59 protein-coding genes, 1 tRNA gene and 1 pseudogene (1 of these 61 running past the window's edge) are annotated in these 55,097 nt (G+C 70.8%); 36 read left to right on the forward strand and 25 right to left on the reverse strand.

Going from position 1 to position 55,097, the window contains the following annotated elements; all coding sequences use genetic code 11:
• Window positions 1-340, forward strand: partial view of a lytic transglycosylase domain-containing protein gene (locus A6A25_RS29445; protein ID WP_073895685.1) — the 3' portion only. 500 nt of this gene lie to the left of the window's left edge; only the last 340 of its 840 coding nucleotides appear in the window; its start codon lies beyond the left edge, outside the window; the stop codon is at window positions 338-340.
• A gap of 22 nt (window positions 341-362) precedes the next feature.
• On the opposite strand, the gene A6A25_RS29450 is transcribed toward A6A25_RS29445, so the two are convergent.
• The 3 genes from A6A25_RS29450 to A6A25_RS29460 all read right to left on the reverse strand — a co-directional run bounded on the left by A6A25_RS29450 (window position 363) and on the right by A6A25_RS29460 (window position 1,827).
• Complete coding sequence (locus tag A6A25_RS29450; RefSeq protein WP_073895686.1) at window positions 363-671, reverse strand: DUF6968 family protein; 309 nt, start codon at window positions 669-671, stop codon at window positions 363-365.
• Window positions 668-1,045, reverse strand: a complete 378-nt coding sequence (locus A6A25_RS29455) for a tetratricopeptide repeat protein (RefSeq protein ID WP_073895688.1) — start codon at window positions 1,043-1,045, stop codon at window positions 668-670. Before A6A25_RS29455 ends, A6A25_RS29450 begins: the two co-directional genes overlap by 4 nt.
• A gap of 68 nt (window positions 1,046-1,113) precedes the next feature.
• Complete coding sequence (locus A6A25_RS29460; RefSeq protein WP_073895690.1) at window positions 1,114-1,827, reverse strand: alpha/beta fold hydrolase; 714 nt, start codon at window positions 1,825-1,827, stop codon at window positions 1,114-1,116.
• A 109-nt stretch (window positions 1,828-1,936) separates the two neighbouring features.
• Here A6A25_RS29460 and eno point away from each other — a divergent pair, with 109 nt between their 5' ends.
• The 11 genes from eno (at window position 1,937) to A6A25_RS29515 (ending at window position 14,461) form a co-directional block, all read left to right on the forward strand.
• Window positions 1,937-3,223 (forward strand): phosphopyruvate hydratase, encoded by a 1,287-nt coding sequence (gene eno, locus A6A25_RS29465; protein ID WP_073895692.1) that lies wholly within the window; start codon window positions 1,937-1,939, stop codon window positions 3,221-3,223.
• Window positions 3,223-3,771, forward strand: a complete 549-nt coding sequence (locus A6A25_RS29470) for an FtsB family cell division protein (protein WP_073895694.1) — start codon at window positions 3,223-3,225, stop codon at window positions 3,769-3,771. Before eno ends, A6A25_RS29470 begins: the two co-directional genes overlap by 1 nt.
• Window positions 3,768-4,259 (forward strand): DUF501 domain-containing protein, encoded by a 492-nt coding sequence (locus A6A25_RS29475; RefSeq protein WP_073896159.1) that lies wholly within the window; start codon window positions 3,768-3,770, stop codon window positions 4,257-4,259. The genes A6A25_RS29470 and A6A25_RS29475 overlap by 4 nt, the downstream gene beginning before the upstream one ends.
• Window positions 4,260-4,425: 166 nt before the next feature.
• Window positions 4,426-5,784, forward strand: a complete 1,359-nt coding sequence (locus tag A6A25_RS29480) for a lytic transglycosylase domain-containing protein (RefSeq protein ID WP_083668809.1) — start codon at window positions 4,426-4,428, stop codon at window positions 5,782-5,784.
• A 226-nt stretch (window positions 5,785-6,010) separates the two neighbouring features.
• On the forward strand, window positions 6,011-7,759 hold the full coding sequence (locus A6A25_RS29485) for a cellulose-binding domain-containing protein (RefSeq protein ID WP_083668778.1): 1,749 nt from the start codon (window positions 6,011-6,013) through the stop codon (window positions 7,757-7,759).
• A gap of 121 nt (window positions 7,760-7,880) precedes the next feature.
• Window positions 7,881-8,831 (forward strand): Ppx/GppA phosphatase family protein, encoded by a 951-nt coding sequence (locus A6A25_RS29490; RefSeq protein WP_073895700.1) that lies wholly within the window; start codon window positions 7,881-7,883, stop codon window positions 8,829-8,831.
• Window positions 8,832-8,987: 156 nt separating this feature from the next.
• Window positions 8,988-10,610: a peptide ABC transporter substrate-binding protein gene (locus tag A6A25_RS29495; RefSeq protein ID WP_073895702.1), complete on the forward strand. Its 1,623-nt coding sequence runs from the start codon at window positions 8,988-8,990 to the stop codon at window positions 10,608-10,610.
• 63 nt (window positions 10,611-10,673) lie between these two features.
• Complete coding sequence (locus A6A25_RS29500; protein WP_073895704.1) at window positions 10,674-11,597, forward strand: ABC transporter permease; 924 nt, start codon at window positions 10,674-10,676, stop codon at window positions 11,595-11,597.
• Entirely contained in the window at window positions 11,590-12,489 is a 900-nt protein-coding gene (locus A6A25_RS29505) for an ABC transporter permease (RefSeq protein ID WP_073895706.1), read from the forward strand. Before A6A25_RS29500 ends, A6A25_RS29505 begins: the two co-directional genes overlap by 8 nt.
• Before the next feature lie 6 nt (window positions 12,490-12,495).
• The gene (locus A6A25_RS29510; protein WP_073895708.1) at window positions 12,496-13,473 is read left to right on the forward strand and encodes an ABC transporter ATP-binding protein; all 978 of its coding nucleotides are present in this window, start codon (window positions 12,496-12,498) and stop codon (window positions 13,471-13,473) included.
• Window positions 13,466-14,461 (forward strand): ABC transporter ATP-binding protein, encoded by a 996-nt coding sequence (locus A6A25_RS29515; RefSeq protein WP_073895710.1) that lies wholly within the window; start codon window positions 13,466-13,468, stop codon window positions 14,459-14,461. Before A6A25_RS29510 ends, A6A25_RS29515 begins: the two co-directional genes overlap by 8 nt.
• Before the next feature lie 60 nt (window positions 14,462-14,521).
• Here the strand turns inward: A6A25_RS29515 and A6A25_RS29520 are convergent, their stop codons facing one another.
• Window positions 14,522-16,003, reverse strand: a complete 1,482-nt coding sequence (locus A6A25_RS29520; protein ID WP_073895712.1) for a S10 family peptidase — start codon at window positions 16,001-16,003, stop codon at window positions 14,522-14,524.
• 30 nt (window positions 16,004-16,033) lie between these two features.
• Here A6A25_RS29520 and A6A25_RS29525 point away from each other — a divergent pair, with 30 nt between their 5' ends.
• From A6A25_RS29525 to A6A25_RS29570, 11 genes are all read left to right on the forward strand, one after another.
• Window positions 16,034-16,744, forward strand: a complete 711-nt coding sequence (locus A6A25_RS29525; protein WP_073895714.1) for a uracil-DNA glycosylase — start codon at window positions 16,034-16,036, stop codon at window positions 16,742-16,744.
• Between the two features lie 128 nt (window positions 16,745-16,872).
• Entirely contained in the window at window positions 16,873-17,532 is a 660-nt protein-coding gene (locus A6A25_RS29530) for a DUF4129 domain-containing protein (protein WP_073895716.1), read from the forward strand.
• Complete coding sequence (locus A6A25_RS29535; RefSeq protein WP_073895717.1) at window positions 17,529-17,996, forward strand: hypothetical protein; 468 nt, start codon at window positions 17,529-17,531, stop codon at window positions 17,994-17,996. Before A6A25_RS29530 ends, A6A25_RS29535 begins: the two co-directional genes overlap by 4 nt.
• On the forward strand, window positions 17,993-18,964 hold the full coding sequence (locus A6A25_RS29540) for an AAA family ATPase (protein ID WP_073895719.1): 972 nt from the start codon (window positions 17,993-17,995) through the stop codon (window positions 18,962-18,964). Before A6A25_RS29535 ends, A6A25_RS29540 begins: the two co-directional genes overlap by 4 nt.
• A gap of 13 nt (window positions 18,965-18,977) precedes the next feature.
• On the forward strand, window positions 18,978-20,372 hold the full coding sequence (locus A6A25_RS46480; RefSeq protein WP_073895721.1) for a DUF58 domain-containing protein: 1,395 nt from the start codon (window positions 18,978-18,980) through the stop codon (window positions 20,370-20,372).
• Between the two features lie 159 nt (window positions 20,373-20,531).
• Complete coding sequence (locus A6A25_RS29550) at window positions 20,532-21,038, forward strand: hypothetical protein (protein WP_073895723.1); 507 nt, start codon at window positions 20,532-20,534, stop codon at window positions 21,036-21,038.
• A gap of 170 nt (window positions 21,039-21,208) precedes the next feature.
• Entirely contained in the window at window positions 21,209-22,534 is a 1,326-nt protein-coding gene (locus A6A25_RS29555) for an NAD(P)/FAD-dependent oxidoreductase (protein ID WP_073895725.1), read from the forward strand.
• A gap of 195 nt (window positions 22,535-22,729) precedes the next feature.
• Entirely contained in the window at window positions 22,730-22,852 is a 123-nt protein-coding gene (locus tag A6A25_RS46485; protein WP_267935188.1) for a hypothetical protein, read from the forward strand.
• A 3-nt stretch (window positions 22,853-22,855) separates the two neighbouring features.
• A complete protein-coding gene (locus A6A25_RS29560; protein WP_073895727.1) occupies window positions 22,856-23,974 on the forward strand; it encodes an ATP-grasp domain-containing protein in 1,119 nt (372 codons plus the stop codon).
• Window positions 23,955-25,052 (forward strand): SagB family peptide dehydrogenase, encoded by a 1,098-nt coding sequence (locus tag A6A25_RS29565; RefSeq protein ID WP_083668779.1) that lies wholly within the window; start codon window positions 23,955-23,957, stop codon window positions 25,050-25,052. The genes A6A25_RS29560 and A6A25_RS29565 overlap by 20 nt, the downstream gene beginning before the upstream one ends.
• Window positions 25,053-25,139: 87 nt before the next feature.
• Window positions 25,140-25,213 (forward strand) — tRNA-Leu (locus A6A25_RS29570).
• A gap of 137 nt (window positions 25,214-25,350) precedes the next feature.
• Here A6A25_RS29570 and A6A25_RS29575 read toward each other — a convergent pair.
• The 11 genes from A6A25_RS29575 to A6A25_RS29625 form a co-directional block, all read right to left on the reverse strand.
• Window positions 25,351-26,979, reverse strand: coding sequence for a DUF885 domain-containing protein (locus tag A6A25_RS29575; protein ID WP_073895730.1), 1,629 nt, complete (start codon window positions 26,977-26,979; stop codon window positions 25,351-25,353).
• A gap of 53 nt (window positions 26,980-27,032) precedes the next feature.
• Window positions 27,033-27,680 (reverse strand): LuxR C-terminal-related transcriptional regulator, encoded by a 648-nt coding sequence (locus A6A25_RS29580; protein WP_073895732.1) that lies wholly within the window; start codon window positions 27,678-27,680, stop codon window positions 27,033-27,035.
• The gene (locus A6A25_RS29585; RefSeq protein WP_073895734.1) at window positions 27,632-28,909 is read right to left on the reverse strand and encodes a sensor histidine kinase; all 1,278 of its coding nucleotides are present in this window, start codon (window positions 28,907-28,909) and stop codon (window positions 27,632-27,634) included. The genes A6A25_RS29580 and A6A25_RS29585 overlap by 49 nt, the downstream gene beginning before the upstream one ends.
• A gap of 60 nt (window positions 28,910-28,969) precedes the next feature.
• Window positions 28,970-29,989 (reverse strand): pyrroloquinoline quinone biosynthesis protein PqqB, encoded by a 1,020-nt coding sequence (gene pqqB, locus A6A25_RS29590; RefSeq protein ID WP_338013236.1) that lies wholly within the window; start codon window positions 29,987-29,989, stop codon window positions 28,970-28,972.
• Between the two features lie 446 nt (window positions 29,990-30,435).
• Window positions 30,436-31,569 (reverse strand): pyrroloquinoline quinone biosynthesis protein PqqE, encoded by a 1,134-nt coding sequence (pqqE, locus tag A6A25_RS29595; protein ID WP_073895736.1) that lies wholly within the window; start codon window positions 31,567-31,569, stop codon window positions 30,436-30,438.
• Window positions 31,562-31,831, reverse strand: a complete 270-nt coding sequence (gene pqqD / locus A6A25_RS29600) for a pyrroloquinoline quinone biosynthesis peptide chaperone PqqD (RefSeq protein WP_073896164.1) — start codon at window positions 31,829-31,831, stop codon at window positions 31,562-31,564. Before pqqD ends, pqqE begins: the two co-directional genes overlap by 8 nt.
• Before the next feature lie 11 nt (window positions 31,832-31,842).
• Window positions 31,843-32,553: a pyrroloquinoline-quinone synthase PqqC gene (gene pqqC / locus A6A25_RS29605; RefSeq protein WP_241828982.1), complete on the reverse strand. Its 711-nt coding sequence runs from the start codon at window positions 32,551-32,553 to the stop codon at window positions 31,843-31,845.
• Window positions 32,554-32,625: 72 nt separating this feature from the next.
• Entirely contained in the window at window positions 32,626-32,721 is a 96-nt protein-coding gene (gene pqqA / locus A6A25_RS29610) for a pyrroloquinoline quinone precursor peptide PqqA (protein WP_073895738.1), read from the reverse strand.
• 77 nt (window positions 32,722-32,798) lie between these two features.
• Window positions 32,799-33,956 carry a polysaccharide deacetylase gene (locus tag A6A25_RS29615; protein ID WP_073895740.1) on the reverse strand — a complete coding sequence of 386 codons (1,158 nt, stop codon included), beginning with the start codon at window positions 33,954-33,956 and terminating at the stop codon, window positions 32,799-32,801.
• Window positions 33,957-34,026: 70 nt separating this feature from the next.
• Entirely contained in the window at window positions 34,027-34,725 is a 699-nt protein-coding gene (locus A6A25_RS29620; protein ID WP_073895742.1) for a class F sortase, read from the reverse strand.
• Window positions 34,722-36,137, reverse strand: a complete 1,416-nt coding sequence (locus tag A6A25_RS29625; RefSeq protein WP_073895744.1) for an MSCRAMM family protein — start codon at window positions 36,135-36,137, stop codon at window positions 34,722-34,724. The genes A6A25_RS29620 and A6A25_RS29625 overlap by 4 nt, the downstream gene beginning before the upstream one ends.
• Before the next feature lie 249 nt (window positions 36,138-36,386).
• On the opposite strand from A6A25_RS29625, the gene A6A25_RS29630 reads away from it, so the two are divergent.
• Window positions 36,387-37,208 carry a Bax inhibitor-1/YccA family protein gene (locus A6A25_RS29630; RefSeq protein ID WP_073896165.1) on the forward strand — a complete coding sequence of 274 codons (822 nt, stop codon included), beginning with the start codon at window positions 36,387-36,389 and terminating at the stop codon, window positions 37,206-37,208.
• 135 nt (window positions 37,209-37,343) lie between these two features.
• Here A6A25_RS29630 and A6A25_RS29635 read toward each other — a convergent pair whose 3' ends face one another.
• Together A6A25_RS29635 and A6A25_RS29640 are read right to left on the reverse strand one after the other, a co-directional pair.
• On the reverse strand, window positions 37,344-37,556 hold the full coding sequence (locus A6A25_RS29635) for a hypothetical protein (protein ID WP_073895746.1): 213 nt from the start codon (window positions 37,554-37,556) through the stop codon (window positions 37,344-37,346).
• Between the two features lie 67 nt (window positions 37,557-37,623).
• Window positions 37,624-38,844: an acetyl-CoA C-acetyltransferase gene (locus tag A6A25_RS29640; RefSeq protein ID WP_073895747.1), complete on the reverse strand. Its 1,221-nt coding sequence runs from the start codon at window positions 38,842-38,844 to the stop codon at window positions 37,624-37,626.
• A 188-nt stretch (window positions 38,845-39,032) separates the two neighbouring features.
• Between A6A25_RS29640 and A6A25_RS29645 the strand changes: the two genes are divergently transcribed.
• From A6A25_RS29645 to A6A25_RS29655, 3 genes are all read left to right on the forward strand, one after another.
• On the forward strand, window positions 39,033-40,403 hold the full coding sequence (locus A6A25_RS29645) for a cystathionine beta-synthase (protein WP_073895749.1): 1,371 nt from the start codon (window positions 39,033-39,035) through the stop codon (window positions 40,401-40,403).
• 147 nt (window positions 40,404-40,550) lie between these two features.
• Window positions 40,551-41,633: an RDD family protein gene (locus A6A25_RS29650; RefSeq protein ID WP_073895751.1), complete on the forward strand. Its 1,083-nt coding sequence runs from the start codon at window positions 40,551-40,553 to the stop codon at window positions 41,631-41,633.
• Between the two features lie 82 nt (window positions 41,634-41,715).
• Window positions 41,716-42,867 (forward strand): cystathionine gamma-synthase, encoded by a 1,152-nt coding sequence (locus A6A25_RS29655; RefSeq protein ID WP_073895753.1) that lies wholly within the window; start codon window positions 41,716-41,718, stop codon window positions 42,865-42,867.
• 222 nt (window positions 42,868-43,089) lie between these two features.
• Here the strand turns inward: A6A25_RS29655 and A6A25_RS29660 are convergent, their stop codons facing one another.
• The 3 genes from A6A25_RS29660 to hppD all read right to left on the reverse strand — a co-directional run bounded on the left by A6A25_RS29660 (window position 43,090) and on the right by hppD (window position 44,982).
• Complete coding sequence (locus tag A6A25_RS29660) at window positions 43,090-43,362, reverse strand: DUF2277 domain-containing protein (RefSeq protein ID WP_073895755.1); 273 nt, start codon at window positions 43,360-43,362, stop codon at window positions 43,090-43,092.
• Window positions 43,363-43,393: 31 nt separating this feature from the next.
• Window positions 43,394-43,624 (reverse strand): hypothetical protein, encoded by a 231-nt coding sequence (locus A6A25_RS29665; protein WP_073895757.1) that lies wholly within the window; start codon window positions 43,622-43,624, stop codon window positions 43,394-43,396.
• 176 nt (window positions 43,625-43,800) lie between these two features.
• On the reverse strand, window positions 43,801-44,982 hold the full coding sequence (gene hppD / locus A6A25_RS29670; protein ID WP_073895759.1) for a 4-hydroxyphenylpyruvate dioxygenase: 1,182 nt from the start codon (window positions 44,980-44,982) through the stop codon (window positions 43,801-43,803).
• Between the two features lie 75 nt (window positions 44,983-45,057).
• Between hppD and A6A25_RS29675 the strand changes: the two genes are divergently transcribed.
• Window positions 45,058-45,552 (forward strand): Lrp/AsnC family transcriptional regulator, encoded by a 495-nt coding sequence (locus A6A25_RS29675; protein ID WP_073895761.1) that lies wholly within the window; start codon window positions 45,058-45,060, stop codon window positions 45,550-45,552.
• A gap of 78 nt (window positions 45,553-45,630) precedes the next feature.
• On the opposite strand, the gene greA is transcribed toward A6A25_RS29675, so the two are convergent.
• Window positions 45,631-46,125 carry a transcription elongation factor GreA gene (gene greA / locus A6A25_RS29680; protein ID WP_073895763.1) on the reverse strand — a complete coding sequence of 165 codons (495 nt, stop codon included), beginning with the start codon at window positions 46,123-46,125 and terminating at the stop codon, window positions 45,631-45,633.
• A 185-nt stretch (window positions 46,126-46,310) separates the two neighbouring features.
• Window positions 46,311-46,721 carry a DUF4307 domain-containing protein gene (locus tag A6A25_RS29685; RefSeq protein WP_073895765.1) on the reverse strand — a complete coding sequence of 137 codons (411 nt, stop codon included), beginning with the start codon at window positions 46,719-46,721 and terminating at the stop codon, window positions 46,311-46,313.
• 111 nt (window positions 46,722-46,832) lie between these two features.
• Here A6A25_RS29685 and mca point away from each other — a divergent pair, with 111 nt between their 5' ends.
• Together mca and A6A25_RS29695 are read left to right on the forward strand one after the other, a co-directional pair.
• Window positions 46,833-47,714, forward strand: a complete 882-nt coding sequence (mca, locus tag A6A25_RS29690; protein ID WP_073895767.1) for a mycothiol conjugate amidase Mca — start codon at window positions 46,833-46,835, stop codon at window positions 47,712-47,714.
• The gene (locus A6A25_RS29695) at window positions 47,711-47,998 is read left to right on the forward strand and encodes a hypothetical protein (RefSeq protein WP_380735892.1); all 288 of its coding nucleotides are present in this window, start codon (window positions 47,711-47,713) and stop codon (window positions 47,996-47,998) included. Before mca ends, A6A25_RS29695 begins: the two co-directional genes overlap by 4 nt.
• A gap of 417 nt (window positions 47,999-48,415) precedes the next feature.
• On the opposite strand, the pseudogene A6A25_RS45910 reads toward A6A25_RS29695, so the two are convergent.
• Window positions 48,416-48,979 (reverse strand): annotated as a pseudogene (locus A6A25_RS45910) (metallophosphoesterase); the annotation flags it as partial.
• A gap of 95 nt (window positions 48,980-49,074) precedes the next feature.
• Here A6A25_RS45910 and A6A25_RS29705 point away from each other — a divergent pair.
• The gene (locus A6A25_RS29705) at window positions 49,075-51,042 is read left to right on the forward strand and encodes a thioredoxin domain-containing protein (RefSeq protein ID WP_073895769.1); all 1,968 of its coding nucleotides are present in this window, start codon (window positions 49,075-49,077) and stop codon (window positions 51,040-51,042) included.
• A 75-nt stretch (window positions 51,043-51,117) separates the two neighbouring features.
• A complete protein-coding gene (locus A6A25_RS29710; protein ID WP_073895771.1) occupies window positions 51,118-51,675 on the forward strand; it encodes a hypothetical protein in 558 nt (185 codons plus the stop codon).
• A 4-nt stretch (window positions 51,676-51,679) separates the two neighbouring features.
• Here A6A25_RS29710 and A6A25_RS29715 read toward each other — a convergent pair whose 3' ends face one another.
• Window positions 51,680-51,967 (reverse strand): hypothetical protein, encoded by a 288-nt coding sequence (locus A6A25_RS29715; RefSeq protein WP_143193486.1) that lies wholly within the window; start codon window positions 51,965-51,967, stop codon window positions 51,680-51,682.
• Window positions 51,968-52,546: 579 nt separating this feature from the next.
• Complete coding sequence (locus A6A25_RS29720) at window positions 52,547-52,972, reverse strand: NUDIX hydrolase (protein ID WP_073895775.1); 426 nt, start codon at window positions 52,970-52,972, stop codon at window positions 52,547-52,549.
• A 72-nt stretch (window positions 52,973-53,044) separates the two neighbouring features.
• Here A6A25_RS29720 and A6A25_RS29725 point away from each other — a divergent pair, with 72 nt between their 5' ends.
• From A6A25_RS29725 to A6A25_RS29740, 4 genes are all read left to right on the forward strand, one after another.
• Window positions 53,045-53,824, forward strand: a complete 780-nt coding sequence (locus A6A25_RS29725; protein WP_073896168.1) for a GntR family transcriptional regulator — start codon at window positions 53,045-53,047, stop codon at window positions 53,822-53,824.
• Window positions 53,825-53,963: 139 nt separating this feature from the next.
• On the forward strand, window positions 53,964-54,398 hold the full coding sequence (locus A6A25_RS29730; RefSeq protein ID WP_073895777.1) for a hypothetical protein: 435 nt from the start codon (window positions 53,964-53,966) through the stop codon (window positions 54,396-54,398).
• Between the two features lie 13 nt (window positions 54,399-54,411).
• Window positions 54,412-54,717: a hypothetical protein gene (locus tag A6A25_RS29735; protein WP_143193487.1), complete on the forward strand. Its 306-nt coding sequence runs from the start codon at window positions 54,412-54,414 to the stop codon at window positions 54,715-54,717.
• A complete protein-coding gene (locus A6A25_RS29740; protein WP_241828983.1) occupies window positions 54,714-54,968 on the forward strand; it encodes a transcriptional regulator in 255 nt (84 codons plus the stop codon). The genes A6A25_RS29735 and A6A25_RS29740 overlap by 4 nt, the downstream gene beginning before the upstream one ends.
• Window positions 54,969-55,097: the final 129 nt, after the last annotated feature.

The raw sequence follows: 55,097 nt of genomic DNA on the forward strand, positions 1-55,097 counted from the left end.
GCTGGACGGCTCACCCGGCGTGAAGGCTATCGCGGACAGTGACGGTGGTGTCCTCGACGGTGACCGGCAGTGGGACCGGGCGGTCGGTCCGATGCAGTTCATCCCGACCACGTGGGCCCGGTACGCGGTGCGCGCCAACGGCGACGGCCAGGCGCCCGACCCGCAGAACATCGACGACGCCGCCCTCGCCGCCGCCCGCTACCTGTGCTCGGGCGGACGTGACCTGGGCACCGGCGCCGGCTGGTGGGCCGCCGTGCTGGACTACAACAACTCGACCGAGTACGGCCAGAACGTCTACAGCGGGGCCGACGCCTACGCCCGGGCCAGCATCGGCGGCTAGGGCATCGACGGTGGTTCGACGGTCAGCCCAGGTCCGGGAAGCCCAGCCAGTCGAGGTCGAGGGAGGCCTCGGCGGCACGCGCGGCCAGCGTGAGGCGCACCCGGTACACGCTGAGCAGCAGGGCCTGTAGCGAGTCCACGCCGAACGACGCGCCGACGGCCTCGTCACCCAGCCCGACGACCTGGTGCGGGCAGCACCAGTCGCCGTTCGGGCTCAGCGGGTCGGGGTGGGGCGTGCCGATCCTGATCACGACCGGCGTGCGCGCGCCGTCACCGGCGACGGCCTCCACCCGGCGCTCGGCCACCACCGCACCGAGTTCGTAGGCGGTCATCGGTCGCGTTCGACCGCCAGCCGGGCGCTGACCTCGCCCAACGCCTCCTGGTACTCCGGTGACGGGTTCATCGCCGCCGCGATCCGCAGCTGCGTCAACGCCTCGGTCAACCGGCTCTGCCGCTGCAGCGTCCGACCCAGCGCGAACCGCGCGTAGTGGTCGCTCGGGTCGATCTCCAGCACCTTCCGGAACGCCGCCTCGGCACGGTTGAGCTGGGCCGAACCCAGGTAGGCCCGGCCCGCGAGCAGCTGGACGCTGGCCCGCTCCGGCGCCGCTTCGAGCACGACGCGGAGCTCGCGCAGCGCCTCCAGCGGTCGGCGTTCCGCGAGCAGCGCCTCGGCTCGGCGGAACGCCTCGAAGGTGCTGTCCGTCATGGTTCGATCAACGCTACCCGGCCATCCGGCCGCCGTACGACAGCCGACCGGATGACGGGACGGGTGTGTCACGCCACGAGAGCGGCGTGCAGCCGGTCGAGCACCGGCTTGATCGACGCCGGTTGCTCCACGTGGGCGTTGTGACCCACCCCTGGCAGCACGATTCCACCCGCCTGCGCCGCGCGCAGGTGCTCCGGCGGGCACATGGGGTCGGCCTCGCCCGCCGCCAGCACGACCGGTGCCTTGGCCACCGCCAGCAGGCCCGCCACGTCCGGCGCGCCCACCCCGAACGCCGCCGGGTCCAGCGCCGCCCGCCACCCGCCGTCCACCTCGGTCACACCGTCGTCCAGCGGCACGCCGGCCAGCTTCGACGCCCACGCCGACGCCTCCTCGCGCGTCGGGAACACCCGTGCGGGTTTCGCCGCCAGCGCAGCCGCCCGCGCCAGCTCCTCGGCCGTCCACCGCAGCTTGATCCCCACCCCGCCGACGGCGCGCACGTCCACCCCGAACCACCCGCTGGCCAGCGTCAACGCCACCACGCCGCCGAGCGAGTGCCCGAGCACGGCCGCCGGCCCCGAACCCACCACCGACGCCACCGCAGCGGCCATCGACCCGAACGAGTACCGCGCCGCCGGCGCCGACCGACCGTGCCCCGGCAGGTCCACCGCCAACCAGGCCCCGGGCCACGAATCCGCAGCTGAGCGCCACACCGATCCGGTCGCGCCGAGCCCGTGCAGCAGCACCAGCAGCGGCCCGTCCCCACCCCGCGCCACGTGAACCACGCGTGAACCCCTTCCGACCGGTGCCCCAACAGGCGAGCCGGGGCCGTCCCACACCTTGCACCAACTAGGCTCGGCATCGATACACAGATGGTCTGACGAGGGAGCGCACGTGGCGGTCATCGAGCAGGTCGGCGCCCGCGAGATCCTGGACTCGCGAGGCAACCCGACCGTCGAGGTAGAGGTGGCGTTGGACGACGGCACGCTGGAGCGCGCCGCGGTGCCGTCCGGCGCGTCGACCGGCGAGCACGAGGCGGTCGAGCTGAGGGACGGCGACGCCAAGCGCTACCTGGGCAAGGGCGTCGAGCGCGCGGTCACGGCGGTGCTGGACGAGATCGGCCCCGAGCTGGTCGGCATCGAGGCCGTCGAGCAGCGGGTGGTCGACCAGAAGCTGGTCGACCTGGACGGCACGCCGGACAAGTCCCGCCTGGGCGCGAACGCCATCCTCGGCGTCTCGCTCGCGGTGGCGAAGGCGGCGGCGGCGTCCAGCGGCCTGGAGCTGTTCCGGTACGTCGGCGGCCCGAACGCGCACGTGCTGCCGGTGCCGATGCTGAACATCCTCAACGGTGGCGCGCACGCCGACACCGACGTGGACATCCAGGAGTTCATGATCGCGCCGATCGGCGCGGAGAGCTTCCGCGAGGCCCTGCGCTGGGGCGCGGAGACCTACCACGCGCTGAAGTCGGTGCTGAAGTCGAAGGGCCTGGGCACGGGCCTGGGCGACGAGGGCGGTTTCGCGCCGTCCCTGTCGAGCAACCGCGACGCGCTGGACCTGATCCTGGTCGCGATCGAGAAGGCGGGCTTCACGCCGGGCCGCGACATCGCGCTGGCGCTGGACGTGGCCGCCACGGAGTTCCACTCCGACGGCGCCTACACGTTCGAGAAGACCAAGCGCAGCGCGGAGCAGATGACCGGCTACTACACCGAGCTGGTCAACTCCTACCCGATGGTGTCGATCGAGGACCCGCTGTCCGAGGACGACTGGGACGGCTGGGTGCAGCTGACCGCCGAGCTGGGCGAGCGCGTGCAGATCGTCGGCGACGACCTGTTCGTGACCAACCCGGAGCGGCTGGAGGAGGGCATCTCCCGCCGGGCGGCCAACGCGCTGCTGGTGAAGGTCAACCAGATCGGCACGCTGTCCGAGACGCTGGACGCGGTCGCGCTGGCCACGTCCTACGGCTACAAGTCGATGATGTCGCACCGGTCCGGCGAGACCGAGGACACCACGATCGCCGACCTCGCGGTGGCCGTCGGCGCGGGCCAGATCAAGACCGGCGCCCCCGCCCGCGGTGAGCGCACCGCGAAGTACAACCAGCTCCTGCGCATCGAGGAGGCCCTGGGCGACGCCGCGCGCTACGCCGGTGACCTGGCCTTCCCGCGGTACACGCCGGAGAGCTGATGGCACGACGGGAACGGGAACCCCGGCGTGGTCGCGAGGCCACGCCGAGGTCCCGCCCTGCGCGGGCCCGCGACGGGCAGCCGCGCAAGCGCGAGACCCCGCCGCGCCCGAGGCCCGCGGCGCGCAAGCCGCAGTCCCGGGCGCGCACCAGGGCGGGCGCCGGCACGGGCGGCGCGTTCGGCATGACCGGCACGCGCCGGGCCGCGCTGCTGGCGATGGTGGTGTGCGCGCTGGCGCTGAGCATCGCCGTGCCGCTGCGCACGTACCTGGCGCAGCGCGAGGAGCTGCGCGAGGTCACCGCCTCGCAGGAGACGCTGCGGGCCGAGGTCGGGCAGCTGGAGCAGCGCAAGCGGGAACTGGCCGACCCGGCGCACGTGGAGGCCGAGGCACGGCGCAGGCTGCACTACGTGCGGCCGGGCGAGACGCCCTACATCGTGCAGCTCCCCGGTGACGAGGAGCGTGAACTGGACCAACAGCGACCGGAGACCAAACCGGCCGAGGACAAGGCGTGGTACGAGCAGTTGTGGGATTCGGCGGCGGCACGATGACGGTGAGCGACGAGGACCGGGCGGCGGTCGCGGCGCAGTTGGGCCGCGAGCCGAGGGGGATGCGCGCGGTCGCCGCGCGGTGCCCCAGCGGGCACCCGGCGGTCGTGCAGACCAGCCCCCGGCTGGAGGACGGCACACCGTTCCCGACCCTGTACTACCTGACCTGCTCGCGGCTGAACTCCTACGTCAGCAGGCTCGAAGGGGCCGGGCTGATGAAGGAGATGACCGACCGGTTGGCCACGGATGAACAGTTGGCCGAACGCTACCGCCGGGCGCACGAGAAGTACTTGGCTGAGCGCGACGCGATCGAACCGCTCGGCACGACCGTCACCGCGGGTGGCATGCCGGGGCGCGTGAAGTGTTTGCACGTCCACGTGGCGCACTCGCTGGCCGTGGGCCGAGGGGTGAACCCGTTCGGCGACGAGGCGCTTGACCTGCTCGCGCAGTGGTGGCCGAGCGGTGAATGCGCGTCAAAGGTGAAAAACTGACCGTACGGGCAGTTCTTCGGGCACAAAGCCAGGGCGTGCCCGTGACACCGCCGTTCGGATCAGGCAGGCTGGTTCGCAGGCCGGGTGACGAGTCGATGGGGAGTTCGTGGCTGTGCCGAAGTCGAAGCGTCGGGGGCGGAAGCGGACCAAGGTCCATCCGGGCACGATGACGCCTCGGCAATGGGGCTTCGCGGCCACCGCGACGGCGGCGATGCTGGTGCCCGCGCTGCTCCACACGGCCTCGCCGATCGACTGGAACTCCCTCGCCGACCGCGCCGACGTGGAAGCCATCCCGCCCGGTCCGGGTGACGTGCTCGGCACGCTCGCGCTGGACGCGCGGGGCAAGCTCGGCGCCACCGGCCGGCTGCCGGAGACCGACGACCTGAGCGCCCGCCTGCTGGCCGACGCCGACGAGCCGTCGGAGTTCGAGGACGACCTGCCCCCGTTGGAGGGCGGTTTCCTGCGCGAGGGCCAGCACGGCATCCCCGGCGTGATGCTCGACGCGTACATGCGCGCGGCGGACCGCCTGGCGCAGACCACGCCCGGGTGCCACCTGGACTGGCCGCTGCTGGCCAGCATCGGCCGCATCGAGTCCGGGCACGCCCGCGGCGGCCGGGTCACCGAGGACGGGACCACGGTCGACAAGATCCTGGGCCCGGTGCTGAACGGCGCGCCCGGCGTGGCCGCGATCCGCGACACCGACGGTGGCCGGTTCGACGACGACCGCTCGTGGGACCGGGCCGTGGGCCCGATGCAGTTCATCCCGTCCACGTGGGCCGGTTACGCGGCCGACGGCAACGCCGACGGCGAGAAGAACCCGAACAACATCTACGACGCCACGATCGGCGCGGGCAACTACCTGTGCGCGCACGGCTCCGACCTGGGCGACCCGGAACAGCGCGCCCGTTCGGTGTTCCGCTACAACCACTCGAACGAGTACGTGGCCACGGTGCTGTACTGGGCGGAGGTGTACGCCAACGGCGTGCCGGTGCTGCCGGACCTGGTCGGCTCGGACGACGACTTCGGGCAGAACGTCGGCAACGGCAACGGCACCACGCCGGGCAACAACAACACCGCACCGCCCGGCAGCACGACGCCGCCGTCGTCCGGCACGTCCAACCCGCCGACCACGACCACCACGACGACGTCCCGTCCCGGGGTGACGATCACGGTGACGTTCCCGCCGGGGTCGACGGTGCCGACCACCACGACGACGTGCCCCACGTGGCCGACGGAGACGACGGAGACGACGACCAGCACGACCACGACGACGCCCACCACGACGCCGTCGATCCCGCCCGGCTGCCCCACGCCGACGACGACCACCACGACCACCACGACGACGACCGAGGCCACCACGCCGCCCGCGGCGACGACCTCGGCCGACACGGTGCCCGGTAGCACGTCGAGCGGTGGCACGACGACCGGCGGCACGTCGTCGAGCGGCACGTCGAGCGGCACTTCCTCAACCGGTTCGGGTTCGTCCGCACCGCCCTCGATCACGTCGACCATGCAGCCCACCTGAGCCGGCCTGCTTAACGGGTTAAGACGCGCGCTTTCGCAAGGTTGCGACAACCGTTGACAGCGTGTCGGAGTCGGTCGAACACTGTGCGCACCGGCTGACAGCCGCGAGGGTTTCATCGGCGTCGCCGCCGCTGCCAGGCGTTGAAGGCACCCGATTTCCTGTTCCGCGTGATGCCCTGAGTTGCCGCCACATTCCGGGGCTGTGATTTCTGGAGGGCTGGTTGCACATGCGCAGATATCGGTTCCGGTTCTTATCGGCCGTGGCGGTCGCCGCGCTCGGCGTGGGCAGCACGGTGTTCGTGGCGCAAGCCGCGGCCACGGGCTGCGCGGTCACGTACTCCGTGCCGTCGCAGTGGAACAACGGCTTCACCGCGAACGTGAACGTGACCAACCTGGGCGACCCGGTCAGCTCGTGGACCCTGACCTGGAGCTTCGCCGCCGGCCAGCAGGTCACGCAGGCGTGGAACGCCACCGCGACGCAGAGCGGCTCGCAGGTGACGGCGCGCGGCGTCAGCCACAACGCCAACCTGGCGACCGGCGCCACCGCGACGTTCGGCTTCAACGGCTCGTGGAGCGGCAGCAACCCCGCGCCGACCTCGTTCGCCCTCAACGGCACCACGTGCACCGGCGCGCCGGTGACCACGACGACGTCCTCGCCGACCAGCGGGCCCACGTCCACGTCGTCGCCGACGTCGACCACGTCCGTGCCGCCGAGCGACAACCCGGCGTGGGGCAAGTCGTTGCCGCCCGCGGACGCGCGGACCAGCATGGCCTACGACATCATCGTGTCGGAGAACAGCAGCGGCTACTCGCCGAAGGCGGGCGAGTGCTCGCGCGAGGTCCACGCCCGCTACTGGACGTACGGACCGGACGGCAAGGTCTACCCGACCTGGCACCCGCCGCGCGACCCGAGCGGCTGCTCGTTCGGGCACGAGCACGGCGACGACCCGCGCACGTCCGACCTGTTCGCCGACGCCAAGTGGCCGTACTTCGGCTACACCAGCGAAGTGATGATGGACGCCAACCCCGCCGGCGCGCACCGGCACGAGGACCACGTCGGGCACAAGGTGCTGGCGGTCAACAACTCCAACGTCATCCAGGGTGACAACGGCACCAGCTTCTTCCCGCCGCAGGGCACCACCATCGCGACGTGCGACATCCTGCTGAAGTTCCACCAGGGCACGCACTCGGCGGACGCGTTCACCAACAACGTGCACGAGCTGATCTACAACAACAAGTGCACGCACCGGGACAACAACCAGATCACCGAGGCCAAGTTCACCGCCCTGATCCCCAACGGCCGCCCCGGCGGCTTCGGCGCGACGGACTGCCCCGGCCCGTTCAACAACAAGTTCACCAACGTCGGCCCGGCCGTCCCGGCGGACTCGCCGTCCGACACCCGTTCGCTCGGCAGGCTCATCACCGACGCGAGCTGCGTGCAGGCGATCCGCGAGGGCAGGACGCACTTCGAGGTCATCACCGGCACCGAGGTGCCGTTCGACACGAACGACCTGCACGAGTTCTGGTTCTCGGACGTCACGATCAGCACGTCGCAGCTGTCGTTCAACATCCAGCCGCTGTTCTACGTGCTCAACCCGGCGCGGTACTACGACGCGTCGAAGCCGAACAAGCTGGCCCGCCAGGTCGACCTCTGCTACGAGGGCATCCGCGGCGACTACTGCAACACCGTTCGGCGGATCACCGAGCAGACCGGTCAACGGGTGGCGTGGGACGACCCGCGCTCGCCGTTCAAGGGCACCTTGCGCGAGTTCCGCGCGGGCGGCTTCAAGCTGCGCAACTCCGGCCCGACCACCGTTTACACGGACGTGTATGGCCGGAATGCGTCGACCACGCCGTTCAACGGGTCGATCAAGCAGTACTTCGCCGGAAACCACGCTGAGCAGAACATGTTCGTGCGCGGGGCGACGAGGGATTACGCGGCGAACTCCGCCGATCAGATCCACGCCCCGAACTGACCCCGGTTGCCGGGCACGGCGGGCGCTCGCAGGAATCCGACCACCCGGCGAGCGCCCACCGGGGTCGGGCACCACTACCCTGCGGTGAGCACCACTCACCAGCGGGGAAAGGACGTCGGGTATGGCACGCGTGGCCGCGATCGACTGCGGGACCAACTCGATCCGGTTGCTGGTGGCCGACGTGACCACTTCGGACGGTGGGGAGCGGTGGTTGCGGGACGTGCACCGGGAGATGCGGGTCGTCCGGCTCGGCCAGGGTGTCGACGCCACCGGTGAGCTGCACCCCGACGCCATCGCGCGCACCCGGGCCGCGCTCGTCGACTACACGAACATCCTGCGCCGCAAGGGAACCGAGCGCGTCCGCATGGTCGCCACCTCCGCCACCCGGGACGCCGCCAACAAGGCCGCCTTCTTCGACATGACCCGCGAGGTGCTCGGCGTCGAGGCCGAGGTCATCACCGGTGACGAGGAAGCCCGCCTCTCGTTCACCGGGGCCGTGTCCGACCTGGACGCCGACGAAGGCCCGTTCCTCGTCTCCGACATCGGGGGCGGGTCGACGGAGTTGGTCCTCGGCACGTGGGACGGCGTGCGCGGCGAGGTGGAGGCCGCCCGGTCGGTGGACATCGGCTGCGTGCGGCTCACCGAGCGCTGCCTGCACGACGACCCGCCGACCGAGGCGCAGGTCGAGCAGGCCGTCCGCGTCACCAGGGACGTCCTCGCCGAGGCGTTCGCGGCCGTGCCCACGGCCGACGCCAAGACCTGGATCGGCGTGGCCGGCACCGTCACGACGCTCGTCGCCCTGGCCAAGGAGCTGCCGCACTACGACCCGCGGGAGATCCACCTCGCCCGCCTGAGCCTGGACCGGATTCGCGAGGTCACCGCCAAGCTGCTCACCACGGGGCACGACGAGCGGGCAGCCCTCGGGCCGATGCACCCCGGCAGGGTGGACGTGATCTGCGGCGGTGCGCTGGTCGTCCGCACGCTCGCCGACCACCTGGAGGCCCAGGGCGTCACCGAACTCGTGGCCAGCGAGCACGACATCCTCGACGGCATCGCGTTCGCGCTGGTCTGAGGCTCGAAACGGCTTACTCCTGTCAACTGGGATTGATCGTGACCAGGTCGTAACGCCCTCACCCATGTGGCCCCTGTCACGCGCCCCTTAGGTTCACTCTCACGCTGTGAAAGCGGTCGACTCTGCTCGGTCACGCCCGATCAGGTGGGAGGACCCATGTCCCGTGCACGATTAGTCCCCGCAGCCGTGGCGGTCGCCTTGGCGGCCACCGCCTGCGGCTCGGCGGACACCCCGACCGGCTCCAACACCGAGGCCGGCATCACGATCTTCAACACCGAGCCGGAGAACCCGCTCGTCCCGGGCAACACCACCGAGGTCGGCGGCAGCCGCGTCCTCGACCCCATGTTCACCGGCCTGGTCGAGTACCGCGCGACGGACGCGCAGCCGGCCAACGCCATGGCCGAGTCGATCGAGACGACCGACTCCAAGGTCTTCACCGTCAAGATCAAGAAGGACTGGCTGTTCCACGACGGCACGCCGGTCACCGCGAAGAGCTTCGTGGACGCCTGGAACTGGACCGCTTACGGGCCCAACGCCACCCAGGGCGCCAGCTTCTTCTCCCAGATCGAGGGCTACGCCGCCGTCCACCCGAAGGACCCCGACGGCGCCGACGGACCCCAGGAACCGCCCGCGCCGACTGCCGAGACCCTGTCCGGCCTCGAAGTCGTGGACGACCACACGTTCACCATCACGCTGTCCGAGCCGTTCGCCGTGTTCCCGGTGACCATCGGCTACGAGGTCTTCTCCCCGCTGCCCGAAGCGTTCTTCGCCGACCGCGCCGCCTTCGAGGCCAAGCCGATCGGCAACGGCCCGTTCAAGTACGTCTCGCGCACGGTCGGCACCGACATCAAGCTGACCCGCTACGACGAGTACAAGGGCAACGACAAGCCGAAGTTCAAGGACCTGACGCTGAAGGTCTACCAGAGCCGCGAGTCCGCCTACGCCGACCTGGTGGCGAACAACCTGGACTTCATGGAGGAACTGCCGCCCAACGCGCTGGCGGGCAGGCAGTACGAGACCGACCTCGGTGACCGCGTCGTCCAGCGCGAGACGCTGAACAACCAGACCATCGCGTTCCCGTTCTACCTCAAGCCCTACGACAACGTGGACCTGCGGCGCGCGATCTCCATGGCGATCAACCGCGAGGAGATCACCGAGCGGATCTTCGAGGGCACCCGCAAGCCCGCCGACGGCTGGGTGCACCCGCTGATGAAGGGCTACCGGCCCGGCCAGTGCGGCGAGTACTGCACGTACAACCCGGAGAAGGCCAAGGAAGCGCTGGCGAAGTCCGGCTACACCGGGGAGATCGTGCTGCTGTCCAACACCGACGGCGGGCACCAGGAGTGGGCCGAGGCGGTGGTCAACAGCATCAAGAACACCCTCGGCGTCGAGACCCGGTTCGTGCCGTCGACCAGCTTCGGCGAGTTCCGGCAGAAGGTGAACGCGCACGAGATGACCGGCATGTACCGGGCGGGTTGGGTCGCCGACTACCCGTCGATCGAGAACTGGCTCACGCCGATCTTCCGCACCGGCGCGTCGTCCAACGACGGCCTGTACTCGAACCCGGCGTTCGACGCGAAGCTCGCCGAGGCCGACCGGGCGACCAGCGAGGACGAGGCGATCGAGCTGTACCTCGAAGCCGAGCGGATGCTGGCCGACGACCTGCCGTCGGTCCCGTTGTGGACGCAGAACACCATCGGGGGCCGGTCCGACCGGCTGAAGGTGGCCAACCTCGACCCGTTCCGCACGCTCGACCTCTACACGGTGGAAGTCGCCTAGTCGCGGCACTTCGGGCCGGTCCGGGCGATCCCCGGGCCGGCCCCGACCGAGGGGAGTGCGGAGTTGGGGCAGTACGTGCTGCGCAGGTTGCTGCAGATGGTGCCGGTGTTCGTGGGCACCACGTTCCTGATCTACGTGCTGGTGTGGGCGGTCCCGGGCGACCCGTTCGAGGGCAAGTGCGGCGAGCGCGACTGCCCCGCCTCGTACGTGGCGATGATGCGGGAGCGGTTCAACCTGGACGACCCGCTGCTGCTGCAGTACTGGAAGTACCTGGTGAACCTGGTCCAGGGCGATTTCGGCGTCACGTCGTCCGGCGTGCAGGTGGTCGACCGGATCGCCGCGGCGTTCCCGGTGACGTTGAAGCTGGCCCTGGTGGCGCTGCTGATCGAGGCCGTCATCGGCATCACCGCGGGCGTCGTGTCCGGTCTGCGCAACCGCGGGTTCCTGGACAGCCTGGTGCTGGTGTCGACGCTGTTCCTGATCTCGATACCGGTGTTCGTCACCGGGTACGTCGTGCAGCTGGTGTTCGGGCTGCAGCTCGGGTGGATCGCGCCGACGGTCACCTCGCCGACGTTCGGCAACCTGGTCGTACCCGGGTTCGTGCTGGCCAGCCTGTCGATGGCCTACGTCGCCCGGCTGTCGCGCGCGAGCATCGCGGAGAACCGGCGGGCGGACTACGTGCGCACCGCGTTGGCCAAGGGCCTGCCGACGAAGCGGATCGTGGGCGTGCACCTGCTGCGCAACTCGCTGATCCCGGTGATCACGTTCCTGGGCACGGACCTGGGCGCGTTCCTGGGTGGCGCGATCGTCACCGAGGGCATCTTCAACGTGCCCGGCGTGGGCGGCCTGGTGTTCCGCTCGATCCTGACCAAGGACGGCGCGATGGTGACCGGCGTGGTCACCGTGCTGGTCCTGGTGTACCTGCTGATGACCTTGCTGGTGGACCTGCTGTACGCGGTCTTGGACCCGAGGATCCGCTATGACTGACCAAGTGGCTTCCCTCGTCGCCGAACGGCCGCGCGGGCTGTTCGGCGACGCCTGGCACGCGTTGCGGCGGCGGCCGCTGTTCTGGGTCTCGGTGTCGTTGATCCTGCTCGTGCTGCTGATGGCGGCGTTCCCGGGGCTGTTCTCCTCCGGTGACCCGAACGCGGCGGACCTGTCGCGGTCGCGCGGCGCGCCGTCGTCGGCCGCCTGGTTCGGCTACGACAACCAGGGCTACGACATCTACACGCGGGTCGTCCACGGCGCGCGGGCGTCGATCGTGGTCGGGCTGCTGGCCACGGCGGGCGTGGTGCTGGTCGGTGCCACGATCGGGATGCTGGCCGGGTTCTACGGCGGGTGGCTGGACGCGGTGGTGTCGCGGATCGCGGACGTGTTCGTGGGCGTGCCGTTCGTGCTGGGCGCGATCGTCATCCTGACCACGCTGAACGCGGGCGGTGACGCCGGGCCGGTGCGGATCGTGGCGCAGGTGGTGCTGTCGATCTCGGTGCTGTCGTGGCCGGTGGCGATGCGGATCATGCGGTCCACCGCGATCGCGGCCAAGCAGCAGGACTACGTGAAGGCGGCGCGGGCGCTGGGCGCGTCGTCGGGGCGGATCATCGGCAAGCACATGCTGCCCAACTGCGTCGCGCCCGTGCTCGTCTACTCGACCATCGCGCTGGGTGCGTTCATCGGCGCCGAGGCGACCCTGTCCTACCTCGGGATCGGGCTGCGGCAGCCGGTCGTGTCGTGGGGCGTGATGATCAACAGTGCCAAGGACTACCTGCGCGTCGCACCGCACGCGCTGCTGTTCCCGGCGGGCTTCCTGACCGCGACCGTGCTGGCGTTCGTGATGCTGGGCGACGCGGTGCGCGAGGCCCTCGACCCGAAGCTCCGGTAGGGAGGGGTGACCGTGCTGGAGGTCGAGGACCTGCACGTGGAGTTCCGCACCCGGGACGGGGTGGCGCGCGTGCTCAACGGCGTGAGCTACCACGTGTCGGCGGGCGAGACGCTGGCCGTGCTCGGCGAGTCCGGGTCGGGCAAGAGCGTCACCGCGCAGGCGATCATGGGGATCCTGGACACGCCGCCCGCGCACGTGACGCGGGGTTCGGTGCGGTTCCACGGCGAGGAGCTGCTGTCGGCGTCACCCGAACGACGACGTGCCGTCCGGGGCGAAGGCGTCGCGATGATCTTCCAGGACGCGTTGTCGGCGCTGAACCCCGTGTTCACGGTGGGGTTCCAGATCGAGGAGCAGCTGCGGCTGCGGCGCGGGATGAGCCGGGCGCAGGCGCGGGCGCGCGCGATCGAGCTGCTGGACCTGGTGCGGATACCGGCGGCCCGGCAGCGGGTCCGCGAGTACCCGCACCAGTTCTCCGGCGGGATGCGGCAGCGGGCGATGATCGCGATGGCGCTGGCGCTCGACCCCGAGGTGCTGATCGCGGACGAGCCGACCACCGCGCTGGACGTGACCGTGCAGGCGCAGATCATGGACCTGCTCGCGGAGATCCAGCGCGAGCGGCGGATGGGGCTCGTCCTGATCACGCACGACCTCGGGGTGGTCGCCGAGGTGGCCGACCGGATCGTGGTGATGTACGCGGGGAGGATCGTGGAGCAGGCCGACGCGGTGTCGCTGTTCCGCGCACCCGGCCACCCGTACACGGCGGCGTTGATGCGCTCGCTGCCGCGGTTGGACTCGAAGGGCGCCGCGCTGGAGACGATCCGCGGGCTGCCGCCCAGCCTGCTGCGCATCCCGTCGGGCTGCCCGTTCCACCCGCGGTGCCCGCGGGCGCAGGACGTGTGCGCGACGCACGTGCCGCCGGACGTGCGGCTGGGGCTCGGGCGGACCAGCGCGTGCCACTTCGCGGAGGGGGTTCTCGGTGGCTGAGCTGTTGGAGGTGCGCGACCTGGTGAAGCACTTCCCGGTGACGCGCGGGGTGGCGTTCCGGCGGACCGTGGGGCACGTGCGCGCGGTGGACGGCGTGTCGTTCTCGTTGCGCGCGGGGGAGACGCTGGGCGTGGTCGGCGAGTCGGGGTGCGGCAAGTCGACGTTGGCGCAGGTGTTGATGCGACTGGAGCCGCCGACGTCGGGTACCGCGCTGTTCGAGGGCGAGCCGATGTTCTCGTTGCGGGGCGCGGCGCTGCGGCGGTGGCGGCGCGACATGCAGATCGTGCTGCAGGACCCGTACACGTCGCTGAACCCGCGGATGACCGTGGGCGACATCGTCGGCGAGCCGTTCGAGATCCACCCGGAGGTCGCGCCGCGCGGGTCGCGGGCCGGGCGGGTGCGCGAGCTGCTGGAGGTCGTCGGGCTGAACCCGGAGCACCTCAACCGGTACCCGCACCAGTTCTCCGGCGGGCAGCGGCAGCGGATCGGGATCGCGCGGGCGTTGGCGCTGCGGCCCAAGGTGATCGTGTGCGACGAGCCGGTGTCGGCGTTGGACGTGTCGATCCAGGCGCAGGTGATGAACCTGCTGGCAAAGCTCCAAGCGGAGTTCGGGCTGGCCTACGTCTTCATCGCGCACGACCTGTCGGTGGTGCGGCACCTGTCCGACCGGGTGGCCGTGATGTACCTCGGCAAGATCGTCGAGATCGGCACGGAGGAGGAGATCTACCAGCACCCCACGCACCCGTACACGCAGGCGCTGCTGTCCGCCGTGCCGGTGGCGGACCCGACCCTGCGGGGACGTCGTGACGTGATCCGCCTGACCGGCGACGTCCCGTCACCGGTGAACCCGCCCTCCGGCTGCCGGTTCCGCACGAGGTGCTGGAAGGCGCAGGACGTGTGCGCTGTGGAGGAACCCGCCCTGGTGACCCGCGTCGGCAACCACCCGAGCGCCTGCCACTTCGCCGAGGAGCGTCACGTCGTGCCGTGACCCGCCGCGAGGGCCCCGGCCGCACCGGGGCCCCCGTGCCCCATATTCGCCCCACGCGGCTCAGCGGTTGGAGGCCGATTCCACAAAGGCCGCAAGGTCTTTCGACTGCTGCAACCGGCTCGGTTCGTGCACGTACATCATGTGCCCCGCCGGGTAGTACGCGGCTTCGATGTTGGCGTGCAGCTCGTCCGGGATCTGCAGGTGCGCCACCACGTGCTCGGCCGCGTAGTACGGCGTCGCGCCGTCCAGGTAGCCGTAGGCGATGTGCACCTTCAGGTGCGGGTTGGCGCGCATCGCCGCGGACAGCTTGTTCGCCACCGTCACGTGCATGCCCTCGAACTCCTTGAACGACCAGGGCCGCACGTTCATCGTCAGGATCTCGTACGGCAGGTCGTTCTCGTACTCCAGCTCCGCACGCACGTAGTGGTTCAGCGCCGCCGTGTACGGGCCGAGGATCGCCGAGTACGACGGGTCCTCGCTGAAGTGCTCGCGGCCGTAGTCGGCGTCCGCGCCGGTGAACCGCGAGTCCAACCGGCCGACGACCTTGCGCTCGGAGCGCAGCAGCTCGGTGAAGAACCGCACGTGCTCGATCCGCAGGTTCACCCGGTCCACGTAGTCCTCGCTGAGCCCGGTCAACCCGGCCAGCCGCGCCACCGCCGCCGCGCGCTCCTCAGCGGACAGCCGGTTGCCGCGCGCCAGCGCCCACGGGTAGTCGCGGGACGCGAAGTCCTCCGCGTCGGCCAGCACGTCCTCCAGCGACCGGTCGCCGTGCAGCCCGTGGTAGTGCGCGATCGCCGCGTACGTCGGCAGGAACAGGGTGTGCGGCAGGTCGTTGCCCTCGCTGAAGTCCAGCGTGGCGAAGTCCAGCACGGACGAGATCAGCATCAGCCCGTTGAGGTACATGCCGTACCGCGACTGCAGGTAGTCGGCCAGCCCGGCGGCGCGCGTGGTCCCGTACGACTCGCCCGCCAGGAACTTCGGCGACATCCACCGCCCGTTGCGCGAGGTCCACAGCCGGATCACCTCGCCGACCGACTCCAGGTCGCCCTGGAAACCGTGGTACTGGCCGGGCTTCTCGCCCTTGACCGCCCGCGAGTAGCCGGTCGACACGGGGTCGATGAACACCAGGTCGCTGTGCGTGAGCAGCGTCTCGGCGTTGTCGACCAGGTCGTAGGGCGGCGGCGTGAGCGCGCCCACGTCACCGGAGACGACCCGGCGCGGTCCGAGCAGGCCCAGGTGCAGCCACACGCTGGACGAGCCGGGACCGCCGTTGAACGCGAACGTCACCGGCCGCTTCGCCGGGTCCGCGCCGTCCAACGTGTACGCGGTGACGAAGACCTCGGCCTTCGGCAGGTGCCCGTCGAACTTGCCCTCGGTCAGCACCTCCTGGCGCAGCACCACCCGACCGGTGGTCGTGGTGTAGTTCAGCTTGCGCCGCTTGACGGTGATGCTGTGCTGGGTGGTGACGAGGTCGTCGACCGGGAGGTCCTGCTCGTCGCCGTTGTCCTTGGCGGCCTGCTCGTCGCCGTTCTTGTCGGTCATGGTCGAACTCTACGATCGGAGTCGCCGCCAGTGCTCCCGCTTTCCGCCCTCGACGAACGGGTTACCAGTTGCCGGGCCTGCCCGCGGCTGGTGGCGTGGCGCGAGGAGGTCGCGCGGGTCAAGCGGGCGGCGTTCCGCGACCAGGAGTACTGGGGGCGCCCGGTGCCCGGTTTCGGGCCGGCGGACGCGTCGCTGGCGATCATCGGCCTGGCACCCGCCGCGCACGGCGCCAACCGCACCGGCCGCATGTTCACCGGCGACCGTTCGGGCGACTTCCTGTACGCCGCGATGCACGGGGTCGGCCTGGCGACCCAGCCGACGGCCACGCACATCGGTGACGGCCTGGAGCTGATCGGCACCCGCATCACGGCGCCGGTGAAGTGCGCGCCGCCGGAGAACAAGCCGACCCCGGAGGAACGCGACAACTGCCGGCCGTGGCTGATCCGGGAACTGGAACTGCTGCGGCCGACGCTGCGCGCGGTGCTGGTGCTGGGCGCCTTCGGCTGGCAGGCCGCCCTGCCGGTCCTGGCCGCGTGCTGGCAGATCCCCCGTCCCCGACCCGCCTTCGGCCACGGCGTGCACGTGGAACTGCCCGCGCAGGACGGCGGCGAACCTCTGCACCTGTTCGGCTGCTACCACGTGAGCCAGCAGAACACGTTCACCGGCAAGCTCACCCAGCCGATGCTCCAAGCCGTCCTTCGCGCCGCCGGCACCGCGGCCGGACTGGCCACCGTCGAGTGACCCCTTGGCGGTAGGTCGAGCGTGTTCCGCGAACCAACCTGAGTGCCGGCAGTCGCGGGTGGGCCGGGTCGGTGGCGTTTCTGGGCGATCCGACCGCACCGCGGCGGGCCGCCAGGCATCCTGAGTGCATGAAGCCCCGGCTCGCGCTCCTCCTCGCGGTCGGGTCGGCGCTCGCCCTCATCGCGCTCGCGGCACGGGGGACGTCGCCGGTGCGGTACCAGGAGCGGCCGGTCGGTGATGACGAGGTCGCACCGCCGACCCCTGAGTCGCAACCACCCCTGGACGTGGAGGTGGGCGGTTCGGAGGCGGCCGGGTCGCTGTTGGTCTTCCTGATCGTGCTGATCGCGGTGGCGGTGGTCGGGGTGGTGTCGTTGCTGGTGTCGCTCGGCGTGTTCCGGCGGCGGCGCAGGCGGGGGGTCGGTACCGCGGTCGACGCGCCCGACCTGCCCGAAGACCACGCGAACCCGCCGCCGATCCTCCTCCGCCGGGCCGCCGAAGCCCTCGACCAGCTGCGCGGCCACGGCGACGGACCGCCCGGTGACGCGGTGATCGCCGCCTGGCTCACCCTCGAACGGGCCGCGGCGGACAGCGGGGTGCCGCGCCAGGGCCACCAGACGGCCACCGAGTTCACCGGCGACCTGCTGCGCCGCTACCGGGTGGACGAGCACGCCGCCGGCACGCTCAAGCGCGTCTACCAGCGGGCCCGGTTCGGCACGGCCGAGGTCACCGCGGCGGACGCCCGCACCGCCACCGAGGCGTTGGAGCACATCGTGCGGGACCTGCGGTGACCCCGATCGTCGGCGACCTCGGCCGGGCGGTGGCGCTGGCCGTCGCGGTCGCCGCGGGCACCGCGCTGGTGCTGGCCCGCGTCGGCGCGCCGTGGCTGTGGGCGGTGGCGCTGAGCCTGCCCGTCGGCGGGTTGGCCCTGCTCGTCGCACGGCTGCCGCGCGCCACCGACATCCTGTGGGCGCCGGCACCCGCGCACGTCTCCACCGCCACGTCCGTGCAGGCGAGCACGCTGGCGAGCCGCCTCGCCGAGGCCGCCGTCGACCAGGACCGGTTCGTCAACCGCGTCCAGCCCCGGCTGCGCAGGCTCGCCGAGGCACGGCTGCGGCAACAACACGGGCTGCACGACATCCACCACCCGAAAGCCCGGGAGGTGCTCGGCGACGACCTGCACCGCCTGCTCACCGACCCGAAAGCGCCGCTCCCCGAGCCGTCGAAGCTCGCCGACCTCTTGGAGGACCTGTGACCACCGACGATGTGGGCGTCGAGACGATCGCGGCCGAGGCCAAGGCGGTGCTGGCCGCCGTCGGCACCGTCGTCGTGGGCCGGGAGCGGTCGCTGCGGCTGGCGCTGGCAGCGATCCTCGCGGGCGGCCACGTGCTGCTGGAGGACGTGCCCGGCCTGGGCAAGACGCTGATGGCGCGGTCGCTCGCGCAGGCGTTGAAGCTGGACTTCAAGCGCCTGCAGTGCACGCCCGACCTGCTGCCCGCCGACGTCACCGGCTCGTTCCTGTACAACCCGGGCGACCGCGAGTTCACCTTCCGCGAGGGCCCGCTGTTCACCGGCCTGCTGTTGGCCGACGAGATCAACCGCACCCCGCCGAAGACGCAGTCCGCGCTGCTGGAGGCCATGCAGGAACGGCAGGTCACGGTCGAGGGCCGCACGTTCGCGCTGCCCCGACCGTTCCACGTGCTGGCGACCGCGAACCCGGTGGAGTACGAGGGCACGTACCCGCTGCCGGAGGCGCAGCTGGACCGGTTCCTGCTGCGGCTGGACATCGGCTACCCGCCGCCCGCCGAGGAGGTCGAGGTGTTGCGCCGCAGGCTCACCCGGCAACGCGAGGAGACCGAGGTCGAGTCCGTGCTGGACGCGACCAGGCTGCGCGCGCTGCAGCACGGCGTGGAGCAGGTGGCGGTGGACGACGACGTGCTGCGGTACTGCGTGGACCTGGCGTCCGCGACCCGTGCGCACGGTGCGGTCGAGGTCGGCGCGTCACCCCGGGGCGCGCAGGCGTTGGTGCTGGTCGGACGGGCGTTGGCGGTGCTGGACGGGCGGGACTTCGTGCTGCCCGAGGACATCAAGGAGTGCGCCGTGCCTGCCCTCGCGCACCGGCTCACGCTGCGCCCGGAGACGTGGACGTCCGGTGTCACCGGCGTGGAGGTCGTGACCGAGCTGCTGGGCCGGGTGGCGGGCCCCGCGAGCGCACGCCCGTGAACCGGCGCCCGTCATGAACCGAGCACAGCGGTTGCGCGAGGCGTTCACCAGCGGGCGCGGCGCGCACTGGCACCCCACCGACGCGCTGGTGCGCGGGCTGGTGCTGGGCGTGGGGATGGTGGTGCTCGGCGGCCTGCTGCACGAGGTGGCGCTGGTGCTGTTCGGCGCGCCGTTGCTGCTCTCGACGCTGTTGGCGCTGGTCACGCCGGTGCTGGGGACACCGGAGGTGCGGGTGCGCGGGCTGCCGCGGACCGGCGAGATCGGCGCGGCGAAGTCGGTGGTGGAGGTCGACCCGGGCCTGGGCGCCGAGGTGCTGGCGATCCGGCTGCCCGGTGTCGGCGAGGGCATCGGGCCGGTGCACCTGGTGCCCGGCACGGCGCGCGAGATCGAGGTCAGGCTGCGGCGTGACGCGTGGGGCGAGGGCGTCGACCTGCGGCCGGACCACCTGGTGGCGGGGCCGGACGCGTTGTTCGTGCACGGTCCGGTGACGGCGCCGGAGCGCGGCCGGGTGATCCTGCCGCCCGTGGAGGCGCTGCCCGCCGGGTTGCTGCCCGCGCGGGCCGTCGGGCTGGTCGGCGCGCACCGGGCGCGGCGGCCGGGTGACTCGGTCGAGCTGCGCGACATCCGGGCGTTCCAGCCGGGTGACAGGCTGCGGCGGATCGACTGGCGGGTGTCGTTGCGGGCGGCGGCCGCGGGCGCGGAGGGCACGAACCTGCACGTCCGCGAGCACCACGCGGAGGCGGACGCGGACGTGGTGCTGGCGTTGGACACGCGGCACGACGTCGGCGCGGAGCTGGGTGACTGGGCGTCACCGGGGCGCGCCGCGGCGGGCCGCACGCCCGGCCGGTCGCTCGGCGAGTGGTCGTTGGCGGCGCGTGCCACGACCGTCCGGCCCGGTGGCAGCCTCGACGTGGCCGTGCGGGCGGCGGCGTCGTTGGCGGCGGGGTACCTGCGGCAGGGCGACCGGGTCGGTCTGGTGGACCTCGGCCGGCCGCAGTTGGGTGCTCGGGCGGGTGCCGGTCGGCGGCAGCTGCTGCGGCTGCGCAACCAGCTCGTGGTGTGCGCGCGGTCGGCGGGGTGGGCGCAGCGGCCCGTGCTGCGGCCCGAGCAGGTGCCGCACGGTGCGCTGGTGGTGGTGCTGTCGCCGTTCCTGGACGCCGAGGTGGTGGAGCTGGCCGTGCACGCGGCGCGGCGGGGCAACGTCGTGCTGGCGGTGGACGTGCTGCCATCGCCGTTGCGGGCCGACCCGGAGACGCCGTGGGGCGAGAGCGCGTTGAAGGTGATCCGGTTGGAGCACGACGTGCGGCTGGAGGCGATGCGGCAGCACGGTGTGGCCGTGCTGCCGTGGGGTGCGCCGGTGGCGGGCGTGCTGCGTGCCGCCCGCACCGCCCGCCGGGTGTCCCGATGACGCGAACGTTCAACTCGGGGGTCCTGAACGTAGGACACACGCGCTCCGAACGTAGGACACGCGCGAGAGTCGTACCTTCACGCCGCGCGTGTCCTACGTTCAGGACCACCGTGTCCTACGTTCGCGTACCCCGAGTTGAACGCTCAGGACGGGGGAGCGGTGAGGGTTGAGCTGGGAGCCGGGCTGCCGGCGTGGGTGTTGCGGGCGGCGGTCGGGGTGGTCGCGGCCGGGGTGGCGGCGGTGCTCGCGGTCAACGGGGTCGAGTGGCCCGCGCTCGCGCTGTACGGGGTGCTGGTGGTGGCGGCGGTGGCGATCCCGGCGTCGGCCGCGGTCGCGTTGATCATCGGGTACCCGGCGGCGGCGATGGTGTTCACCGGTGACGAGCCGTCGTGGCCGAGTGTGCTCGTGCTGGTCGTCCTACTGCACCTGTTGCACGTTTTGTCCGCTTATGCGGCGATCCTCCCGATCGGGTCACGCGTTCACCTGGATGCACTAAAGGCACCCGCGAAGAGGTTCGCCGTTGTTCAACTCTCCGTGCTCGCCTTCGCGATCGTGGTCCTCCTGGTGCCGGGCGGCCGAACGGACGAGGCGGTCGAGGTGGTCGGGCTCGTCTGCGCCGTCGGGCTGGTGGTCGGAGCGGTCCTGCTGATGCGCCGCAAAGGCTGAGGAACACCCCCTCCGGGCTCAGCGCGAGCTGAGCGTCTGGATCGTTCCTCTCAGCACGTTCACCGAGCCGCGCTGGTCAGGGGCGGCGTGTCCGCAATCACCCGGCGACTGTGGTCACAACGGGCCCGCTCGATGCGCCGGAAACCCCCGCCCGGTGCGACCATGTGTGTATGGCTGCTGTGAAGTCGCAACCCACACGGATCGTGATTGTCGGCGGTGGGTACGTCGGCATGTACACCGCGCTGGGATTGCAGAAGAAGCTGCGTTCCGGCGAGGCGTCCGTCACGGTGATCGACCCCCAGCCGCACATGACCTACCAGCCGTTCCTCCCCGAGGCGGCGGCCGGTTCCATCGAGCCGCGCCACGTCGTCGTGCCGCTGCGCAAGGTCCTCAAGCGCTGCCACGTCGTCACCGGTCGCGCCACCCGCATCGAGCACGCGCGCAAGGCCGTCACGGTCGAGCTCGCCGACGGCCACGTCGAGGAGTACGAGTACGACGTGCTCGTCTCGGCGCTCGGCGCCATCTCTCGCACGCTGCCCATCCCGGGCCTGCCCGAGGTCGGCATCGGCATGAAGACCATCGGCGAGGCCATCTACCTGCGCAACCACGTGCTGTCGCGGCTCGACCAGGCCGCCAGCACCAACGACCCGGAGCTGCGCAAGCGCTTGCTGAGCTTCGTGGTCATCGGCGGCGGCTTCGCGGGCATCGAGACGCTGGCGGAGCTGGAGGACATGGCCCGCTACGCGCTGCGCTACTACGAGGGCCTCAAGCAGTCGGACATGCACTGGGTGCTGGTCGAGGCCACCGGCCGGATCATGCCCGAGGTGAGCGCCCGGCTCGGCGTCTACACCGTCGAGCAGCTCGAGAAGCGCGGCATCAAGTGCTACCTCGACACGCGCGTCAAGAGCATGGAGGGCGGCCACGTCGTCCTGGACGACGGCACCGAGTTCGACTCGGACACCATCATCTGGACCGCGGGCATGAAGGCCAACCCGATGCTGCGCAACACCGACCTGCCGCTCGACGAGCGCGGCCGGGTCCGCTGCACGGCGGCGATGCAGGTCGTGGGCCTGCCGGGGGTCTGGGCCGCGGGCGACTGCTCGGCCGTGCCGGACCTGTCGCGCACCGAGGAGGACCCGACGGCGACCTGCGTGCCCAACGCGCAGCACGCCATCCGCCAGTCGAAGCTGCTGGCGAAGAACATCGTGGCCACGCTGCGCGGCAAGCAGCCGAAGGACTACGAGCACAAGTACCTGGGCTCGGTGGCGGGCCTGGGCCTGTACAAGGGCGTGGCCGACGTGTTCGGCCTGCGGTTCAAGGGCGTCGTCGCCTGGTTCATGCACCGCAGCTACCACGTGATGTTCATGCCCACGGTCAACCGCAAGTTCCGGGTCTTCGTGGACTGGACGCAGGCGCTGTTCTCGGGCCGCGAGGTCGTCGCCCTGGGCCAGATCCACGAGCCGAAGGCCGAGTTCGACCGGGCCACCAAGAGCTGATCGCGAACGGCCCCGCGCACGCTGCGCCGTTCGGTCGCGGCAGGCGTGGGGCCGTCTGGCTCAGTCCTCGATCTTGAGCCCCCATCCGGGCTAACGCATGGCCAGTCGCCTTGACATTGCGTAACGTGAACCCGAGAATACAGCTGGTGTATCGCCTGAATGTGTGATGCATCAGTGGGGAGAGAGGTGACCGCGATGTCTCTCGAGGAGCTGGCCGCACAGCTTCGCCGCGGTGAGATCGAGGATCGTGCGCTGGCGGAGTACTCCGCGGAGTACGCCACCGCCGAAAAGCGTTTTTGCAGCAAGAAAGACGACTGAGTCATGACCGTCTCCGGGTGGGGGAACGAGACCGTTCCCCCACCCGAGGCAGCCAGACCGGCGAAACCGCCCCCGCTGTTGCTCCAAGGCCAGGACTACCTCTTCCGGTCGCAACCCAAGTGCCTGGACTTCCAGGAGCAGGTGCACCGCCTCGGCATGGTGGACGAGGGCGACGGCAGCCCCGTGCCGTGCGTGCTGGTCCTCGCCCGCGCCGCCGACATGGAGATGAACGAGCTCTCCATCGCGCTCGCCGAACGCGGCATCCGGATGGCCCGCATCGACGCCGACCGCTCCGCCGACGTGCCGCTGACCGTCTACACCGACCAGCCGCTGCTGGAGCTCGACCGCTGGCTGCTGCGCCCGCTGCTGGTGTGGCGCAGGCACTTCGAGCTGACCGCCCTGCCCCACGAGCCCGGCACGCTGGCCGGCGCGTACGCCGCGGACCAGTGGGGCGCGGTCGCCGACTGGCTGTCCAGCCGGGGCGACTGGGCGCACGTCAACCCCAGCCGCAACACCTCGCACCTCAACCGGCTCACCCAGCTCGCCGACGCCTCCGCGTTCGGCCTGAAGGTGCCCCGCACCACGGTCACCACCCGACCCGGCCGCACCAGGCCGGGCGGTGGGCGGTGCATCGTCAAGACCTCGGGCCGCCACCTGCTCGAACCGCGTCCCGGCATGCAGCACGGCCTGTTCCCGCGACCGCTGGAGACCAGCCGGTCCGGTGACGTGCCCGAGTCCGCGCCGGTGATCGTGCAGGAGTACGTGCCCTCCGACACCGAGCTGCGGGTGTTCGTGGTCGGCGAGCGGTGCCTGGCCTTCCAGGTCGACAAGCTGGACCCGGCGCAGCTGTGGGTCGACCCCGAGGCGGTCTGCGTCACGCCCGTCGACGTGCCGACCTCGCTGACCGACCGGCTGCTCGCGCTGGCCAGGCACTGGCGGCTGCAGGTGGCCGCGTTCGACCTGCTGGTCTCCGGCGGCGACCACGTGTTCCTGGAGGTCAACGTCAACTGCGACTGGCGGTGGTTCGAGCACCGGGCCCAGGACTCGCGGGTGTCCGACGCCGTGCATGAGTGGGTGGCGACGCGCTTCAAGGAGCTTCTGGGTGCGGGCAAAGGTCGCTGAGCACGCGACGCTGTTCTACTCCGACGGCGCCGTGGTGTGGGACGACTACCTCCACCACCGGCAATTCGCCATCAGCGAGACCGCCGAGCTGCTGTGCCGCAAATTCACCGAGTTCACCGACGTGGACGAGCTGCTCGCCCCGCTGGCCGAGGGTGACCGGGTGGCGTTGCGCAAGGTGCTGGACGAGCTGGTCGAAGCCGGTGTGCTGATCGTGGAGGGCTCGCCCGAGCACGAGCGGGAACGGCGGCTGCTCGCCGCGTGGCGCGACTGGGGCCCGTCGGCCCGGCACTTCCACTTCGCCAGCCGCACGCTCGCCGACGCGCCGTACCAGGGCTCGGAGGAGCACGACGCGGTGCTGGACGCCAAGCTGGCCGAGCAGCCGCCGCCGGCGCCGTTCCGCAGCCTCGGGCGCACCGCCGTGCTGCTGCCCCGCCTGGACGGCACCTCGAAGTGGTCCTCGGCGGGCCTGCTGGACGTGCTGCTGTCCCGCCGCACGACCCGCGAGTTCGGTCCGGGACCCCTGCCGCTGACGAAGGTCGCCGAGCTGCTGGCCGTGCTGGGCGGTCCGTCGCCGGCGCGGTCGCGGATCGGGCGGTCCGGCACGGTGTTCAAGACCAGCCCGTCCGGCGGCGGACGGCACCCGGTCGAGCTGTACGCGCACGTGCGGGTGCCCGCCGCCGGAGGTGGCAATCAGACGGTCGAGGCGCTGGAGCCCGGTTGGTACCACTACGACGGGCTCGCGCACGCGCTGGAGCCCATCGGGGTGACGTGGGGGCCCGCCGAGATGACCGCCGCGGCGGGTGACCAGGACTGGGTCGGGCAGGCGCCGTTGGTCCTCGCGTACACCGGAGTACTCGAACGGACTAGATGGCGTTACGACACGTCACGTGCTTACCGTGTTGTGCAAATGGACGTAGGACATCTGTCCCAAACGGCTTATCTGGTTGCTACGGCTATGGGTTTTGGTATCGGCTTCACCGCAGCATTGCGGGATGAGCTGGTCGAACAAGCACTCGGCTGTGACGCTTATCACGAAGTTGTACTCGGTCTGAGCGTCTTGGGTCCATTACCCGAATGAGCGCAATAGCGGATCTCATTGAGCCGTGCGGGGGACTTCTTGTGAACCGGCCCCACGAACGCTCGGTAACCGCTTAGGCTCCCCGCTGCCCCCGTAGCCCAACCGGTAGAGGCAGGCTCCTTAAAAGAGTCACAGTACGGGTTCGAATCCCGTCGGGGGCACGTTCGGCGCCGGATTGAGTTCACCCATCTGTCGGGTGAACGCAAAGCGCTGTGCCGTGCCAGTCATGTCGCTCACCACCGGGTCACCCGATCGGACCCCGGCCACTCGTGGCGTCCGATCGGATGACTGGTGGCGTTCAGCGGGTGCGCGCCCATTCCGCGACGACCTCGTCCAGCACCGCCAACGGCAGCGGCCCGCCGCCCAGCAGTACGTCGTGGAACTCGCGGATGTCGAACCGGTCGCCCAACGCCTCCTCGGCCGCCGCCCGGATCCGCTGGATCTCCAACCGACCCACCATGTACGCCAGCGCCTGACCGGGCGCGGCGAGGTACCGGTCGACCTCGTTCTCGATCTCGACCAGCGCCAGCGGCGTGTTCGCGAGCAGGTACTCGATGGCGCGCTCGCGGCTCCACCCGTGCGCGTGCAGCCCGGTGTCCACCACGAGCCGCCCGGCGCGCATCGAGTCCATCGCCAGCATCCCGAGCCGCGCCACGTCGTCGGAGTACAGGCCCATCTCGTCGGCCAGCCGCTCGGTGTACAGGCCCCAGCCCTCCAGGTACGCGGTCACGTGCGCGACCCGGCGCAGCATCGGCAGCTCGGTGAGCTGCTGCGCCAGCGTGATCTGGAAGTGGTGCCCCGGCACGGCCTCGTGGAACGCGATCGCCTCGGCCTGGTAGCGGAACCGCTCCCGCACCCGGTAGGTGTTCGCGTAGTAGGTGCCGGCCCGCAGCCCGTCCGGCGACGGCGGCGAGTAGTAGGCGATCGGCGCGCCCGGCGCGTCCGCGGCGGGCACCGGCTCGACCTGGCAGCGCTGCTCGGGCACCCGGCCGAACCAGCGCGGCGCGGCCTGCTCCGCCCTGGTCACGGCCTCGCGGGCGGCGGTGATCAGCTCGTCCTCGGAGGTCCAGCGCAGGGCCGGGTCGGTGCGCATCCGCTCCAGGACCTCGGCCACGTCGGACGTGCCGAACACCCGCCGGCCCACCTCGGCGTACTCGTGCGCCAGGCTCGCGATCACGTCCAGACCGGTCTGGTGCAGCTCCTTGGGCGTGCGGTTGGTCGTGGTCTGCGTCCGGGCCAGCGCCGCGTACATCGCTTCACCGCCGGGCAGCCGGCTCAGGCCCACCTGGTCGGTCGGGCGGCCCTCGATGCCCGCGATCACGTCCCGGTAGGCGGCGAACGCGGGCCGCACCACGTCGGCCAGCAGGCGTTCCCGCTCGGCCTCGAACGACTCACCGCCCGCCGGCCGGGCCAGCGGGTCGGCGTCGGCGGCCAGGTAGCGGTCCACGTGCGCGACGGCGGCGTCCACCAGGTGCTGGACCGGCGTGCGGCCCGCCGCGGCGCCCGCGAGGTGGCGGTCGGCGATCCGGCGCAGGAAGTCGGGGATCGCGGCGAGCCGGTCCAGGTACGCCCGCTCCGACCCGGCGTCGGGCAGCACCGTCGTCGGCATGACCGACAGCAGCTCGGCCGCCGGCGCGAAGAACGAGTCGGTGATCGTGTACTCGACGCCCAGCGCGTCGATCTGGTCCACCATGGCCTCGGCCTGCTGGATGACCACCGCACGCGTCACCGGGTCGTCGTCCTCGGGCAGGGCGCGTGCCCGAGCGGCGATGTCCACCGCCCGTGCCCGTGCCGCCTGCTCGGTCTCCAGCCGGTGGTCGGCGAGCCGGTGGTCGTAGCCGGGCACGCCGTAGACGGTCGCGCCCAACGGCGCCTGCGTGAACATCAGGTCGAGCAGTTCGTCGGCCAACTCCGCCGTCGTGCCCATGCGCACCCCCTGGGTCGTGGTGAACCAAGATGGTACTTAGGCTAAGAAACGATTTACACCCGGTCCAAATAGGCGAGCACGGCGAGCACCCGCCGGTTGTCGTCCTCGGACAACGGCAGGTCCAACTTGCCGAAGATGTTCGCGATGTGTTTGCCGACGGCTTTCTCGGTGACGAACAGCCGCGCGGCGATCGCGCCGTTGGAACGGCCCTCCGCCATCAGCGACAGCACTTCCCGCTCGCGCGGCGTCAACGTGGCCAGCGGTCGGTCCCGGGCGCCGCGGGCGAGCAGTTGGGTGATGACCTCGGGATCCATCGCGGTACCGCCCGCCGCGACCCGGCGAATGGCGTCCACGAACTGCTTGACGTCCGACACCCGGTCTTTGAGCAGGTAACCGACGGCGCCGCCGCGGTCGGACAGCAGTTCGCGCGCGTACAGCTGTTCCACGTACTGGGAGAGCACCAGGATCGGCAGGCCCGGCACCTGCTTGCGCGCCTCGATCGCGGCCCGCAGGCCCTCGTCGGTGAACGTCGGCGGCAGGCGCACGTCGACCACCGCCACGTCCGGGCGGTGGTCGACCAGGGCCTTGAGCAGGGCGGGACCGGAGTCGACCGCCTCCACCACGTCGAAGTCGTAGGCCTCCAGCAGCCGGATCAGGCCGTCCCGGAGGAGGACGAGGTCTTCACCGAGGACAACTCGCACGGCAGCTCCATGGTCACGATGGTCGGCCCGCCCACCGGGCTCGCGATCCCGAGTGTGCCGTCGAACGCGGCCAGCCTGCGCTCGATCCCGCGCAACCCGCCCTGCTCGGTCGCCTCCGCACCGCCGCGCCCGTCGTCGCCGATCATCAGCGACAACCTGCCGCCCTCGTGCCGCACCCGCACCCACGCGCTGGTCGCGCCGCTGTGCTTGGCCACGTTCGTCAACGTCTCGGCCACCGCGAAGTAGACCGCCGACTCGACCGGCGCCTCCGGCCGGCCCGCCAGCTCGAGGTCGACCTCCACCGGCAGTGGGTGGGCCAGTGCCAACGCGCGCAGCGCGCCGTCCAGCCCGCGGTCGGCCAGCACCGGCGGGTGGATGCCGCGCACCAGGTCCCGCAGCTCGGCCAACGCCTGGGTGGACGACTGGCGGGCCTCGGCCAGCAGCTCCTGCGCCGCCCGCGGGTCACGGGCCAGCAGCTCCTCGGCCATGCCCAGGCTCAGGCCGAGCGCGACCAGCCTGGCCTGCGCGCCGTCGTGCAGGTCCCGTTCGATCCGGCGCAGCTCGGCGGCCTGCGCGTCGACCGTGTCGGCCCGTGAGTCGGCCAGCACCCGCACCCGGTCGGTCAGCGCGGCGGTGGCGCTGGGCGCGAGCAGCCACTTGACCACCGTGGCGTGCAGGCGGGCGGCGCGGGGCGTCGCCCACCAGGCCAGCGCCAGGAAAGCGATGCTGATCAGCGGCGCGAGCACCATGTTGCCCGGCGTGTCGTAGTCGATGCCGACGTACTCGACGTGCCCGTGGTCGAGCCAGATCAGCGGCACCACGAACCCGAGCACGCCGTTGACCCACAACCCGACCGGCAGCATGCCGCAGAGGATCCCGACGATCGCGTTGACCGGCAGGAACGCCAGGTCGCGCCACGTCGCCGGGTCGGTGGCGATGGTCCGGATCCTCGTCATCGGGCCCCGGTTGGCGGGCAACCGGTACGGCGACGGGATCTCCTCCTCCAGCACGCGCGAGGCCCACCAGCGGAAGAAGCCGGTGTAGCGGCGGGCCAGCGCGGTGAACAGGAGCAGCAGCGGCACGCCGATCGTCACCAGGATCAGCGGGTAGGCGTAGAGCTGCAACGGGATCAGGATGAGGCCCGCGACGCACAGCGGCGCCCGCACCAGCCCCCACCCGGCCTGCGTCAACCGAACGCGTGCCCCGCGCACCAGGTCGTGGTCCGTCATGGCGTCGATCCTTCCGGCTGCCCACAGGCAAATCGGTGGGTTTAACCCCCCAATGCGGGCCTACAGTACGAGCACCGTGCCGTCCGTGACGACCTCCACGCCCGCTCCGGTGATCTCGGCGTGCTCCGGTGAGGTCGGGTCGAGCACCGGGTTGGTGTTGTTGAGGTGCGTGTAGATGCGGCGGGTCGTGGCGTGCGCGCGCAGTTCGGGGAGGCTGTGCGCGATCGGCAGGTGCCCCATCCCGGCCTGCCCGCTCGGCCGGCCGGTGGCGGTGCCCATTTCGGTCGGCGCGAAGAACGTGCCGTCCAGCAGCACCACGTCGGTCTCGTCGAGCAGGGCGTCGAACCCCGGTGGCCAGGACGCCAGGCACGGCGCGTACAGCAGGACCCCGCCCGTTGCCGGGTCGCGGAACCGGTAGGCCACGACCCAAGGGTCGGGCTGTGGTGAGTCGGTGACGTAACGAGGCCGTTTGCCGCTGACGGGGATCGTGGTCACCTCCAGCCCGCCGTCGAGGAGGGTGGTCTGCTCGGGCTCCGACTCGTGCCACGACCACTCGCTGTAGGTGTCGAGTACGGCCCGTGTGGGTGCGAGTGCGTGCAGGACGGTCGCGGGTGCGTGGACGTGCAAGCCGGGTGCGCCGCGCAGTACCGGGAGGCCCAGTGTGTGGTCGAGTTCGGCGTCGGTGAACAGCACGCCGCTCACGGGGGTGTCCCGTGGTCCGGGGCCGGGGGCGAGCGCTGGTGTGGCGGTGAGCTGTGCGCCGATGTCCGGTGAGGTGTTGACCAACCACCAGTCCCGGCCGTTTCCGGTTACGGCCAAGGCGTCCTGCGTGCGTGCGGGTAGGTGACCGGCGCGTACCGCGGTGCACGGTCCGCACGCGCAGTTCCACTGCGGTACGCCACCGCCGGCGGCTGTGCCGAGCACGATGACCTTCACCCCGGGACCACCCTTCACTGCAAGAGCCTGAAAAGCATGTCCTCGCCGGACGGGCAGATCAACAGGATGACATCCCCCGGTTCCGGCTTCCTCTTGTTCCGTCGGGAACGCCGGTTGGGTTGGTGGTCCCGGGGTACGTGTCATCCCACCGACCTCCCTCCGGGCTACCACACGCGTCAAGGGGGCCCCGAAGTTGGAGTATCAGGCAACGCTGGCACGAGGCCCCCTTGACCCGTGCGGTAGGGCTACGCCAGGTCGGCGGGATGACACGAACCCCTACCTCTGCAAAGCGGCCGCACCCGCCCCGGGCCCGTTCGTCCCCGCGCTCGTCGGCGACCCCCGCGCGCTGTGCAACGGGCACGTCCTTCTCCCCAATAGGAGGGCTTCGTGTCATCCCGCCGACCTGGCTTTGCCCTACCGCACGTGTCAAGGGCGGCGCGTCCAGCTTTGCCTGTCACTTCACTGGAGCCTCGCGCCGCCCTTGACACGTGCGGTAGCCCGGAGGGAGGTCGGTGGGATGACACGGAGTCCGGGACCACGCTGGGACAGCAGTTCCCAACGGAACAAGACGGAGACGGAACCGGGGGATGTCATCCTGCTGATCTGCCCGTCCGGCGAGGACGCTTTTCAAGCTTTTCAACGCTTTTCATGCGCCGATGCGCCACCTCGCCCTCCGCCTCCGCCCCCGCCCCCGCCCCGGCCAGGATCAGGTCCACCACACCCCGGTGCGGTGACAGCGTGCACACCGGATCGGTCGCCGCCGCGTCGCCGGTCAGCTGGAACGCCTGGCACCGACACCCGCCGAAGTCCACTTCACGACGCGCACAAGAACGACAAGGCTCCCGCATCCACTCATAGCCGCGGAACGCGGTGAAAGCGGGCGACGAGTGCCAGATGTCGGCCAACGGCCGGTCCCGCACGTTCTCCACGCCCAATCCCTCGATCACGCCCGCCGCCGGGCACGGCAGCACGTCGCCGTTCGGCGCCACGGTCAGCTGCCGAGCACCCCATCCGTGCATGCAAGGCTTCGGGTGGGCCTCGTGGTAGTCGGCGATCACGTACACGATCTCCATCACCCGCGCCAACCTCGCCTGCGCGTCGGCCACCACCTCGCCGGCCCGCGCCAACTGCTCCTTCGTCGGCAACAACGCGGCCCGGTTGCGCAGCGCCCACCCGTAGTACTGGGTGTTGGCCAGCTCCAACCGGTCCGCGCCCATCCGCTCGGCCAGCGCGACGATCTCACCGACGCGGTCGAGGTTGAGCCGGTGCAGCACCACGTTCACGGTCAGCGGCAGCCCGGCCTCCCGCACCACCTCGGCGGCCCTCAGCTTCGCATTGAACGCCTTCACCCCGGCGATCCGGTTCGCCTTCGCCTCGTCCGCGTCCTGCACGGACAGCTGCACGTGGTCGACGCCCTCCAACCGCTCGACCGTCAGCCCGAGCCCGCTGGTCACCAGGTTCACGTAGCAGCCGAGCCCGGCCGCGTGGCCGACCAGCTCCGGCAAGTCCTTGCGCGCCAACGGTTCCCCGCCGGACAGGTGCACCTGCAGCACGCCGAGCGCACGGGCCTGGTCGAACACCGAGCACCACGTCGCGGTGTCCAGCTCGTCGCCCCTCCCGACCAGGTCGACGGGGTTGGAGCAGTACCCGCAGCGCAACGGGCACCGGTGGGTCAGCTCGGCGAGGAGCCCGAACGGCGCGTCCGCCCCGGCTGCCTCACCCATCGACGTCCACCACCCGCCGCGCCACCAGCCGGGTGACGAGCTCGGCCACGTCGTCCGCCTCCACCCCGTCGAACCGCTCGGCCAACCGCAGCGCGATCCCCTCGACCGACGTGCGCCCGTCGCACAACGAGACCACCGCCGCCGCGGTCTCGTTGAGCACCAGCACGCCTTCCGGGAACAGCACCACGTGGCTGTTCCGCGTCTCGTCGAACGCCGTCTTCACCCCACGCCGCAAGCGCGGCATCGCGTCGAAGCCCGTCATGGCCGGCTCCGTCACGAGTAGTAGTCCACGGCGTCCAGCACCGCGCGCAGCACGTCGCACTTGAAGGCCAGCGCGGCCACCGCCGCCTCCTGCTGCTCGCGCGTCCGGCAGTTGCGCACCACGATGTCCACTGTGGACTTCCCTTCGTCGGCGATCACCTGCAGCCTGGTGGTGAAGTAGGTGAAGCCCTCCTCGGCGATCCACGGGTAGTGCTCGCGCATGTCCACCAGCCGCCGCGCCATCAGCCCGCGGGAGAACATCTCGGTCAGCCCGGACGCCACCGCCTCCACCCACGGCCGGGTGCGGGCGAACGTCACGTAGGCGTCCACCGCGAACCGCGTGCCGGGCAGCACGTGCCGCTCGTCCAGCACCTCATCCCGGGTCAGCCCGACCGCCTCGGCCAGCCGCAGCCAGTTCTCCGCGCCGCCTTCACCGGCCCGGCTGCCGTCGTGCCAGACGATCCGCTCCCGCCACGCCCGGCGGACCTCGACGTCCGGGCAGTTGGCCAGGATCGCCGCGTCCTTGCGCGGTATCGCCCGCTGGTAGTACCAGCGGTTGGCCGCCCACAACCGCAGCTCGTCCTTGCTCAACCGGCCCCCGTGCAGCCGGAGGTGGAACGGGTGGCGGTCCCAGTAGCGGGGCGCCAGGGCGCGCAGGCGCGCGGTGAACTCGTCCGGGGTCAACACCGATGTCGCGGTGTCGGTCAGCTCGGAAGTGGGCACGACGGGAGGGCACCTCTCGGTACGCGGGCGCCGCACCCTTCCGGGAACGCCGGAAGGGCACGGCGGAGGGGCTCAACTGCGAGCGGCGTAAGCGGTGACTTCCATCGGGGTGTCGACGTCCCGGAAATCGGGCTTGACCCAGGGGCGCTTCTCGGGCTCGGTGGTCATGCGCTACTCCTCGGATGCGGTGGTGCTTCTCCGTGGTGCGGCGGTAACCCACCGTAGAGCTTGCGGCGGCTACCGCGCTAGTTGCGGGCTGGGGGGATGCGTCTCAACTGTTCCAGCACGACCGGATCCTGCAACTGCATCCACTGGATCACCTCTGTATAGGTGGCGCACACCGTGTCCGGCTTGACACACACCTCGCCGAGGAACCCCTCCACCGCGTTGCTGAACGCACCGCCCGCCCACTCGTTGAAGTGGTTGCCGATCACGATCGGCGCGCGGTTGCTGTTGAACGTCGCCTGGTACACCGACCGGTACGTGTCCAGCACGATCCGCGTGTAGTCACCGGCCCGGTCCGGCTCGTCCTTGGCGCCGTTGAGGGCGTACCAGAGGTTGAAGTCCATCATCACGACCTGCTTGCCCAGGGCGGGGACGCGCACTTCCGGCATGGGGAACTCCCACAGCCCCTCGTGCACGAACGGCCACACCACGCCGAGGCTCACGTGGCTGGTGTCGTAGGCCAGGCCGTGCCCGCGCATCGCCGGGAACGCCTGTCCCCACTGCCCCTCCAGGCACGGCGTCCGGCCGCCGCGCACCGTCGCCGGGTCGAGCTTGAACCCCTGCTGCCTGGCCTTCTCCACGATCCCGAAGAACAGGTCCAGCTCGCGGTTCCACTGGTCGGTGTTCCAGGTGCCGACGTTCGGCTCGTCGCCGACGCAGAAGTGCCCGTTGTAGTGGGTGCCGATCTCATGGCCCGCCGCGATGGCCTCGTTGAGGTAGCCGATCCGCAGCGCCACGTCCGCGCGGCTGCCGCCGAACCCGATGGACGAGTGACCCGCCCGGTGGCCGGGACCGGTGTAGGAGGCGGCCTCCTCCTGCGGTATCAGGTACACGCCGGACAGCAGGCCGGTGACGTGCGCGTTCGCCTGCCTGGCGATCGGCATGATCCGGTCCCAGTGCGGCTTGGACGCGGCGCCGTCGAACGAGAACAGCACGAACTGCGGCGGCTTCTCGCCCGGCTTCATGCGCCGCATCCACGACGGCGGCGAGGCCGCGGGCGGCACGGTCGGCGGCGGGGCGGCGCTGGTGCTGCCGCTCGTGCGGGGAGCCATCGGCAGCGGCGCGGCCAGGTCGCCCACGTCGTGCCCCGGTGCGGGTTCGCGGGCGCCCAGCACGGCCAACACCACCAGGGTGAGTGCCAGCGCGACGCCCGTGCTCAGCCAGCCCCATCGCTTCACACCACAGAGACGACGGGAAGCAGCCAAAGGTTGCCTCTAGGTGACGCAACTACCACGCGCCGCCACCGCGTCACGGCACCGGCGTGGCCGTCACCACCTGGTTCTCCTCGTACCCGGTGTCACCGCCGACCCACCGCCCACCGCACGTCACCAGCACCAACCGGTGCGCGCCGCGCGGCCCGAACAGCTCCACCGCCCGCGACGGCAGGTCGTCCTTGCGCACCGCCTCGACCTTGCTCACCCGGAACCGGAACGTGCGACCCGCCGTGTCGACCACGGTCACGTCCTGCCCGACGGACGCGCGCCACAGCACGTCGAACGGCCCGGTCAGGCCCTTCCAGTTCACGTGCCCGGCCAGCACCGTCGCACCCTCGGCCGCGCCGAGGTCCACGCCCCACCACGTCGCCTCGCCGAGCGCCTCCGGGATCGGCAGCACGCCGTCCGCGGTGACCTCCTCGCGCACCAGCGTCGCCACCCCGCCGCCGGGCAGCCGCACCGTCCCCGGCTGCTGCCTGGGCGGTTCGGCGACCGGCGGGGGAGCGGCGGTGGTCGTCACGGCAGGCGGTGCCGAGGGAGGGTTGGCACCGACCGGCATGCCGGCCAGGTCCACTCCGCGGCCGGAGCGCGCGCTGTCGCCCAACGGGTGCGGCACCACGGCGTCACCGGGGATCGGTCGGCCCGCCAGCACGACGTCCGGCGCCTGGGTGGAGACGAGCGCGGCGGAGGCGAGCAGGGCCGCCACCGCCGCGCCGGTCAGCAGGGCTTTCACGACCGCGAGGTCACCCGTCGCCGCACCAGCAGGCCGACCAGCGTCGCGCCGATCAGCACCACACCGCCGAACCCGACCAGCGCACCGGTCGACACCTCGGTGGTGTAGGCGGCCTTCGCGACCACCCCGGCGCCCTCGGAGCCGGCCGGGATCGTGATCGGGACGACCGGTTTGTCCGGTTTGTTGGTCAACGCGAGCACCAGCGTCTGCCCCGGCTCGACGGTCCCGCACACCTTCGGCGGCGCGTTCGGGTCGAAGAACTCCTCGTAGCCCTTGGCCGGGGCCACCTCGATCAGGCAGACCTCCTGCGGCGTGCGCAGGTCCGGCACGGTCGCGGTGCCGTCGGTGGCGGTCTGCAGGACGAGCGCCTCGCCCTCCGGGCCGGTCAGCGCGGTGTCGTCCTGCCGCTTGGCGGGCGACTGGCCGTCGGGCGCGGTCACCTTCAGCGCCACGCCCGCGATCGCCTTGCCGGTCTCGGCGTCGGTCTTGCCGACCTTCACCACGCCCGGCGGGGTCTTCGCGGTCGTCGACGCGTTCGCGGTCAGCTTCTTCTCGCCGCCCGTGGTGACGATCCGCTGCATGTTGTCGTTCGCCGGGACGTGCACCTTCGGCCGGTCGGCCGGGCTGTCCAGCTTCACCGTGAACGACGGGTTCGGCCCGGTCGGCACGACCTTCACGGCCAGCGCCTCGCCGTCGGTGGACGTGGTCAGCTCACCGGTGGCCGCGCCGCCCTCCAACGTCGCGTCGGTCAGCTCCACCGTGACCGGCGCGCCGGCGACCTGGCCGCCGTCGGTCTTGGTGATGTCCACCACCCACGTGTCCGGCGTCCCGATGACCTGCTCCTTCTCCGGAGCGCTCACCTTGGCCGTCCACGGGCCGCGGTTGGCCGCCGCCTCGGCCTGCAGCCTGCCCACCGCCGCCTGGGCCTGGCCGAAGCGCCCGAGCTGCTGGAAGTGGAAGTCCGCGTTGTAGGCGATGTGCCGGAAGTCGCTGTTCGGGTCGAGCGAGATGCCCCTCGCCGGGTCCTCGAACGCGGTCCACGTGTGAAGCAGGTGGGCCAGGGCCGCGGCCTCGTCAGCCGATTGGGTGTTCGCGTACCTCAACAGGAGGTAGGAGATGCTGCCCGCGACGTCGTCGGCGAGCCGTGCGCCGCCCTTGGAGAGCAGCTCGTCGCCTTCCTTGTACTCCACCGAGCTGTCCGGGGCGAGCAGCGAGTACTGCACGCACCACACCTGCTGACCGCGCCAGATGTACGAACCGAGCCAGTCACCGCCCACCGGCTTGCCGAGGTAACCCTGCGGGTCCGTCTCGTAGCCGATGCCCTCCTGCGCTTGCGCCCCGGCTGTGACGGGCGCCGCGAGCAGGACCAGACCGGCCGCGAGCACCGCGCCGGCGAGTCGTCTCCACACCATGATGTCCTGAACCCCTCGGGCGAGCCGGTGGGCTTCGCCGGTCGGTGAGAGCTGCCGGCACTGAGCCTTACGGGTCGGAGATCACGTCGACAAGCCACCAGCGGGGTGGAACGCCGACTACGCTCCGCAGCGCGGGGTGTGGATTCGAGATCGACAGCCCGAGTAAAGTCGCTTTTACCCGACGGGAACCGATCGACTCGTGTGGTCGTTGAACCCCGTGACGGCGTCAGCACGCCACAGGAGGACGAGGTGCGTACCACCAGCAACCCCGCGTTCCGCAACCTGCCGACCGGCGGCGGTAGCGGTAACTACGCAGGTTTCGGCCAGCCCTACCAGGCGCAGCAGCAGCCCTACCCGGGCCAGCAGTACGGCGGCTACCAGCCGGCGCCGCCGACCACCGGCGAGCGCCCCATCACGATCGACGACGTGGTCACCAAGACCGCGACGACCCTCGGTGTGGCCATCCTCACCGGCTTCGCGTCGGCGTGGATGGTGCTCTCCGGAGCGGTCGCGCCGTTCGCGCTCGCCGTGCCCGGCATGATCGTCGGCCTGGTCCTGGCCCTGATCATCATCTTCAAGCAGAAGCCCAGCGGCCCGATGGTGCTCGCCTACTCGGCGGCGGAGGGCGTGTTCCTCGGTGCCATCACCGGCGTGTTCGAGGCGATGTTCTCCGGTATCGCCTGGCAGGCGATCCTGGGCACGTTCGGCGTGTTCGCCGCGATGCTCGTGGTCTACAAGACTGGCGCGATCCGGGTCACGCCCCGCCTGACCAAGTGGATCATCGGCGCGACCGTCGGCGTGGTCGTGCTCATGCTCGGCAACCTGGTCATGGGCCTGTTCGGCGTGAACATGGGCCTGCGTGACGGCGGCACCCTGGCGATCATCTTCAGCCTGGTGGTCATCGGCATCGCGGCGTTCAGCTTCCTGCTGGACTTCGAGGCGGCCAACGAGATGATCCGCGCCGCCATGCCGGCCAAGTACGCCTGGCTCGCCGCGTTCGGCCTGATGACCACGCTCGTCTGGCTGTACCTGGAGATCCTGCGCCTGCTGTCGTACTTCCAGAACGACTAGCACCACCCGCACGCACCCGAAGGGCGTCCCGGCTCCGGCCAGGGCGCCCTTCGGCGTGTCCTACGTTCAGAACGCGCGTGTCCTACGTTCAGGACCCCTGAATTCAACGCTCAGGACGGGGCGAGCCCGGTGGGGTCAGTCGCGCCAGCCGCAGTCGCCCTCCATCGTCGAACCGACCTCGACCAGGCACGGCACGCACAACGTGCCACTCGGCGACCGGACCAGCAGGTCCGGCGGCACCGAGTGGGCGCAGGCGGCCTCGAAGTAGGCCTCCGAGGCCTGCGCCACGGAGAACGCGTGGCACAGCCGGTCGTAACCGCTGTGCCACCACACGTACGGCATCGTCACCCCGACCTCCCTTACTCAAAGGTAGGACGTCGGGTAACAGTAATCGTGACGCGGTTCTCCCCGCCGTTCAGCTCAGCCTTTCGATGACCATCGCCATGCCCTGGCCGCCGCCGACGCACATGGTCTCCAGGCCGAACTGCTTGTCGTGGAACTGCAGCGAGTTGATCAGCGTCGTGGTGATCCGCGCGCCGGTCATCCCGAACGGGTGACCCACGGCGATCGCGCCGCCGTTGACGTTGAGCCGGTCCAGGTCGATGCCCAGGTCCCGGTAGGACGGGATGACCTGCGCCGCGAACGCCTCGTTGATCTCGACCAGGTCGATGTCGGAGATCGACATCCCGGCCAGCGCCAGCGCCCGCTTCGACGCCTCCACCGGCCCGAGGCCCATGATCTCCGGCGACAGCCCGGACACGCCGGTCGACACGATCCGCGCCAACGGCGTGATGCCCAGCTCCTTCGCCTTCACGTCGCTCATGACCACCAGCGCGGCCGCACCGTCGTTCAACGGGCAGCAGTTGCCCGCCGTGACGCGGCCGTCCGGCCGGAACACCGGCTTGAGCCCCGACACGCCCTCGATCGTCACGCCGGGCCGCGGGCCGTCGTCGGCCGACACGACCGTGCCGTCCGGCAGCGTCACCGGCGTGATCTCCCGCGCCCAGAACCCGTTGGCGATGGCCTTCTCGGCGAGGTTCTGCGACCGCACGCCGAACTCGTCCATCTCCTGCCGCGTCACGCCCTTGGCCAGCGCCAGGTTCTCCGCGGTCTGGCCCATGGCGATGTAGATGTCGGGCACCTGCCCGTTCGCCCGGGGGTCCACCCACTCCGGCGCGCCGGACTCGGCCACGGCCGCCGTGCGGGCCTCGGCGTCGGCGAACACCGGGTTGTGCGTGCCGGGCCACGAGTCGGACGACCCGCGCGCGAAGCTCGACACCGTCTCCACGCCGGCGCTGATGAACACGTCACCCTCGCCCGCCTTGATCGCGTGCAGCGCCATCCGGGTCGTCTGCACGCTCGACGCGCAGTACCGGGTCACCGTCGTGCCGGGCAGGTTGTCGTAGCCGGCCAGCACGGACACCACGCGGCCCATGTTGAAGCCCTGCTCGCCGCCGGGCAGCCCGCAGCCGAGCATGAGGTCGTCGATGTCGTTCGGATCGAGCTGCGGCACCTTCGCCAGCGCGGCCTTGAGGACCTGCACGGTCAGGTCGTCGGCGCGGATGTCCTTGAGCGAGCCCTTGCCCGCGCGCCCGATGGGCGACCGGGCGGCGGAGACGATCACGGCCTCAGGCATTACGGAACTCCTTTGTTTCGCCGCAACGTGTGACGTGCAGCCTAGTTAACGCCCGTTCAGCGCGGCCAGCACTCGTGACGAAGGACGCCGAGGGGACCTGGCACCCCCGACGCCCGTCGTCCACCGGGCCGACCGCCGCGCCACCGGGATACGCTCAGCGCGTCATCTCAAGAAGTGGAAGGTCCGTCGTGGAGTACGTCGAGAGCGTCGTAGACCTGGTCGGCAACACGCCGCTGGTGAAGCTGAACGCGGTGGCCGAGGGCCGCCGGCCGCTCATCCTGGCCAAGGTCGAGTACCTCAACCCCGGCGGCAGCGTGAAGGACCGCATCGCGCTGCGCATGGTCGAGGCGGCCGAGCGCAGCGGCGAGCTCAAGCCCGGCGGCACGATCGTCGAGCCCACCTCGGGCAACACCGGCGTCGGCCTGGCGCTCGTGGCCCAGCAGAAGGGCTACAAGTGCGTCTTCGTCTGCCCGGACAAGGTCAGCGTGGACAAGCGCAACGTGCTCAAGGCCTACGGCGCCGAGGTCGTGGTGTGCCCGACCGCGGTCGCGCCGGAACACCCCGACTCCTACTACAACGTCTCCGACCGCCTGGTCGCCGAGATCCCCGGCGCCTGGAAGCCCAACCAGTACGCGAACCCGGAGAACCCGGCCAGCCACTACCACGGCACCGGGCCGGAGGTGTGGCGGCAGACCGAGGGCAGGATCACGCACTTCGTCGCGGGCGTCGGCACCGGCGGCACGATCTCCGGCACCGGCCGCTACCTCAAGGAGGTCTCCGAGGGCCGCGTGAAGATCATCGGCGCGGACCCGGAGGGCTCGGTCTACTCCGGCGGCAGCGGCCGGCCGTACCTGGTCGAGGGCGTCGGCGAGGACTTCTGGCCGGACGCCTACGACCGCGACGTGTGCGACGAGATCGTGGCGGTGAGCGACTCGGACTCGTTCGAGATCACCCGCCGGCTGGCCCGCGAGGAGGGGCTGCTCGTCGGCGGCTCGTGCGGCATGGCCGTCGCGGCGGCGCTGCGGGTGGCCGACAACGCGGGCCCGGACGACGTGATCGTGGTGCTGTTGCCCGACGGCGGGCGCGGCTACCTGTCGAGCGTGTTCAACGACAAGTGGATGGCGCAGTACGGCTTCCTGTCGCCCGACACGTCCGGCGCGACCGTCGGCGACGTGTTGCGGCGCAAGGACGGCACCATGCCGGACCTCGTGCACGGCCATCCCAACGAGACGGTCGCCGAGGCGGTCGCGATCATGCGCGAGTACGGCGTCTCCCAGATGCCGGTCGTCAACGCCGAACCGCCCGTGATGGCCGCCGAGGTCGCCGGCGCGGTCAACGAGCGGGACCTGCTCGACGCGCTGTTCACCGGCAAGGCGCAGCTGACCGACCGGCTGGACCGGCACATGTCGTTGAAGCTGCCCACGATCGGCGCGGGCGAGTCGATCAGCTCCGCCATGGCGGCACTGTCCTCAGCGGACGGTGCGCTGGTGCTGGAGGACGGCAAGCCCGCCGGAGTGGTCACCCGGCAGGACATCCTGGGTTTCCTCGCCGGTCGCTGATCGGCGCTCCCGGCGGTCAACGTGTCCCGATCCCCGCGCGGATCGGGACAGGTTGGCCGGTTGTGCGTGGTCCGGGCGGTGGCATCCGCTAGCGTTGGCCACCGACTCGTACACCTACGGCCCGTGCCAAGGGGGTTGGAAACTCCGATGAACGCTCCGCAGCCGCCAGGGAACCAGCAGTTCGGCGGTCAAAACCAGCAGGAGCAGGGGCAGGGTGCCCAGCCCCCGAACGCCGACGCGACGCAGGTCGTGCCGGGTGGCGGTCAGCCCCCTGCTTTCCCGCCGCCGGAGGCGACCCAGGTCGTGCCCTCCGGCCAGCAGCAGCCGCAGTCGAACCCGGACGCGACCCAGGTCGTGCCGCCGGGTGCGCCGCAGCAGCCCGCGTCCAACCCGTACGGTCAGCCGGCGCAGCAGCCGGGCTCGGGTGCCTTCCCGGCCCAGCAGCCGCCCGCCTACGGCCAGCAGCAGCCCGCCCAGTACGGCCAGCAGCCGTACGGGCAGCCGCCGCAGTCCAACCCGTACGGCCAGCCGCAGGCGAACCCGTACGGCCAGCCGCAGCAGCCGCAGTCCAACCCGTACGGCCAGCCCCAGGCGAACCCGTACGGCCAGCCGCAGCAGCAGGCGTGGGGCGCGCAGCAGCCCGCCGCGTACCCCGCCCAGGCCGCTTACGGTGCGCCCTCGGGTGGTTACGCGGAGTGGGGCAGTCGTGCGGTCGGCGCCCTGATCGACTACTTCGCGCCCGGTCTGGTCGTCGGCATCCTGGCCGGCATCGGCGCGGCCACCGGTGACCCGACGCTCTACCTGATCCTCATGGGCGTCGGCTACGTGGGCCTGCTCGGCTTCATGATCTACAACTCCTGGTACCTGGCGGGCACCACCGGTCAGTCGCTGGGCAAGAAGGTCGCGAAGATCAAGCTCATCAAGGAGGAGACGGGGCAGCCGATCGGCTTCGGCAACGCCTTCGTGCGCCACCTGTGCCACTTCGTCGACTCGCTGCCCTGCTACGCGGGCTGGTTCGCGCCGCTGTGGGAGGCCAAGAAGCAGACGTGGGCCGACAAGATCCTGGGCACCATCGTGGTCAACGCGCCCGAGGGCGCGGCGCCCGGCGGCTACCCCGGTGCCGGCGGCTACGGCCAGGTCAACCCGTACGGCTCGGCGCCCGCGTCGAACCCGTACGGCCAGCCGCAGCAGCAGAACCCCTACGGCCAGCAGCCGCCGCAGCAGTGGTGAGCTAGGTCATCTGTTCACCCAACCGCCCGTCGGCCTTGCGGTCGACGGGCGGTTGCTTTTTCGGTCGCCGTACCCTAGGGGCATGACGGACACCGGCCACTACGGTTTCGCGACCAGGGCTATCCACGCCGGGCAGGACCCCGACCCGACTACGGGCTCGGTCATCGTGCCGATCCACGCCACCTCCACCTACGCGCAGGACGGCGTGGGCGGGCTGCGCGGCGGGTTCGAGTACTCCCGCACCGGCAACCCCACCCGTGCCGCGCTGGAGGAGTGCCTGGCGGCGCTCGAAGGCGGACGGCACGCCCGCGCGTTCGCGTCGGGCATGGGCGCGACCGACACGGCCCTGCGCACGATGTGCCGTCCCGGTGACCACGTCGTCATCCCGAACGACGCGTACGGCGGCACGTTCCGGCTGATCGACAAGGTGCTGTCGCACTGGGGCGTCGAGCACACCCCGGCGCCGCTGTCCGACGTCGACGCGGTGCGCGCGGCGATCCGGCCGAACACCAAGGTGGTCTGGATCGAGACGCCGACCAACCCCCTGCTCAACATCGCCGACATCGCGCTGCTCGCGCAGGTCGCGCACTCGGCGGGCGCGCGGCTGGTGGTGGACAACACGTTCGCCTCGCCGTACCTGCAGAACCCGTTGGAGCTGGGTGCGGACGTCGTGCTGCACTCGACCACCAAGTACGTGGGCGGGCACTCGGACGTCGTCGGCGGTGCGCTGATCACGTCGGATGACGAGTTGGACGCGCAGTTCGGGTTCCTGCAGAACGGTGCCGGTGCCGTGCCGGGGCCGTTCGACGCGTGGTTGACGTTGCGCGGGATCAAGACGCTCGAAGTGCGCATGGAGAAGCACTCGGACAACGCCGAGAAGGTGGTCGAGGCGCTGTTGCGGCACCCGAAGGTGACGCACGTGTACTACCCGGGCCTGCCCGAGCACCCCGGTCACGAGGTCGCGGCGAAGCAGATGCGCCGGTTCGGCGGGATGATCTCGTTCACCGTCGCCGGCGGGGAGCAGGCCGCTCTCGACGTGTGCGCGCGCACCAAGCTGTTCACCCTGGCCGAGTCGCTGGGCGGCGTGGAGTCCCTGATCGAGCACCCGGGCCGAATGACCCACGCCAGCACCGCCGGCTCGCTGCTGGAGGTCCCGGCCGACCTGGTCCGCCTGTCCGTGGGCATCGAATCGGCCGACGACCTGATCGCCGACCTCACCACCGCCCTCGCCTAACCGCGAGAGTCCAACGCTCGGAACGCGCGTGTCCTACGTTCAGAACGCGCGTGTCCTACGTTCAGGACACCCGAGTTGAACACTCGGAACACCCGAACCCCGCGCTCGGCCACCTGGGCGCGGGGTTCGTGGCGTTCTGAACGTTCAACTCGGGTGTTCCGAACGTTGGACACGCGCGTTCTGAGCGTTGGACTCACGGTGCGTGAGCGTTGGACTCTCGGGTCAGCGGGGGCCGAAGCGGGCGGCGGAGCGTTCCTTGGCCTTGGCGGCCTCGACCTCGCGGTCACGGGGCGGGGCGTTCGTGACCAGGGATTCCAGCAGCACGCGGGTCGCCTCGGCGACCGCCTCGACGGCGGCGTCGAACGCCTCCTGGTTCGCCGCCGACGGACGCGCCGACCCGCTCACCTTGCGCACGTACTGAACGGCCGCCGCACGGACCTCGTCCTCGGTGGCGGGCGGTTCGAAGTTGTGGAGCACCCTGATGTTGCGACACATGGCTCCACTATCGCCCAGAACGGCGACGGCGTCAGGGCTTGACGTCGTACCGCGCGTTCTCGACCCGCGGCACGGCGGGCAGGTCGTGCCCGTCCACGCACCCCCCGACGAACTCCACCACGCCGTCGCGCTCCACGAACCGCCCGGTGTCCGCGCACCCCGCGTGGGCGACGGTGAAGAAGGCCGCGCCGGTCAACGCCACGGCCGTGACCACCGCTCCGACGAGCGGGAGCACCGCGGTGACCCGTGCCGCGAGTGCCATGCCACCCTCCAGGTGAATGCTGTGTGAGATAGCCCCGAACCGAGAGTACCGGTCCCGGCGCGTGCGGTACGGGCATCGTCAGTGTTCCGACAGGATCCGGCCGAACGGACGCCACCCGGAAACGCGAAAGGCCGGCCCGGGTGGTGCCCGGACCGGCCTGTGCGCACAGCCGCGAACTAGAGGTTGCCCCGACGCTCCTGCTCGCGCTCGATCGCCTCGAACAGGGCCTTGAAATTGCCCTTGCCGAAGCCGAGCGACCCGTGCCGCTCGATCAGTTCGTAGAACACGGTCGGCCGGTCGCCGATCGGCTTGGTGAAGATCTGCAGCAGATAGCCGTCCTCGTCCCGGTCTACCAGGATGCGGTGCTCCTTGAGCACCTCGATCGGCACGCGCACCTCACCGATGCGCGCCCGCAGTTCCGGGTCGTCGTAGTACGAGTCGGGCGTCTCCAGGAACTCCACGCCCGCGGCCCGCATCGCGGTCAAAGTGGCCACGATGTCGTTGGTCGCCAGCGCGATGTGCTGCACGCCGGCACCGGAGTAGAACTCCAGGTACTCGTCGATCTGCGACTTCCGCTTCGCCACCGCCGGCTCGTTCAGCGGGAACTTCACCCGGTGGTTGCCGTTGGAGACGACCTTGCTCATCAGCGCCGAGTAGTCGGTGGCGATGTCGTCGCCGATGAACTCCGCCATGTTCACGAAGCCCATGACCCGGTTGTAGAACTCGACCCAGTAGTCCATCTTGCCGAGTTCGACGTTGCCCACGCAGTGGTCGACCGCCTGGAACAACCGCTTCGGCGCGCCCGCGGGCCGCACGACCGTGCTCTCCCGCGCCTCGTACCCCGGCAGGTACGGCCCGCGGTAGCGCGACCGGTCGACCAGGGTGTGGCGGGTTTCGCCGTAGGTGGCGATGGCGGCGAGCCGCACGGTGCCGTGCTCGTCGGTGAGGTCGTGGGGCTCTTCGAGCACGGTCGCGCCCTGGGCACGCGCGTGCTCGACGCACTTGTCGACGTCGGCCACCTCCAGCGCGAGGTCCACCACGCCGTCACCGTGCTTGCGGTGGTGGTCGAGCAGCGGGCTGTCCGGCCGCACGCCACCGTTGATCACGAACCGCGCCGAGCCGGACTTGAGCACGAAGGACTTGTGGTCCCGCTGCCCGGTCTCCGGCCCGGAGTACGCGACGAGCTGCATCCCGAAGGCGACCTGGTAGAACCACGCGGTCTGGGTAGCGTTGCCGACCACGAAGACCACGGCGTCCATCGAGCGGACGGGGAACGGGTCGCGCGTCCCGTCGTAGTCGACCAGTCCCACGAGTTGGCGGAGCTGGTCGTAGCTCACGTCGTCAAGCTGCTGCGTCATACCTCACAGCATGTGGAATGCTGGTCAGGGTGCGCAACAGTCCTTGATTGAGCTAGCCATCTTGTACAGTGGTTCATGGCTTCCGACCTGCAAACTGAACACTCTGACCAGGCCGTTGACGCGCTGGACGCACGACTGCTGTTGCTGCTCACGGACGAGCCCAGGCTGGGCGTTCTGGAGTGCTCACGGCGCCTCGGCGTGGCCCGCGGCACGGTGCAGGCCCGGCTGGACCGGCTGGTGGCGCGTGGCGTGCTGACCGGCTTCCCGCCCGCGCTCGACCTGGCCGCGATGGGCTACGGGCTGACCGCGTTCGCCGTGCTGGAGATCGCCCAGGGACGGCGGCACGAGGTGTCGCAGGGCCTGGCCGTGATCAACGAGGTGTGCGAGGTGCACGCGACGACCGGGCCGGGTGACCTGTTCGTGCGGGTCGTGGCCCGGTCCAACGCCGACCTGCAACGCGTGATCGACTCGATCGTGGACGTGCCGGGCGTGCAGCGGCTGTCCACCTCGATCGCGCTCTCGACCCCGGTCCCGCCCCGCGTGCGGCCCTTGCTGGAACGCGTCACGTGAGCGCCTGCGGGGAAACGTCCCGCGACAGCAGAAGGGCGGCCACCCCGCGTGGTGGCCGCCCTCCCGGTGTCTTGGGGGTCAGCCGGAGTACGGCACGGCCTTGATCAACGTGACTTTCATCGTGCTGCCGTTGGGCAGCTCGTACTCACGCGCCTCGCCCTCCTTCGCGCCGAGCAACGCCTTGCCCAGCGGCGACGAGGGTGAGTAGACCTCGAGGGCACCGTGCGCGCCCTCCTCACGGGTGGCGAGCAGGAACTCCTCCGTCTCGTCGTCCCCGTCGTAACGCACAGTGAGCACCATGCCGGGCGCCGCGACGCCCGTCACCGTGGGCGCCTCGCCGACCTTGGCGACCCGCAGCAGCTCCTGCAGCTGGCGGATGCGGGCTTCCTGCTTGCCCTGCTCCTCACGGGCCGCGTGGTACCCGCCGTTCTCGCGGAGGTCACCCTCTTCGCGACGCGCGTTGATCTCCGCAGCAATGACCGGGCGATTCTCGATCATCTCGTCCAGCTCTCCCTTGAGCCGGTCGTAGGCCTCCTGGGTCAGCCAGGTCACCTCAGTGTCGCTCACGGTCACCAACTCCTCGTCTTGCTCCGGCCCACGGCGTGGGCTGGCAGTTCCCGGGCGCACCAGCCCGGAACGGAAAAACACGGCCCGCGTCGGGGCCGTGCTGAAAGGCCAGAGTAACACGCACAGAACGTTCGGCTACGGCGTTTTGTTCCCGGATCGGCCGCTAAACCTGCAGATCACCCGCTTGGCCGCTACCTCGTGGACAGGTACGCCGGAACCTGGTAGGAGCACCCGAACACCTCGCCGGTGACCGGCGGTTTGGACGTCTTCAGCACGGTCGTGGCGCGCACGGTGTCGGCTCCCGGCTGGACCAGGACCTCCCGCCGGCCCGCCTCGTCGCCGTCCTGGGAACGCGCCCGCACGATGCACACGACGGGCTTCTCGGGCGTCTGCCTGACCACTTCGAACGTGATCTCGACCGTGCCGCCGTCCAGCACCTCGAACGCGGTCTGCTTCGCCTCGACGGGCATGGTGCCGAGGTTGCGGTAGCCGACCCACGCGACGACCGCGCCCACCAGCACCGCGATCACGGGGAGTGACCACCGCGCCCACCGGGGCAGGGGCCTGCGGGGAGTGCCGTAACGCCCCTCGGGCAGTGCCACTGTCCAACGCCTTCCTGCCCGTGGGGAACAATGTCCCTCGACCACCGCGTTGAGTGTCGCAGGGACTGGACCGGACCGGTTCGGCAGGGGCGAGAGGGAGCATCCACCGTCATGGTTGACAAGCTGCGCCTGATGGCGGTGCACGCGCACCCCGACGACGAGTCGAGCAAGGGCGCCGCCACGATGGCCCGCTACGTGGCCGAGGGTCACGAGGTCATGGTCGTGACCTGCACCGGCGGTGAGGCGGGCAGCATCCTCAACCCGGCCATGGACCGCCCCGACGTGCTGGAGAACATCGCCGAGATCCGCCGGCAGGAGATGGCGCGCGCCGCCGGGATCCTGGGCGTCCAGCACCGCTGGCTCGGGTTCGTGGACTCGGGCCTGCCGGAGGGCGACCCGCTGCCGCCGCTGCCCGAGGGCTGCTTCGCGCTCACCCCGCTGGAGGTGTCCACGCCGCCGCTGGTCGAGGTGATCCGCGAGTTCCGGCCGCACGTGATCGTCACCTACGACGAGAACGGCGGCTACCCGCACCCCGACCACATCCGCTGCCACGAGGTGTCGATCGCCGCGTTCGACGCGGCGGGCGACCCGGAGCGCTACCCCGAGCTGGGCGAGCCGTGGCAGCCGCTGAAGCTGTACTACTCGCACGGCTTCTCACGCGCCAAGCTGCAGGCGTTCCACGAGGCCATGATCGCGGAGGGCCTGGAGTCGCCGTACGCCGAGTGGCTGGCGGGCTGGCCGACCGACCGGCCGGACGTCATCGAGCGGGTCACCACCCGCGTCGAGTGCGCCGACTACTTCCCGGTGCGCGACGAAGCCCTCAAGGCCCACGCCACCCAGATCGACCCGGAGAGCCGTTGGTTCGCCGTGCCAAGTGAGATGCAGCGCACGGTGTGGCCGACGGAGGAGTACGAGCTGGCACGGTCGCTGGTCGACAGCACCGTGCCCGAGGACGACCTGTTCGCGGGCGTCCAGGAGAGGGTGACCGCGTGACCTCGTTCGACCCGATCCCGTGGGAGCAGACCACGGCGATCGTCCTGGCCCAGCAACCGCCGTCCACCGACAAGGACCCGGGCGGCCAGCAGGAGGACTTCGGCAAGTCCTCCCCGTTGGGCCTGCTGATCCTGGTGTTGTTCTTCATCGCCGTGTTCTTCCTGGTCAAGTCGATGAACAAGCACTTGAAGAAGCTGCCCGCCTCGTTCGACCAGCCCGACACCGAGGCCAAGCCGGACGCGAAGGCCGGCAACGGCAACGGCGGCGTGAAGAAGGACGACTAGCTAGCCGAAGTCGAGCTTGAGGGCTCCGGACCGGCACCAGACCACGAGCGTGCCGTCCGGGTGCCAGATCAGGTCGGTCACCGGCGAGTCCAGGTCGATCGCCGCCAGCACGCGCGCCCGGCCACCGGGTGCGCAGGACCACACCCCCAGCCCTCCGTTGTCGTCGCCGAGCGCCACGAACGCCCGATCGCCGCGCAACACCGTCGCCGCCTTGGTGCCCGAGCCGGCGACTCCCGCCCAAGGCGGCGCCCACGGCGTCAAATCGTCGCCGGTCCACGTGTACAGCGCGATCCGGGATGTGACGGGGATCCAGGTGGGGTCGATGGCGGGGAAATCCACGCGCCCCTCCGTGGAGGGGACGAGTTCGCGCGGCTCGCCGCGGTCGGACAGGGCGAACAGCCGGAGTTCGGGCCTGTCGCCGCGACGTGAGCGCACACGGGCGTAGCGGACGGGGAAGCCGCGCGCGTCGTACTCGCCCGTGCGGACGCCCCACAGCGCCAGCGACCGCATCCGGGCCGACTCACTGCCGTGGTACCGCTCGGGCAGCCCGGCGTGGGCGATGACGAGCTTGCCGCCGTCCAGCACGTAGTGCGGCACCAGGGAGTCGCAGAACGCCAGCACCTCGGCCCGGAACTCCGCCGTCTCCCGGGCCAGTTGGTCCAACGACCGCTCCAACCCGTGGTTGGCCTGGACGTCGTGCCCCCGCAACGCGCGGACCAGCTTCTCCTCGTGGTTCCCGCGCACGCACACGGCGTTGCCCGCCGCCACCATCGGCATCACCAGCCGCAGCACGCCCGGCGTGTCCGGGCCGCGGTCGACCAGGTCGCCCAGGAACGCCACCTTGCGCCCCTCCGGGTGCACGCCCTCGGCGGAGTAGCCCAGCTCCCGCAGCAGGTGGACGAGCTCGACGCGGCACCCGTGCACGTCGCCGACCACGTCGAACGGCCCGGTCTCGTGGCGCAGGTCGTGCGGCAACGGCTCGAACGGCTCGAACGGCTCGAACGGCTCGGCGGGAGGCTCCATGCGCCCAGTCTGATCGACGCGTCCGGCGGTTGTCCGGGAATTACTGTGGAGCCATGACGAACCGGCTCGCGTCCTCGACCAGCCCGTACCTCCTCCAGCACGCGGACAACCCGGTGCACTGGTGGCCGTGGTCACCGGAGGCGTTCGAGGAGGCGCGCGAGCGGAACGTGCCGGTGCTGCTGTCGGTCGGGTACGCGGCGTGCCACTGGTGCCACGTGATGGCGCACGAGTCGTTCGAGGACGAGGCCACCGCGGCGTTCATGAACGAGCACTTCGTGAACGTGAAGGTGGACCGCGAGGAGCGGCCGGACGTGGACGCGGTCTACATGGCGGTCACGCAGGCGCTCAGCGGGCACGGCGGCTGGCCCATGACGTGCTTCCTCACCCCGGGCGGTGAGCCGTTCTACGCGGGCACGTACTACCCGCCGAAGCCGCACCCCGGGCTGCCGTCGTTCCGGCAGGTGCTGGAGGCCATCGACCACGCGTGGCGCGAGCAGGGCGACGAGGTGCGCGAGTCGGCCGCCGGGATCGTGGCGCAGCTGGCGTTCAAGCCGCTTCCGCAGTCCACAGTGGACGCCGACGTGCTGTCCGGCGCGGTGGTGTCGCTGCTCGGCCACTTCGACCGGGCCAACGCCGGTTTCGGTGGCGCGCCGAAGTTCCCGCCGTCGATGGTGCTGGAGTTCCTGCTGCGCCATCACGAGCGGACCGGGTCGGTGGAGGCCTTGTCGATGGTGCGGGCCACGTGCGACGCGATGGCGAACGGTGGGCTGTACGACCAGTTGGCGGGCGGGTTCGCGCGGTACGGCGTGGACGCGGCGTGGGTGGTGCCGCACTTCGAGAAGATGTTGTACGACAACGCTTTGCTGCTGCGCGCGTACACGCACCTGAGCCGTCGTGACGACAACCCCCGGTACCGCCAGGTGGTCCGGGAGACCGCCGAGTTCCTGCTCCGCGACCTCGGCACGGCGGAAGGGGGGTTCGCGGCCTCGCTGGACGCGGACACCCTGGGCGTCGAGGGCGCGACGTACGTGTGGACGCCCGCGCAGTTGGTCGAGGTGCTCGGGTTGGCGACCGGAGCGCGCGCCGCGGCGCTGTACGGCGTGACGGACGAGGGCACGTTCGAGCACGGCACGTCGACGTTGCGGATGCTCGGCGAGCCGGACCCGGAGATCGCCGCCAGGTTGCTGGAGGCCCGTGACCGCCGGCCGCAGCCGGGGCGTGACGACAAGGTCGTGACGGCGTGGAACGGCCTGGCGATCGTGGCGCTGGCGGAGGCGGGCGCGGTGTTCGGCGAGCCGCGGTGGGTGGAGGCGGCCGTGCGGGCGGCGTCGCTGGTCCTGGACGTGCACCTGGTCGACGGGCGGCTGCTGCGCACGTCCCGCAACGGTGCGGCGGGCACGGCGGCGGGGGTGCTGGAGGACTACGGCTGCTTCGCCGACGGGCTGCTCGCGCTGCACCAGGCGACCGGTGACGTCAAGTGGTTCACCGTCGCCTGTGGACTGCTGGACACCGCGCTGGCCCGGTTCGCGGGCGAGGAGCCCGGCGTCTACTACGACACGGCCGACGATGCCGAGGCGTTGGTGCAGCGGCCGTCCGACCCGTCGGACAACGCGAGCCCGTCCGGGGCGTCGTCGCTGGCCTCGGCGCTGGTGACGGCGTCCGTGCTGGGCGGCCCGTCGACCTACCGCGAGGCAGCCGAAGCCGCCGTCGGCCGGGCCGGGCTGCTGGCCGCGCGCGAACCCCGGTTCGCCGGTCACTGGCTGAGCGTGGCCGAGGCGTTGGCGTTCGGTCCCCTGCAGGTCGCCGTGGTCGGTGACGGGCCTGACCTGGTGCGTGCCGCGTGGACCGGCGTGCACGGCGGTGGCGTGGTGGTGGCGGGGGAGCCGGACTCCGCCCCGCTGCTGGCCGACCGGCCGCTGGTGGACGGTGGTGCGGCGGCTTACGTGTGCCGCGGTTACGTGTGCGACCGGCCGGTGACGTCCGTGGCCGACCTGACCGCCGCCCTGGCTGTCCACCGGTAGCGAACCCGCCCGCCTCTTGAACTTGACCGGCGTAACGTCTGCATCGTCGTAATCATGTAATCGAGGTGGTGCGAGATGCGACGTGGATGGGGAGGCCGGGGCGGCTGGCAGCAGGCCGAGCAGCCACCGGCGGACGACGCGGCGGCCTGGTTCAGCGGCAGGCTGCCCGACGGCTGGTTCACCGAGGCGCCGGTGGTGACGGTGGACCGGGAGGAAATCCTGGTCGTGGGCACGCTGCCCGCGCTGGAGGGCGAGTTCACCGACGACGCCGAACGCGCGGCGGCCGAGTCGGGCCGCATCAGCCGGTTCCGCGAGCAGACCAGGGACGAGCGGATCGAGATCGCCCGCCAAGCCGAACACCGCTACCGGCGCAAGGTCGCCTGGGGTGCGCGGCTCGGCGGGACGGAGGAGCTGTTCACCACGCTGTCGGTGCCCGTGATGACGCGGCTGCGGCAGCCCGAGCGGATGGTGCTGGACACGCTGGTCGCGGCGGGTGTGGCGCGGTCGCGGTCGGAGGCGCTGGCCTGGGCCGTGCGGCTGGTCGGCGAGCACGCGGACGCGTGGCTGACCGAACTGCGCGAGGCGATGACCCGCGTGGACGACCTGCGCGCCCAGGGGCCTGACCTGACCTGACGGCTCAGTCGGCGGTGACCGTCCCGACCTCGACCAGGAACTCGGTCCGCCCGTCCCGCGTCTCGATGCCGCAGGGCAGGCGGGTCGAGATGGTCACCACCTCGGTCCCGTCCCTGAGCCACCCTCGCCCGACGACCTCGCACGGCACGTCCACGTCCACCGGGTAGGCGGTGTGGTTGCGCAACCGGTCCTCGTCGTCGAACACCGTGGGCTTGTCGAACAGGCTCCACGCCACCCCGTGCACATCCGTGAGCTGGACCTCCACCCACCCCGGGAACGGCTCGTCACTCACCCACCGCACCGCGCGCCCGACCACCGTCGCCATCAGGAGTAGATCGCGAACCAGATGGCGATGATCTGGTCACCGGCCGGACGGCTCGTGCCTGGCAACTCTGGAATTAGCCTCTGACCAGGCCAAACGCCACTCGTCATTTCTCACCTGTTCTTGCTGTCTCCTGACGTCTGACGGCCTGGAGACGGCCTGACCTCGACCTGTCCGCTCGGGCACCACCTCGGCACACGCCTCGGGTGGTGCCCGATCGTATGTCGTGGCCTTGGTGCTCCTTGCCGACCGACCCTCCTCGGTGGCAAGGCGGCGCCAGCCGTCGCGGCAGCCGATCGCCGTGCCCAGCCCGACCAAGCGACGTGACCGCGCGATCGTCCCGACTGCTGCGGCTGGGAGCTGTCGTTCCTCTGGTCGGCGCGCCGCCTCGCGACCACGTGCACCGACTCCGCGCACGGCCGACGGGCGGAGCGGAGCGGGAGCCCGGCGTGCCGGGATGCGGGGAGTCGGTGCCAACGTGCGTCGGATCCTGCCGCGCGCCGCCGCAGGCGGCGCGCCTTGATCCCATACAGCAGAATTCAGCAGCGGCTACGGGAGGAGGTTCACGCCGTCATGAGCGCGGGTGTGCAATTCGGGCTCGAACGCGTCGGTAACGCGGACTGCGTATGCCGGTGACATTGCGGCGCGGACTTCGTCTAGCGTCATCCAACGCACCTCGGCCGCCTCGGCGGTGGCCTGGTCGGGTTCGTCCAGTGGAGCGCAGCGGTAGACCAGGGCGACGATGCCGCGCTGCATGTTCTTGTAGACGCCGGTCAGGCGTTCGACCTGGACCGAGATCCCAGTCTCCTCAAGGACTTCTCGCCTGACGCCCTCTTCGAACGTCTCGGCCATCTCCAGCACTCCGCCGGGTGGCTCCCAGTGGCCGTTGTCCCTGCGTCGGATCACGAGCACTTGGCCCGAATCGTTTACCACGATTCCGGCGACGCTGACCGAATGACGTGGCGTGTCGGCCATTCTCCCGCTTTCGTCGCTGAGTGGACCTGTGAGAGCATGAACACGTCTAGTCGTCTGTAGGAGTAGGTGACCATGCTCGATCTAGGAACTATAGACAGGGCAAACGATCGTCCGCCGTATCGGCAGATCGCTGACATCCTGCGTCAGCACATCGAGCGCGGTCGTCTGGCTGCTGGTGAGCAGTTGCCGTCTGAGGCCGTGATGATCGAGCACTACGGCGTGGCTCGGATGACGGTTCGTGAGGCCATCAAGGAGCTGCGAACCGAGGGTCTGGTGGTGGCGCAGCACGGTAAGGGTGTGTTCGTGCGGTCGGTTCCGCCGGTGCGTCGGTTGGCGTCGGATCGGTTCGCTCGGCGGCATCGGCAGGAGGGGAAGTCGGCCTTCCTGGCTGAGGCGGAGGCGGCTGGGCATGTGCCGTCCGTCGATCAGATCCGGGTGACCAACGAGGCTGCGTCGGCTGGGGTGGCGGAGCGGTTGGGGTTGAAGCCTCGGGAACGGGTGATCGTTCGGTCGCGGCGGTACCTGGCTGATGGGCGGCCGGTGGAGGTGGCGACGTCGTACATCCCGGAGTCGATCGCCAAGGGGACGGCCATCGCGGAGGTCAACACCGGGCCTGGTGGGATCTATGCGCGGATCGAGGAGGCGGGGCACGAGCTGGCGCGGTTCACCGAGGAGGTGTCGGCGCGGATGCCTACGCCGGATGAGCGCAAGGCGTTGGAGATCGGGTCGGGGTCGCCGGTGTTGACGTTGGTCCGTACGGCGTTCGACACCAAGGGCCGTGCGGTGGAGGTCTGCGACACGGTCAAGGTGGCCACGTCCTTCGTGCTGGAGTACGACGTCCCGGCGAAGTGAGTTGGTTGCAAAAGCGAAGAGAAAGGTGGAGTAGTTGAACTCCTCTAGACGACTAGCTACCGTAAACTTATCTAGAGGACTAGGTGAGCTGATCGGCTCCGGACAAGGAGCCCAACGGAAGATCGAGAAAGGTCTAACGATGGCTATTCTCGCTGGTCACAGGTTCCCGATCACCTTCGACGAGCTGTTCCCGCAAGGGTTCTTCGTGCTGAAGGTGGAGCGGGCGCAGGAGTTCAACGACGGCAAGGCGCCACGTCCGGCGGTGGACAAGGTGACGGGCCTGCCGGTGTGGACGGTGCAGGGGACGGACCCCTCGGCACGTGGGAAGAACACCGGGGCGGTGGTCAAGATCGCCTCGGAGTACCAGCCGGTTCCACCGGAGGTGCTGCCCGGTACGCCGTTCCGACCGGCGGTGTTCACCGGCCTGAAGGTATCGCCGTACGTCCGGGATGGCTGGGTCAACTACACGATCTGGGCCGAGGAGATGGTGTCGCCGCAGGAGGCAGCGGCGAAGGGGCGTCGGGGCAACGGCAAGTCCGACTCGTCGGCGGGTGCTCCGCCGGTTGCGGCCTGAGAGGGGGCGGACAGTGGAGATCGAAGGACTGTTGACGCCTGGTCCGAGCGCAAGGCCGGAGGTGGTCACCAAGCCGGGTACGGACTGGTACGGGTTGCGGCTGGTGATGGATCCCGGTGAGGTCGTGTTGGGGCTGCCGGAGGATGAGGACGGGCGGGAGAGGTTGGCGACCTTCCTGACTGAGCTGGGCCGGGCCGCGTACTTCCTCGCCGGGGTGCTCGATCCGTCGCCGAACCACGTGTTGATGCCGGGAAGTGGCACGGTGTGGTCGGACGCCTCGATCTACGGGGACTCGGGGCCGGGGAGTCGACCGCGATGACGGCTGCCGCCGGGGCCAAGCCGAAGTATGCGGTGTTCTTACGGGCCAACTCTTTCGGGCGCGCGATGGCGTTGGCGGGGTTCCGGTCGGAGTACGCGTTGGCCAAGGCGATGGGGCTCAACCGGTCGACGGTGAAGCGCGTGCGGACCGGTGAGTTGATGCCGGGACCGGGGTTCATCGCCGGTGCGTTGCAGGCTCTCGCGCCGATGGCGTTCGAGGACCTGTTCGAGGTCGACGTCAGCGAGGAGTGACCGTGCCTGCGGGTGCGTGACAACTGAACGGATTGCGGCTGGTCGGTGTGGTCGCGGGGAGACAGTCCAAGTCTTGGCGGGCTCCGGCTGTCTCCCTGCGACTCACCTGACTGGCTTCGCCATGCACTT

This window comes from Saccharothrix sp. CB00851, from assembly GCF_001905065.1.
Lineage (GTDB): Bacteria > Actinomycetota > Actinomycetes > Mycobacteriales > Pseudonocardiaceae > Actinosynnema.

Excerpts from the sequence above, each read along its gene's own strand:
- pqqB (WP_338013236.1), bottom strand. The coding sequence starts at position 29,989 with ATGACACGTACCCCGGGACCACCAACCCAACCGGCGTTCCCGACGGAA.
- A6A25_RS29575 (WP_073895730.1), bottom strand. The coding sequence starts at position 26,979 with ATGGGCACGACGGCGGAGTTGGCCGACGAACTGCTCGACCTGATGTTC.
- A6A25_RS29740 (WP_241828983.1), top strand. The coding sequence starts at position 54,714 with ATGACGGCTGCCGCCGGGGCCAAGCCGAAGTATGCGGTGTTCTTACGG.
- pqqE (WP_073895736.1), bottom strand. The coding sequence starts at position 31,569 with ATGGGTGAGGCAGCCGGGGCGGACGCGCCGTTCGGGCTCCTCGCCGAG.
- A6A25_RS29475 (WP_073896159.1), top strand. The coding sequence starts at position 3,768 with ATGACGGTGAGCGACGAGGACCGGGCGGCGGTCGCGGCGCAGTTGGGC.
- A6A25_RS29480 (WP_083668809.1), top strand. The coding sequence starts at position 4,426 with ATGACGCCTCGGCAATGGGGCTTCGCGGCCACCGCGACGGCGGCGATG.
- A6A25_RS29710 (WP_073895771.1), top strand. The coding sequence starts at position 51,118 with ATGCGACGTGGATGGGGAGGCCGGGGCGGCTGGCAGCAGGCCGAGCAG.
- A6A25_RS29560 (WP_073895727.1), top strand. The coding sequence starts at position 22,856 with ATGACCGTCTCCGGGTGGGGGAACGAGACCGTTCCCCCACCCGAGGCA.
- A6A25_RS29660 (WP_073895755.1), bottom strand. The coding sequence starts at position 43,362 with ATGTGTCGCAACATCAGGGTGCTCCACAACTTCGAACCGCCCGCCACC.
- A6A25_RS29520 (WP_073895712.1), bottom strand. The coding sequence starts at position 16,003 with ATGACCGACAAGAACGGCGACGAGCAGGCCGCCAAGGACAACGGCGAC.
- A6A25_RS29655 (WP_073895753.1), top strand. The coding sequence starts at position 41,716 with ATGACGGACACCGGCCACTACGGTTTCGCGACCAGGGCTATCCACGCC.
- A6A25_RS29455 (WP_073895688.1), bottom strand. The coding sequence starts at position 1,045 with ATGACGGACAGCACCTTCGAGGCGTTCCGCCGAGCCGAGGCGCTGCTC.
- A6A25_RS29470 (WP_073895694.1), top strand. The coding sequence starts at position 3,223 with ATGGCACGACGGGAACGGGAACCCCGGCGTGGTCGCGAGGCCACGCCG.
- A6A25_RS29625 (WP_073895744.1), bottom strand. The coding sequence starts at position 36,137 with ATGGTGTGGAGACGACTCGCCGGCGCGGTGCTCGCGGCCGGTCTGGTC.
- A6A25_RS29650 (WP_073895751.1), top strand. The coding sequence starts at position 40,551 with ATGAACGCTCCGCAGCCGCCAGGGAACCAGCAGTTCGGCGGTCAAAAC.
- A6A25_RS46485 (WP_267935188.1), top strand. The coding sequence starts at position 22,730 with ATGTCTCTCGAGGAGCTGGCCGCACAGCTTCGCCGCGGTGAGATCGAG.
- A6A25_RS29530 (WP_073895716.1), top strand. The coding sequence starts at position 16,873 with ATGAAGCCCCGGCTCGCGCTCCTCCTCGCGGTCGGGTCGGCGCTCGCC.
- A6A25_RS29585 (WP_073895734.1), bottom strand. The coding sequence starts at position 28,909 with ATGACGGACCACGACCTGGTGCGCGGGGCACGCGTTCGGTTGACGCAG.
- A6A25_RS29450 (WP_073895686.1), bottom strand. The coding sequence starts at position 671 with ATGACCGCCTACGAACTCGGTGCGGTGGTGGCCGAGCGCCGGGTGGAG.
- A6A25_RS29640 (WP_073895747.1), bottom strand. The coding sequence starts at position 38,844 with ATGCCTGAGGCCGTGATCGTCTCCGCCGCCCGGTCGCCCATCGGGCGC.
- A6A25_RS29675 (WP_073895761.1), top strand. The coding sequence starts at position 45,058 with ATGGCTTCCGACCTGCAAACTGAACACTCTGACCAGGCCGTTGACGCG.
- A6A25_RS46480 (WP_073895721.1), top strand. The coding sequence starts at position 18,978 with ATGAACCGAGCACAGCGGTTGCGCGAGGCGTTCACCAGCGGGCGCGGC.
- A6A25_RS29495 (WP_073895702.1), top strand. The coding sequence starts at position 8,988 with ATGTCCCGTGCACGATTAGTCCCCGCAGCCGTGGCGGTCGCCTTGGCG.
- A6A25_RS29725 (WP_073896168.1), top strand. The coding sequence starts at position 53,045 with ATGCTCGATCTAGGAACTATAGACAGGGCAAACGATCGTCCGCCGTAT.
- A6A25_RS29730 (WP_073895777.1), top strand. The coding sequence starts at position 53,964 with ATGGCTATTCTCGCTGGTCACAGGTTCCCGATCACCTTCGACGAGCTG.
- A6A25_RS29665 (WP_073895757.1), bottom strand. The coding sequence starts at position 43,624 with ATGGCACTCGCGGCACGGGTCACCGCGGTGCTCCCGCTCGTCGGAGCG.
- pqqD (WP_073896164.1), bottom strand. The coding sequence starts at position 31,831 with ATGACGGGCTTCGACGCGATGCCGCGCTTGCGGCGTGGGGTGAAGACG.
- A6A25_RS29720 (WP_073895775.1), bottom strand. The coding sequence starts at position 52,972 with ATGGCCGACACGCCACGTCATTCGGTCAGCGTCGCCGGAATCGTGGTA.
- pqqA (WP_073895738.1), bottom strand. The coding sequence starts at position 32,721 with ATGACCACCGAGCCCGAGAAGCGCCCCTGGGTCAAGCCCGATTTCCGG.
- A6A25_RS29555 (WP_073895725.1), top strand. The coding sequence starts at position 21,209 with ATGGCTGCTGTGAAGTCGCAACCCACACGGATCGTGATTGTCGGCGGT.
- mca (WP_073895767.1), top strand. The coding sequence starts at position 46,833 with ATGGTTGACAAGCTGCGCCTGATGGCGGTGCACGCGCACCCCGACGAC.
- A6A25_RS29705 (WP_073895769.1), top strand. The coding sequence starts at position 49,075 with ATGACGAACCGGCTCGCGTCCTCGACCAGCCCGTACCTCCTCCAGCAC.
- A6A25_RS29505 (WP_073895706.1), top strand. The coding sequence starts at position 11,590 with ATGACTGACCAAGTGGCTTCCCTCGTCGCCGAACGGCCGCGCGGGCTG.
- A6A25_RS29485 (WP_083668778.1), top strand. The coding sequence starts at position 6,011 with ATGCGCAGATATCGGTTCCGGTTCTTATCGGCCGTGGCGGTCGCCGCG.
- A6A25_RS29490 (WP_073895700.1), top strand. The coding sequence starts at position 7,881 with ATGGCACGCGTGGCCGCGATCGACTGCGGGACCAACTCGATCCGGTTG.
- hppD (WP_073895759.1), bottom strand. The coding sequence starts at position 44,982 with ATGACGCAGCAGCTTGACGACGTGAGCTACGACCAGCTCCGCCAACTC.